Annotated in this window: 44 protein-coding genes and 1 pseudogene; 22 read left to right on the top strand and 23 right to left on the bottom strand. The window is 62.0% G+C overall.

The features are described from left to right. Nucleotides 1–45: 45 nt before the first annotated feature. The 3 genes and pseudogenes from AAEZ08_RS21180 to rlmE all read right to left on the bottom strand — a co-directional run bounded on the left by AAEZ08_RS21180 (nucleotide 46) and on the right by rlmE (nucleotide 2,569). Nucleotides 46–306, bottom strand: a complete 261-nt coding sequence (locus tag AAEZ08_RS21180; RefSeq protein ID WP_500125091.1) for a GmrSD restriction endonuclease domain-containing protein — start codon at nucleotides 304–306, stop codon at nucleotides 46–48. Between the two features lie 585 nt (nucleotides 307–891). Continuing rightward, nucleotides 892–1,581, bottom strand: a pseudogene (locus tag AAEZ08_RS21175) (DUF262 domain-containing protein); the annotation flags it as partial. Nucleotides 1,582–1,945: 364 nt separating this feature from the next. Then, nucleotides 1,946–2,569 (bottom strand): 23S rRNA (uridine(2552)-2'-O)-methyltransferase RlmE, encoded by a 624-nt coding sequence (rlmE, locus tag AAEZ08_RS21170; RefSeq protein ID WP_003284334.1) that lies wholly within the window; start codon nucleotides 2,567–2,569, stop codon nucleotides 1,946–1,948. 247 nt (nucleotides 2,570–2,816) lie between these two features. Between rlmE and AAEZ08_RS21165 the strand changes: the two genes are divergently transcribed. Both AAEZ08_RS21165 and AAEZ08_RS21160 read left to right on the top strand, forming a co-directional pair. Further along, nucleotides 2,817–4,454 (top strand): NAD(P)/FAD-dependent oxidoreductase, encoded by a 1,638-nt coding sequence (locus tag AAEZ08_RS21165; RefSeq protein WP_500125090.1) that lies wholly within the window; start codon nucleotides 2,817–2,819, stop codon nucleotides 4,452–4,454. Nucleotides 4,455–4,465: 11 nt separating this feature from the next. Then, nucleotides 4,466–5,197, top strand: a complete 732-nt coding sequence (locus tag AAEZ08_RS21160) for a TrmH family RNA methyltransferase (protein ID WP_102821373.1) — start codon at nucleotides 4,466–4,468, stop codon at nucleotides 5,195–5,197. 36 nt (nucleotides 5,198–5,233) lie between these two features. Here the strand turns inward: AAEZ08_RS21160 and AAEZ08_RS21155 are convergent, their stop codons facing one another. After that, complete coding sequence (locus AAEZ08_RS21155; protein WP_500125089.1) at nucleotides 5,234–6,373, bottom strand: ATP-binding protein; 1,140 nt, start codon at nucleotides 6,371–6,373, stop codon at nucleotides 5,234–5,236. 442 nt (nucleotides 6,374–6,815) lie between these two features. On the opposite strand from AAEZ08_RS21155, the gene AAEZ08_RS21150 reads away from it, so the two are divergent. The 3 genes from AAEZ08_RS21150 to AAEZ08_RS21140 are packed head-to-tail and all read left to right on the top strand — an operon-like array spanning nucleotide 6,816 to nucleotide 10,074. Beyond that, on the top strand, nucleotides 6,816–7,592 hold the full coding sequence (locus AAEZ08_RS21150; protein WP_003281396.1) for a PP2C family protein-serine/threonine phosphatase: 777 nt from the start codon (nucleotides 6,816–6,818) through the stop codon (nucleotides 7,590–7,592). A gap of 16 nt (nucleotides 7,593–7,608) precedes the next feature. Beyond that, on the top strand, nucleotides 7,609–9,156 hold the full coding sequence (locus tag AAEZ08_RS21145; RefSeq protein ID WP_500125088.1) for a protein kinase domain-containing protein: 1,548 nt from the start codon (nucleotides 7,609–7,611) through the stop codon (nucleotides 9,154–9,156). 60 nt (nucleotides 9,157–9,216) lie between these two features. Continuing rightward, entirely contained in the window at nucleotides 9,217–10,074 is an 858-nt protein-coding gene (locus AAEZ08_RS21140; RefSeq protein ID WP_181067701.1) for an FHA domain-containing protein, read from the top strand. 44 nt (nucleotides 10,075–10,118) lie between these two features. Here the strand turns inward: AAEZ08_RS21140 and rarD are convergent, their stop codons facing one another. The 6 genes from rarD to fadD2 form a co-directional block, all read right to left on the bottom strand. Next, nucleotides 10,119–11,051, bottom strand: coding sequence for an EamA family transporter RarD (gene rarD / locus AAEZ08_RS21135; protein WP_500125087.1), 933 nt, complete (start codon nucleotides 11,049–11,051; stop codon nucleotides 10,119–10,121). Between the two features lie 38 nt (nucleotides 11,052–11,089). After that, nucleotides 11,090–15,169 carry an ATP-dependent RNA helicase HrpA gene (gene hrpA, locus AAEZ08_RS21130; protein WP_500125086.1) on the bottom strand — a complete coding sequence of 1,360 codons (4,080 nt, stop codon included), beginning with the start codon at nucleotides 15,167–15,169 and terminating at the stop codon, nucleotides 11,090–11,092. 116 nt (nucleotides 15,170–15,285) lie between these two features. After that, nucleotides 15,286–16,890, bottom strand: coding sequence for a M28 family metallopeptidase (locus AAEZ08_RS21125; protein ID WP_500125085.1), 1,605 nt, complete (start codon nucleotides 16,888–16,890; stop codon nucleotides 15,286–15,288). A gap of 260 nt (nucleotides 16,891–17,150) precedes the next feature. Next, nucleotides 17,151–18,836, bottom strand: coding sequence for a methyl-accepting chemotaxis protein CtpM (gene ctpM / locus AAEZ08_RS21120; RefSeq protein WP_500125084.1), 1,686 nt, complete (start codon nucleotides 18,834–18,836; stop codon nucleotides 17,151–17,153). 172 nt (nucleotides 18,837–19,008) lie between these two features. Then, nucleotides 19,009–20,700 carry a long-chain-fatty-acid--CoA ligase FadD1 gene (fadD1, locus tag AAEZ08_RS21115; protein ID WP_003281381.1) on the bottom strand — a complete coding sequence of 564 codons (1,692 nt, stop codon included), beginning with the start codon at nucleotides 20,698–20,700 and terminating at the stop codon, nucleotides 19,009–19,011. A gap of 224 nt (nucleotides 20,701–20,924) precedes the next feature. Then, on the bottom strand, nucleotides 20,925–22,613 hold the full coding sequence (gene fadD2, locus AAEZ08_RS21110) for a long-chain-fatty-acid--CoA ligase FadD2 (RefSeq protein ID WP_500125083.1): 1,689 nt from the start codon (nucleotides 22,611–22,613) through the stop codon (nucleotides 20,925–20,927). A gap of 275 nt (nucleotides 22,614–22,888) precedes the next feature. Here fadD2 and AAEZ08_RS21105 point away from each other — a divergent pair, with 275 nt between their 5' ends. Both AAEZ08_RS21105 and pulA read left to right on the top strand, forming a co-directional pair. Next, nucleotides 22,889–23,359 (top strand): MaoC family dehydratase, encoded by a 471-nt coding sequence (locus tag AAEZ08_RS21105; RefSeq protein WP_003281378.1) that lies wholly within the window; start codon nucleotides 22,889–22,891, stop codon nucleotides 23,357–23,359. Nucleotides 23,360–23,594: 235 nt separating this feature from the next. Then, nucleotides 23,595–26,714 carry a pullulanase-type alpha-1,6-glucosidase gene (gene pulA, locus AAEZ08_RS21100; RefSeq protein ID WP_500125082.1) on the top strand — a complete coding sequence of 1,040 codons (3,120 nt, stop codon included), beginning with the start codon at nucleotides 23,595–23,597 and terminating at the stop codon, nucleotides 26,712–26,714. 67 nt (nucleotides 26,715–26,781) lie between these two features. Here pulA and ccoM read toward each other — a convergent pair whose 3' ends face one another. The 4 genes from ccoM to AAEZ08_RS21080 form a co-directional block, all read right to left on the bottom strand. Continuing rightward, a complete protein-coding gene (ccoM, locus tag AAEZ08_RS21095) occupies nucleotides 26,782–26,892 on the bottom strand; it encodes a cytochrome c oxidase subunit CcoM (RefSeq protein WP_003281374.1) in 111 nt (36 codons plus the stop codon). Between the two features lie 263 nt (nucleotides 26,893–27,155). Continuing rightward, entirely contained in the window at nucleotides 27,156–27,317 is a 162-nt protein-coding gene (locus AAEZ08_RS21090) for a hypothetical protein (protein WP_003281372.1), read from the bottom strand. After that, complete coding sequence (locus AAEZ08_RS21085; RefSeq protein ID WP_102820180.1) at nucleotides 27,317–27,931, bottom strand: alpha-ketoglutarate-dependent dioxygenase AlkB family protein; 615 nt, start codon at nucleotides 27,929–27,931, stop codon at nucleotides 27,317–27,319. Before AAEZ08_RS21085 ends, AAEZ08_RS21090 begins: the two co-directional genes overlap by 1 nt. Nucleotide 27,932: 1 nt before the next feature. Further along, on the bottom strand, nucleotides 27,933–28,229 hold the full coding sequence (locus AAEZ08_RS21080) for a hypothetical protein (RefSeq protein ID WP_003281368.1): 297 nt from the start codon (nucleotides 28,227–28,229) through the stop codon (nucleotides 27,933–27,935). Between the two features lie 151 nt (nucleotides 28,230–28,380). Between AAEZ08_RS21080 and rapA the strand changes: the two genes are divergently transcribed. Next, the gene (gene rapA, locus AAEZ08_RS21075; protein ID WP_102820181.1) at nucleotides 28,381–31,230 is read left to right on the top strand and encodes an RNA polymerase-associated protein RapA; all 2,850 of its coding nucleotides are present in this window, start codon (nucleotides 28,381–28,383) and stop codon (nucleotides 31,228–31,230) included. An 83-nt stretch (nucleotides 31,231–31,313) separates the two neighbouring features. On the opposite strand, the gene AAEZ08_RS21070 is transcribed toward rapA, so the two are convergent. From AAEZ08_RS21070 to AAEZ08_RS21050, 5 genes are all read right to left on the bottom strand, one after another. After that, nucleotides 31,314–32,222, bottom strand: a complete 909-nt coding sequence (locus tag AAEZ08_RS21070) for a CHAD domain-containing protein (RefSeq protein ID WP_500125081.1) — start codon at nucleotides 32,220–32,222, stop codon at nucleotides 31,314–31,316. Between the two features lie 117 nt (nucleotides 32,223–32,339). Further along, entirely contained in the window at nucleotides 32,340–33,605 is a 1,266-nt protein-coding gene (locus AAEZ08_RS21065) for an Hsp70 family protein (protein ID WP_058065298.1), read from the bottom strand. A gap of 160 nt (nucleotides 33,606–33,765) precedes the next feature. Beyond that, on the bottom strand, nucleotides 33,766–35,112 hold the full coding sequence (locus AAEZ08_RS21060) for a spinster family MFS transporter (protein ID WP_003281361.1): 1,347 nt from the start codon (nucleotides 35,110–35,112) through the stop codon (nucleotides 33,766–33,768). A 122-nt stretch (nucleotides 35,113–35,234) separates the two neighbouring features. After that, entirely contained in the window at nucleotides 35,235–36,017 is a 783-nt protein-coding gene (locus AAEZ08_RS21055; RefSeq protein WP_500125080.1) for a hydroxypyruvate isomerase family protein, read from the bottom strand. After that, complete coding sequence (locus tag AAEZ08_RS21050) at nucleotides 36,014–36,901, bottom strand: NAD(P)-dependent oxidoreductase (RefSeq protein ID WP_483031850.1); 888 nt, start codon at nucleotides 36,899–36,901, stop codon at nucleotides 36,014–36,016. The genes AAEZ08_RS21055 and AAEZ08_RS21050 overlap by 4 nt, the downstream gene beginning before the upstream one ends. A 276-nt stretch (nucleotides 36,902–37,177) precedes the next feature. On the opposite strand from AAEZ08_RS21050, the gene AAEZ08_RS21045 reads away from it, so the two are divergent. Then, nucleotides 37,178–37,990 (top strand): undecaprenyl-diphosphate phosphatase, encoded by an 813-nt coding sequence (locus tag AAEZ08_RS21045; protein WP_500125079.1) that lies wholly within the window; start codon nucleotides 37,178–37,180, stop codon nucleotides 37,988–37,990. 87 nt (nucleotides 37,991–38,077) lie between these two features. On the opposite strand, the gene AAEZ08_RS21040 is transcribed toward AAEZ08_RS21045, so the two are convergent. Further along, a complete protein-coding gene (locus AAEZ08_RS21040) occupies nucleotides 38,078–38,281 on the bottom strand; it encodes a hypothetical protein (protein WP_003281355.1) in 204 nt (67 codons plus the stop codon). Nucleotides 38,282–38,498: 217 nt separating this feature from the next. Here AAEZ08_RS21040 and AAEZ08_RS21035 point away from each other — a divergent pair, with 217 nt between their 5' ends. From AAEZ08_RS21035 to phnE, 4 genes are read left to right on the top strand one after another with little or no spacing between them, the layout of a single operon-like run. Next, nucleotides 38,499–39,350 carry a putative selenate ABC transporter substrate-binding protein gene (locus tag AAEZ08_RS21035; protein WP_003281353.1) on the top strand — a complete coding sequence of 284 codons (852 nt, stop codon included), beginning with the start codon at nucleotides 38,499–38,501 and terminating at the stop codon, nucleotides 39,348–39,350. Nucleotides 39,351–39,369: 19 nt separating this feature from the next. Further along, a complete protein-coding gene (locus AAEZ08_RS21030) occupies nucleotides 39,370–40,224 on the top strand; it encodes a phosphonate ABC transporter ATP-binding protein (RefSeq protein ID WP_051121795.1) in 855 nt (284 codons plus the stop codon). After that, complete coding sequence (locus AAEZ08_RS21025) at nucleotides 40,218–41,051, top strand: PhnE/PtxC family ABC transporter permease (protein WP_500125078.1); 834 nt, start codon at nucleotides 40,218–40,220, stop codon at nucleotides 41,049–41,051. Before AAEZ08_RS21030 ends, AAEZ08_RS21025 begins: the two co-directional genes overlap by 7 nt. Further along, a complete protein-coding gene (gene phnE, locus AAEZ08_RS21020) occupies nucleotides 41,048–41,815 on the top strand; it encodes a phosphonate ABC transporter, permease protein PhnE (protein WP_500125077.1) in 768 nt (255 codons plus the stop codon). The genes AAEZ08_RS21025 and phnE overlap by 4 nt, the downstream gene beginning before the upstream one ends. A gap of 31 nt (nucleotides 41,816–41,846) precedes the next feature. On the opposite strand, the gene AAEZ08_RS21015 is transcribed toward phnE, so the two are convergent. Continuing rightward, nucleotides 41,847–42,164, bottom strand: a complete 318-nt coding sequence (locus AAEZ08_RS21015; protein WP_058065291.1) for a DUF2288 domain-containing protein — start codon at nucleotides 42,162–42,164, stop codon at nucleotides 41,847–41,849. A gap of 199 nt (nucleotides 42,165–42,363) precedes the next feature. Between AAEZ08_RS21015 and AAEZ08_RS21010 the strand changes: the two genes are divergently transcribed. The 8 genes from AAEZ08_RS21010 (at nucleotide 42,364) to AAEZ08_RS20975 (ending at nucleotide 49,289) form a co-directional block, all read left to right on the top strand. Continuing rightward, on the top strand, nucleotides 42,364–43,482 hold the full coding sequence (locus AAEZ08_RS21010; protein ID WP_500125076.1) for a branched-chain amino acid ABC transporter substrate-binding protein: 1,119 nt from the start codon (nucleotides 42,364–42,366) through the stop codon (nucleotides 43,480–43,482). Nucleotides 43,483–43,738: 256 nt separating this feature from the next. Then, nucleotides 43,739–44,662, top strand: coding sequence for a high-affinity branched-chain amino acid ABC transporter permease LivH (gene livH / locus AAEZ08_RS21005; protein ID WP_003281343.1), 924 nt, complete (start codon nucleotides 43,739–43,741; stop codon nucleotides 44,660–44,662). Beyond that, the gene (locus AAEZ08_RS21000) at nucleotides 44,659–45,915 is read left to right on the top strand and encodes a high-affinity branched-chain amino acid ABC transporter permease LivM (protein WP_003281341.1); all 1,257 of its coding nucleotides are present in this window, start codon (nucleotides 44,659–44,661) and stop codon (nucleotides 45,913–45,915) included. The genes livH and AAEZ08_RS21000 overlap by 4 nt, the downstream gene beginning before the upstream one ends. Next, nucleotides 45,912–46,679: a high-affinity branched-chain amino acid ABC transporter ATP-binding protein LivG gene (gene livG, locus AAEZ08_RS20995; protein ID WP_003281340.1), complete on the top strand. Its 768-nt coding sequence runs from the start codon at nucleotides 45,912–45,914 to the stop codon at nucleotides 46,677–46,679. The genes AAEZ08_RS21000 and livG overlap by 4 nt, the downstream gene beginning before the upstream one ends. 2 nt (nucleotides 46,680–46,681) lie before the next feature. Continuing rightward, entirely contained in the window at nucleotides 46,682–47,383 is a 702-nt protein-coding gene (locus AAEZ08_RS20990) for an ABC transporter ATP-binding protein (RefSeq protein ID WP_003281338.1), read from the top strand. A 164-nt stretch (nucleotides 47,384–47,547) separates the two neighbouring features. Continuing rightward, a complete protein-coding gene (locus AAEZ08_RS20985) occupies nucleotides 47,548–48,354 on the top strand; it encodes a dienelactone hydrolase family protein (protein ID WP_003281337.1) in 807 nt (268 codons plus the stop codon). Between the two features lie 96 nt (nucleotides 48,355–48,450). Beyond that, complete coding sequence (locus tag AAEZ08_RS20980; RefSeq protein ID WP_003281335.1) at nucleotides 48,451–48,891, top strand: hypothetical protein; 441 nt, start codon at nucleotides 48,451–48,453, stop codon at nucleotides 48,889–48,891. After that, a complete protein-coding gene (locus AAEZ08_RS20975) occupies nucleotides 48,888–49,289 on the top strand; it encodes an META domain-containing protein (protein WP_500125075.1) in 402 nt (133 codons plus the stop codon). The genes AAEZ08_RS20980 and AAEZ08_RS20975 overlap by 4 nt, the downstream gene beginning before the upstream one ends. Before the next feature lie 345 nt (nucleotides 49,290–49,634). Here AAEZ08_RS20975 and dinB read toward each other — a convergent pair whose 3' ends face one another. Continuing rightward, nucleotides 49,635–50,699: a DNA polymerase IV gene (gene dinB, locus AAEZ08_RS20970; protein WP_102820187.1), complete on the bottom strand. Its 1,065-nt coding sequence runs from the start codon at nucleotides 50,697–50,699 to the stop codon at nucleotides 49,635–49,637. Between the two features lie 99 nt (nucleotides 50,700–50,798). Here dinB and AAEZ08_RS20965 point away from each other — a divergent pair, with 99 nt between their 5' ends. Next, the gene (locus AAEZ08_RS20965) at nucleotides 50,799–51,050 is read left to right on the top strand and encodes a hypothetical protein (RefSeq protein WP_003281331.1); all 252 of its coding nucleotides are present in this window, start codon (nucleotides 50,799–50,801) and stop codon (nucleotides 51,048–51,050) included. A gap of 15 nt (nucleotides 51,051–51,065) precedes the next feature. Here AAEZ08_RS20965 and AAEZ08_RS20960 read toward each other — a convergent pair whose 3' ends face one another. Continuing rightward, nucleotides 51,066–51,515 (bottom strand): acyl-CoA thioesterase, encoded by a 450-nt coding sequence (locus AAEZ08_RS20960; RefSeq protein ID WP_003281329.1) that lies wholly within the window; start codon nucleotides 51,513–51,515, stop codon nucleotides 51,066–51,068. Nucleotides 51,516–51,779 lie beyond the last annotated feature (264 nt).

Here is a 51,779-nt window from a genome sequence, read left to right as displayed (position 1 = left end):
TGGGGGCTGAGTTTACGGGCATCTATTTTCATGGAGACAGATTATCTAATATGCCCTATTTATTTGCCAGGTTAATACCAGGTTCGCCAGACTGTGCACCCAGGCCGCATGATCGTCAGCATCGTGGAACCATTGCGCCCACTGCGACCCAGGCGCGATGGTTTGCGGACAGACGTGCTCAACCGAAATAACCGGATAGTCGTAGTTGGCCGAGCCGTCGGTGGAAGCTTGTTCAAGACGAAGCAGGAGCGGTTTAACTACCTTAGAGACGAGGTACACATTCCCGTCCAGTGCATCAAAGAGCATCGCTGCTTCAGCCTGCTCAATAGCCAATCCGGTGGAGCGTTCCCGATGGGTCAGACGAACTCTGGGCTCAGCCGGCGGGTCGAGATCGTCCAATACATCGGCATAGCGCGACATACGTGCGTTGACATCGGCGCGTGTCAAGAACAGAAAGTAGGCAAGCCTTTCGAGGCGGAATACAAACTCTGGAACGTCGATGTCAGCTCCACCATTGTTCTGGCGCAGGCAAAGCAGTAGAGGCGGTAACCAGTCCCGGTTGTCCAATCTCTCCAAGGAGCGCACCAAATCGGCTCCCTTGGCACCGAAACGCTTGCGCAGTTTCTGGTCATCCATCGCCAACATCAGAGCGTCAGCATAGGGCTCCAAGACCGCATCAATGAATCCGACCGGATTATCGCGAAACACTGGGACATGTACAGGAAAGCCGCTTTCAAGCGCAGAACGAGGTTTGTCACGCTCATAGATCATCCGGATGTGCGTGAACAAAGCACTGAACCTGTCGCGGCCGAGTGCTGTTTCAACCTCCTCCCAGCGTTGAGACAGAAACGACTCCTTATCGGCACCTGCTCGCTCAAGCAGGTCGGCTTTGAGGATATCTGTGGCCGAAAGATCGAGGCCGCGAGCATTCAAAACGGTAAAAATGCGCCGCGCGGCGGTATCAGAGGGAACTTCGACCACCACGAGATAACAGTTCTGCAGCAGGAAACGCAGCAACTCAGCACGCCCCTCCTCACCCATAGCCTCTAACCGATCGCGGATGAGCTTTGCGTTTTCAACGATGCGTGCCTTTGCGTCTGTCAGACCCTCCAAGGACGGCAGCTGGTCAGTCGCTCCACGTGTCTGAATGTGCTTTTCAAAAAAGCCCTGGTCCTTCTGCCGCAGCTGCAGACGCAAAGCCTCTGGGATACCTTCATCCTCATTAGCTACCTGCTTGATGTACCGCTATCGCTGCGCTTTCTTCTCAGCGTCTGTCGTCAGGTCGCGAATGACACTGAACAAGATCGTCAGCGTGGTTAGGCGCTGCTGACCATCGACCACACGCGATGCAGGACTTCCATGGGCCTTCACCAAAACAATGCTACCCAGGAAGTAAAAGCCGCCCGCCGCAGAATCTTGCGCCATGGCGTCCTTCAAGTCCGCCAGCAACTCCTCAGCCTGAGTCTTCTCCCATGCATAAGGGCGCTGATAAGCCGGGATAGTAAAGGCGTACTCTTTGGAAAAGGCTTCCGCGACTTTCTTGTGTGCGGCCTCAATTCGCAACTGCGAAGCATCAAGCATGGAACCTCCTTTTTGGTAATGGTCCGACGTGCCTTCGCTGGCACAGATGTTCCGCGCGGATGACTATCTGCTGTTTGTTGATGGCAACGTCGCTGGAGTGATCGAGATTCAAAAGGCAGACATTACCTTGAGTAAAGTTGCTGAGCAGTCGGCCAGCAGGTAGGCAAAATTCGCGAACAGCCAGAGTGCCACAACCTGCAAAAATGCGGCTAATGCTGATACTTGGGCACGAATAGCGAGCTGCAGGCAGGCAGCCGCTCACAAGACGCGCACGCCCAAACTAACGCTCGATCAAATACGGCTAGATCCAACTGAGTGCAGCAGCCAAAAACCTGGATTGCTGCAACAGCGCCGACACGCCAACTTACTGGCCCTTGAACCCCTTCGCCACCAGATAAACCTCGTTCGAGCGCGGTCGTGACGCTGCGGGCTTGCGGACCACCACTTTCTCGAATGAGGTGCGCACGTCCCTCAGGAAATCGTCGGAGCCTTCGCCCTGGAAGACCTTGACCACATAGTTGCCGCCGGGCTTGAGCACTTTGCGGACCATGTCGAGGGTGAGTTCGACCAGGTACATCGAGGAGGCCTGGTCGGCGACAGCGACGCCGCTTAGGTTGGGCGCGATGTCGGAGACGATAAGATCAGGCTGGTTGCCGTCGAGCCTGTCGAGAATTTCCTGAAAGACGGCGTCGTCGGTAAAGTCGCCCTGGACAAAATCGACGTTATCCAGCCCGCCCATTGGAAGGATGTCGGTAGCCAGCACACGTCCCTTTTCGCCAACGAGCTTTCCGGCTACTTGCGACCAACCACCGGGGGCGGAGCCGAGGTCCATGACCAGCATGCCGGGGCGTATCAGTTTGTCCTTCTCGTTCAGCTCGATCAGCTTGTAGCTGGAGCGCGAGCGCAAGCCGTCCTTCTGAGCGCGTTTGACGAAGGGATCGTTGACGTGTTCATCCAGCCAACGACGGCTGCTTTTGGATCGTTTCATGATAGAGCCAACCACGGAAAATCAAGGTAAGACGCGGACCAACAGGCACAGCAAGGCGCAACCATCGGACGCAAAGTGGCGGCGATTATAAGCCGATATGCCGCTGCGCGGGCGCTGGTCGCAGTACACAGGCAGTGGAAGGCCATCAGCGCCGCCTGACAGGCACGAGCGGCGACAGGTACAATTCGCGCCTTACCCCACCCCCTCTGCTGTTCCTCTGCCGGAGTCACCGGCCAGGATTATCGCCATGATTCGCATCAACGAACTGTCCCTGCCCCTTGACCACTCCGCCGAGGAGTTGCGCGAGGCCATCGTCAGGCGCCTGAATATCAGCGACGCCGATCTGCTGAATTTCACCGTGTTCAAGCGCAGCTACGATGCGCGCAAGAAGAACAGCGTCATTCTGTTCATCTACATCATCGACCTGGAGGTCCGCGACGAGGCGGCCGTCCTGGCGCGCTTCGCCGATGACCACAACGTACGCCCAGCGCCAGACACCAACTACTACCCGGTAGGCCAGGCGCCAGCCAATCTGAGCGAGCGGCCGTTGGTGGTGGGCTTCGGTCCCTGCGGATTGTTTGCCGCGCTGCTGCTCGCACAGATGGGTTTCAATCCCATCGTGCTGGAGCGCGGCAAGGATGTGCGCAGCCGTACCAAGGACACCTGGGCGCTGTGGCGCAAGAAGGTCCTGACGCCGGAATCCAACGTTCAGTTCGGCGAGGGCGGCGCGGGGCTGTTCTCCGACGGCAAGCTCTACAGCCAGATCAAGGACCCCAAGTTCTACGCGCGCAAGGTGGTGCACGAGTTCGTTCGTGCCGGCGCACCGGCCGAGATCATGTATGTGAGCAAGCCGCACATCGGCACCTTCCGGCTCACCGGTGTGGTCTCGACCATGCGCGAGGAGATCATCGCCCTCGGCGGCGAAGTGCGCTTCGAGAGCAAAGTGACCGATCTCGTGATCAACGATGGCCAGCTCGAAGGCGTGGTGCTGGCCAGCGGCGAGACGATCAAGAGTCGCCATGTGGTGCTGGCGCTGGGGCACAGCTCCCGCGATACCGTGCGCATGCTGCATCGCCAGGGCGTGTTCATCGAGGCCAAGCCGTTTGCCATCGGCTTCCGCATCGAACACCCGCAAGGGATGATCGACCAGGCCCGGCTGGGCAAGTACGCCGGCCACCCGGAACTCGGCGCCGCCGACTACAAGCTGGTATATCACGCCAAGAATGGCCGTGCGGTCTACAGCTTCTGCATGTGCCCCGGCGGTACCGTGGTTGCGGCCACCTCCGAGCCGGGCCGCGTGGTGACCAATGGCATGAGCCAGTACTCGCGCAACGAGCGCAATGCCAACGCGGGCATCGTCGTCGGCATCAACCCGGCGCAAGATTTCCCTGGCGATCCGCTGGCCGGCTTAGCACTGCAGGAGCGCCTGGAGTCGCGCGCTTATGAGCTGGGTGGCAGCGATTACTGCGCACCCGCGCAATTGGTCGGCGACTTCATTCGCGGCGTGCCATCTACCGCGTTCGGCGAGGTCGAGCCCTCCTACAAACCAGGCGTGCGCCTGGGCGATCTCGCGCCGTCACTGCCCGAGTATGCAATCGAGGCGATCCGCGAGGCGCTGCCGGCGTTCGGCAAGCAGATCCGCGGGTTTGATCGCGCTGACGCGGTGCTCACCGGCATCGAGACCCGCACCTCCTCGCCGGTACGTATCACCCGTGACAACGAGACTTTGCAAAGCCTCAACCTGCGCGGTCTGTATCCGGCCGGTGAAGGCGCCGGTTACGCCGGCGGCATTCTTTCGGCGGGCGTGGATGGCATCAAGGTTGCCGAGGCGCTGGCCAAGTCCATGCTGGCTGACGCGGAACAGCCCCAAGTGCAGAGCAACTGAGCGCCGCCTTGATGAAATTCGACGACATCAAAAAACTGCACCAGAAAAAGTACCGAGCCGAGTTCGGGCATTTTCTGGTGGAGGGCGAGCATCTGTTGCTGGAGTTGCAGAAGGCGGCCTTGCACAGCCCGCTGCTGCAACGCAGCGAGCTGTATGTGACCGAAGCCTACGAACACTGGCAAAGCCCGTTCAAAACCCATCTGATCAGCGACCGCCAAATGGCGCAGATCGCCGACACCAAAACCCCGCAAGGCATCGTTGCGCTGGTGCCGATGCCGGCGACAGGCGCGCCGGTTGCTGCGGCCGTCGCGGGCGAGCGCGCCATCTACCTGCATGAAATCCAGGACCCGGGCAACCTCGGCACCATCCTGCGCACGCTGGCGTGGTTCGGTGGTTTTCGCTGCCTGCTCAGCCCCGGCAGCGTCGACCCGTACAACCCGAAGGTCGTGCGTTCGAGCATGGGCGCTATCTTTCATGCGCCGATGGAGCTGGATGTTGAACTGGATTCGTTGCACACCCGCTTCCAGCGCATCGCCTGCCTGGATATGAGCGGCGAACCCGTGCAATCGGCGAGTTTTCGCGCCTTCGATTGCTACCTGTTCGGCAACGAAGCCCGCGGCGTGCCACGCGAGCAACTCACCGCACTCAACGCTCAGCCTTTCACGATTCCCGGCTGTGGCGCCATCGAGTCGCTGAACCTGGCGGCGACGGTCAATATGTGCGCTTACGAGTTGAGCAGATAGCCGTTGCCTGGATAGAAGCAGCCAAGAATGCGGTCACTACGCGGCTTGAGCGCCGTCCAGAGGGATTCGGACGGTGAACGTAGTGCCGCTACCGGCAGTGGAATCGACCTCGATACTGCCGTGGTGAGCGTCGACGATGGCGGACGCGATATAGAGCCCCAGTCCAAGACCCGCTCCAGCACCGTACTCGGCATTGCCGCTTTGAAGATGGCGCACCATCGGACTGAAGAGACTGCTTTTAGCTGACTCGTCGATGGGTCGTCCAACGTTGTGAACAGTCAACAGCGCGGTACCTCCATCGCTTTTGAGGCTGACAGTCACTGGCGTGCCTGCTTCTCCGTGCTCGACTGCGTTACCGATCAGGTTGGCAATCACCTGCTCCATTCTCGAGCGATCAAATTGCCCTGGGAGGCTATGTTCCGATTGCAGAATGATTTGCCGATCCGGGTTGTATGCCCTTGCCTCCTCGACCATTCCTTCACACGCCTGGGCCAGATCATCGCTGTCTTTGCGTACTGGGATACCGGCGCCGGAGTGCGTGCGAGTGAAATCCAGCAGATCGCCCACGATCTTGATGGACCGTTTCACGCTCGTATAAATACGCGACACATTTATCGTCGGTTTGGGAGGAAGATCCCCGGTACGTAGAAGAACATCGGCACTTAACAAGATGGCGCCGAGTGGGCTTCTCAGGTCATGCCCTAATATGCCGAGGAAAACGTTGCGTGCAACATCGGCAGCCTCGCCATAACTGACGACCGATTCAGCGAGTGCCTGATCAACCGCTTCATTGAACCTAACAATGTCTGAGATTTCATGTTCTTTCGTTACATCTTCAGATGACATCCACAACACCAGCACGCTGGTGCGTAGTGCTCTGTACTCGGAAATCATCTGCCCGATGGTGAAACCCGATGAGTGCCGAATATCGGCGTGGGTTTCTGCAGGGGTTACATCACCCGAACGCCGCGCCTTTCCATGCGATTTAGCGATCCGCGCCCTTGGGGACTGGGCCGTTCGCAGATCTGCTGCGATCGCGAGCAGCATTTGCTCGGCATGGTCGCGCAGTGCAGTGGAGTCCATGTCGTTTGCAGCAGGCGTCATCGTCTTGGTGAAGTCTTCCCATTGCTGAAGGATGGGTTCGATATTTTTAAGAATGAAATCGGCTAAGCGCATGATTTGCTCCTCGTACTGAATAGATGGCTGAAACGATGAAACATTTATCAGTAAGGAGCGGAATCTGAGACTACAGGGAACGGGGATGCACAGTGGAAACTTTACATGTATTACCGATTTATATTATTTCCGACGAAATGTAGTTTTACCGTTCGCGAAGTAATTATTTTAGAAAAACAGCTTAATTGTTCTCAACCGCTAGTAATGATTAAACCGCCCCACCAGGCTTGCGATCTTCTTTCGTCCGTCGTTTTCTACGGTCAGCAAGCTGTGTGCGCAAGTGACAAGGGCCACCGACCAAGAGCAGGCAAATATATTCGCCCGCTTTGCACGAGTTAACAGTTTTGCGCTTGCTCCCTTCCTGGTCGATGACAGGCGCACAAGCCCACCGCATCATGCTCCCTCGACGTCGTGCCGCAGGAACAAAGGACCGGGCCCTCGCATGCAACCTACCCTCTCTACCTCATTGCTGGACTACGCCGGGCAAAGCTCGCCTGGTCGAAAGCGTAGCCATAATGAAGATGCTCTGCTCTGTTCACCCGCGCAGGGCCTCTGGGCGATAGCCGATGGTATGGGTGGGCATCAATGCGGAGAAGTCGCGAGCAGCCTGGCGCTCGCCGCATTGCAGCAGTCGATTGAAGCCGGCGAGACATTGGACACGGCGGTTCAGCAGGCCAACCAGGCCGTGTTGGGCGCTGCGGTAGACGACGGCATGGGCACCACGCTGGTTGCCGCGCACTTCAACGGTGCCGACTTCAAGCTCGCCTGGGTCGGCGACAGCCGCGCCTATCTGGTTACCGCAAATGGCATCGAACAGCTGACAAGAGACCACAGCTGGGTGCAGATGATGATCGACGCCGGCGAACTGCAGCCCGCCGACGCTCAAAACCATGCCTGGCGCAGTATCATCCTGCGCTGCCTGGGCCGCGAGGCGCCGCTGGAGGCTGGTGCCGGCAGCGGAACGCTCAAGGCCGGCGAGCTGCTTTTGTTGTGCAGCGACGGCCTGACCAACGAGCTGACCGACGCGCAGATCCATGCCAGCTGCACCTTCGCCGACACCCTGGAAAGCCTAGTGGAACAGTTGATCGACCAGGCCAATGAACACGGCGGCCGCGACAACATCTCCTGCATCGTCATCGGCCGCACCGCTCCACCCCCTGCGGCCGAGTCCCGCGGGCGGCGCTTCATCAATATGCTGTTCAAAACCCTCAAGTCGTAAGCACGCACGAGTTTCTATGACGCATCGGATGCTGGAAATACCGGGCTATCGCCTGCACAAACGGCTCGGGAAAGGCGGAATGGCCGAGGTCTACCTGGCCACCCAGCTTTCGCTGGATCGAGAAGTAGCCGTCAAGGTACTGCTGCGCACAGAGGATGCGGCGTTTACCGAGCGTTTCATCCAGGAAGGTCATATCGTCGCCTCGCTGCGCCATCCGGCCATCATCACCATTCACGACATCGGCCAGATCGCCGATGGCCGGCATTATCTGGCCATGGAATACATCGGCGGTGGCGATCTGGCGCAACACCGCGGCATCGTTTTCTCGCCTTCGCGGGCGCTGGACATCATCCGCCAGCTGGCCGGCGGCCTGGCGGTGGTGCACGACGGCGGACTGGTACATCGCGACGTGAAGCCCGCCAACATTCTGTTTCGTGACGACGGCAGCGCGGTACTCACCGACTTCGGCGTCGCCAAAGCTGTCGAGCTGGACAACGAACTCACACACTTCGGCATCGCGGTCGGTAGCCCGGCTTACAGCAGCCCGGAACAGGCTCAGTGCCAACCGCTGGACGCACGCAGCGACATCTACAGCCTCGGGGTAATCCTTGCCGAGATGCTCACCGGAACCAATCCGTTCCGCGCCAGCAGCTACCCGCAAACCGTGCTCAATCATGTGCAGATGCCCGCACCGCAATTGCCGCCGGCGCTGGCGCCCTATCAGCCGCTGCTCGACCGCATGCTGGCCAAGCAGCCGGCCGAGCGCTTCAGTAATTGCCGAGAACTGTTGACGGCCATCGATACGCTCACCGAGCCGGACATGGACCAGACCCGCATTGCCACGGCGGTATTCATCGAGCCGCAGATCAAACGCCGTCGTCGACGTCGCGGGCTAGGTCGCTGGGTGGGGATCAGCGCGGCGCTGGTCGTGGTAATAACCGCGCTGGGTGCCGGTGGGTATCAGTGGTTTCAGTACAAGCGCATCACCGACTACCTCCACAACGCCGAATCGCGTCTGGCCGGCGGGCAGTTGCTGACACCCGCGTTCGACAATGCCGATTACTACTATCGCCAGGCCCTGCGCCTGGATTCGGACAATGCAGAAGCCCTCGATGGCCTGCGGCGTGTCCTCGATGCGCGCATTGGCCAAGCCCTGGATCTAGCGGCGCAACGGCTGGCCAGCGACCAACTGCTGCAACCGGCCGAAGACAGTGCAGTGCACTATTACCAGCAGGTGCTGGGCTGGCTACCGGAAAACCAGATGGCGCTCGACGGCCTGACGCGCGTCAGCGAGCGCTATGTGGAACTCGCCGAAGCTGCCTACAGCAGGCGTGAGTACGCCCTGGCACTGGAGTACATCCAGCAGGGATTGGAAGCCGCGCCGGCGTACGCGCCCCTGCTGGCACTGCACGACGCGCATGCTCAGCGTGTCGCCAAGGCAAGAGCACCGCGACCGGTGCCGCGTACCGCTGCCAGTAGCTCGCGCACCCCACCCGCCACCACGCAGACCTCGCAGGCGCCGGCCAATCCGGTCAAGCGCCTGTGGAATCGCATATTCAACTGATGATCACGCCCGATCGCCTGGCTCATGCCTGCGATCGCTCCCGCTCAAGGTGACGCAGACATGCTCAGAATCCACTTCGCAGACAATCGTCAGAGCCCCGTCTGGCTTGCCGATGAACGCTTCACCCTCGGTTCGGACCGCGCCAACAGGCTGGTGATAAGCGATGCCGGCGTGGCGCCCTTTCACGCCGAGCTGATACTGGAAAACCGCTTCTACTACCTGACCGACCTCGGCACGCCAGGCGGCACCTACGTCAATGACGAAAAGATCGGCGAGCGCTATCAGATCCGCTCCGGGGACCGTGTGCGACTCGGGGCGCTGGAGCTGGAGATCGTCGATCCGGCCAAGGTCGGCGCCAAGGTGGCGGCAGCGCCCCGCTGGTTGCTGCAGGTGGTCAAGGGCGAAAACCAGGGCCACAAGTACCACATCACCGGCTCGATGACCTTTGGCCGCTCGGTGAAATGCGAGCTCTGCTTCAGCGATGCGGAGCTGTCCCGCCGCCACGCGGAGTTCTATCTCAAGGGCGATGTGCTGGAAGTGAAGGATCTGGCCTCAGCCAACGGTTTGCTGGTCAACCGTGAAAAGGTCACCACGGCCGTTCTGCAGCCGGGCGATCAGATTCAGCTGGGCAACACCACGCTATTGGTGATCGGCCCCAAGGTGAGTGCGCCGGAAATCGTCGACGAAGACGCCACCGTGTTCATCCGCGCCGCTGATCTGCCCGCCACCGCCGCTGCTCAGCCCAAGCCTGCCCGCCCTCGCCCTGCCACACCGAACCCTCTGCACGTCGCCACGCCCCCGGCAACCTCGGCGCCGGCACTGGAGACTCCGCGCAAATCGGGCTGGCGCCTGGCTCTGCTGCTCGGTGCGCTCGGATTGGCAGTTGTCGCAGGGATCGTGGGGCCGCGGATGCTTTAGCTGCCCCACCCACAGCTCAGTGGTGACGGGGCTGCCCATGCCCACTAACTCTTCGACGTGCGCTTGGGCGCTCTGGCCAAAGGCTGCCCTCGCCCCCTTCGCAACGCTCGCAAACCCTCGAAAACCAACAGCCCTATAGCCGCCCAGATCGCGGCGTAGGTCAGCCATTGATCCGATGCGATGCTCTCGCCGAGCAGCAGCGACACGACGACCAGCAGAACCGGTTCGACATAGCTGAGCAGGCCGAAGAGTGCGAGATCCAGATGTTTGCTTGCGACGATCATCAGCGCCAGGGCCAGAGCACTGAGCGCACCCAGGCCGATGATCAGAAGCAGCAGCGCCGGGCTCGCCGCGAGCTGTTGCAGGGTATCTCGGTCGGAGAAGGCAAACAGCGCGGCGACCGGCAGGCTGATGATCAGGTCGACCCAGAGCCCGCCGAGACTGGCAGTGCCAATCCAGCGGCGCAGGACGAAGTAGCAGGGATAACCGAGGGCAACGGCGAGTACCGGCCATGACAGTGACGAAGCCAGCAGCAGCTGGTTGCCGACACCTACAGCCGCCAGCAAACAGGCCAGGCGTTGCAATCGACTGATCGCCTCGCCGAAGACCAGGCGGCCGGTGAGTACCAGCGTCAGCGGCAGCAGAAAGTAGCCAAGCGAGACGTCCAGGCCGTGGCCGTTGATCGGCGCCCACATGAACAGCCAGAGTTGCAGACCGACCAGCGCCGAGGACAGCGGCAGCGCGAGCCACAGTCGCGCCTCTGCCGGTACGCGCACCAGGATCTCGCGGACCTCGCCCCAGCGACCGATGGCTAGCAGTAGCAACGCCAGGCAGGGTGCGGTGAGCAGAATGCGCCAGCCGTAGATCTGTTGACCGCTCAACGGCTTGAGCAGCGAGGTGTAGTAGTACAGCGTGGCGAAGAGCGTCGATGCGGCGAGCGAGCCGGCGACGCCCGCCAGTCTGTTGCGAGTTTCCATGGACTTCCTGCGATTGACGATTCGTGCCAGCCCCGACCTCAGGGCTCGACCTGGCTCCACTGCTTGTTCAGGCGCTTGTCCGAAACCGCCATTCTGGTGCCGAGCTGCTGCGCCCAGAGCGAGACGCGATATTCCTCGAGCATCCAGCGATACAGTGCCAGCTCGGCATCGCGCTTGCCTTCCTGCAGGTGCTTCTTCAGGCGCACCTGATACTGTTCCCAGTAGCCGGCCAGCTCGCCGGACCAGACGCGATCACGCTGCAGCTGCGAACCGATCTTCTCGAAGCGTTGCTCGATGGCCTTGAGGTAGCGGGGATATTCCTTCAGCCACTCGGCAGGTGTTTCGCGAACAAAGCCCGGATAGACCAGATTGCCCAGCTGCGCCTTGATGTCGTTCAGCGCCACCGCCTGGGCCAGATCGATCTTGCCCTTGAAGCGCTTCTGCAGGCCGTGCCAGTGCTTGAGGATTTCCAGTGTCAGACGTGCCAGGCGCTCGGCATGCGCAGTCCAGTCGCCGCGCTTGCGCTCGGCGAGCGACGCCAGCGCGGCGCCATCACGCGGCAGCTGGGCTTCGCCGTCGAGGATGCAGCTGTCGAGGCTGGCCAGCAGGATGTCCTCGACCAGCCCATCGACCTTGCCCATGTCGCGGTAGAGCAGGCCCAGCTCGGTAAGGCCCGGCAGCTTGTTGCGCAGGTACTTGGCCGGCTCCGCCAGCTGTTGCAGCAACAGGCGCTGCAGCGCGCGGCGGTGTTGCCACTCGGCCTCGGCCTGGGTCGGGAAACGTCCTTCCTTGACCACTCCTGCCTCTTCCACCAGCGCCGGGTAGACGGTCATCGACAGCCCGGCCATCTTCGCCTGGGCCTTTTCTGCGACTTGGGCAAAACCCTTGGCTTCGACCGGCTTCTGTTCGGCCTTCTGCTGCGGCGGCGCCAGGGCGGCCTGGCTCGCCTCGGCGAAACGTGCGGTCAGCTCGGCCAGGTCGCGGCCTTCACCAAGAAACTTGCCGCGGGCGTCGACCACCTCGATGTTCATCTTCAGGTGGCTCTCCAGCCCGGCTGCCGCTTCGGCCCACGCATCATCCGATACGCGCGCGCCGGTCATGCGCAGCAGCTCGCGGCCCAGCGCCTCGGGCAGCGAGCCTTCACCAAAAGCGATCTTGGCCAGCGCAGCGCCAACGAAATCCGGCACCGGCACGAAGTTCTTGCGCAGCGCCTTGGGCAGGTTGCGCACCAGGGCCACCGCCTTGGTTTCCAGCAAGCCGGGCACCAGCCAGTCGAGCCGCTCGCTGCGCAATTGCGGCAGCAGCGGCGCCGGTACGCGCAGGGTCACGCCGTCGCGCGGGTGGTTGGGCTCGAAATGGTATTCCAGCGGCAACTGCAGCTCGCCAATGCGCAGGTAATCCGGGTACTGCGCGGCGGTGACCTCGCTGGCCTCCCGCGCGAGCACGTCTTCCTCTCGCATGATCAGCAGCTGCGGGTTCTTCGCGCTTTCGCGTTTGTACCAGTTCTCGAAACTGGCGGTCTGGTAGATGTCCGCCGGCAGGCGTGCATCGTAGTAATCGAACAGGGTTTCCTCGTCGGCGAGGATGTCGCGGCGCCGCGCCTTGGCTTCCAGTTCGTCGAGGCGTTCGAGCAGCTCGCGATTGGCGCTGAGCGCGCGCGCACGGCTGTTGATCTCGCCGCGCACCAGCCCTTCGCGGATGAACAGCTCGCGGGCCGCGGGCGGATCGATGGGACCGTAATGCACGGGCCGACGGCCGACGACGATCATGCCGTAAAGCGTAACCTGCTCGTAGGCCACCACCTGCCCGCGCTTCTTTTCCCAATGCGGCTCGAAGTGATTCTTCTTGATCAGATGCCCGGCCAGCGGCTCGATCCAGTCCGGCTCGATCTTGGCGACCATGCGCGCGAACAGCTTGGTGGTTTCCACGAGTTCCGCGGCCATCAGCCAGTTGGGTTTCTTACGGCCGATCACGCTGGATGGATGCACCCAGAAGCGCCGCTGGCGCGCGCCGAGGAAGTCGCCCTCCTCGGTCTTGTTGCCGATCTGGCTGAGCAGGCCGGCGAGGATGGCCTTGTGCACCGAGGCGTAGCTCTTGGCCTTCTGTGCCGCCTCGCTGGCTTCGGCCTGCTGGCGGAGGATGACGTTGACCTTGGTGTCCTTGGTCGGTGCGGGTTGGGTGCTGGCCCCCGCCGAACGCGCGGAAGAGGCTTCGCCGTCTTCCACCCTACGTGCCTTATCGGCGTGCGGTTGGCCGGAGCCATCCGCCGACCTGCCCGAACCAAGCTTGAGCTCCCGGGCGATGAGCGTCAGCTGGCGATGGGCGTCGCGCCACTCACGCAGACGCAGGTAGTTGAGGAAATTCTTCCGGCACCAGGTGCGCAGAGGGTTGGAGCCCAGCTCCTGGCGCTTTTCCTCGAAACCGCGCCAGAGATTGATCAGCGCGGCAAAGTCCGAATCCGGATCTTTCCACTGCGCATGGGCCTGGTCGGCTGCCTGCTGACGGTCGGCCGGACGCTCGCGCACGTCCTGCACCGAGAGTGCGCTGGCAACGATCAGGACTTCGGCGAGGCTGCCCTGCTGTGCAGCTTCCAGCAGCATGCGACCAAGCCGCGGGTCGATCGGCAGGCGCGCCAACTGGCGCCCCATTGGGGTCAGCTGGTTCTCGCGATTGACCGCCGAGAGCTCCTGCAACAGGTTGAAACCGTCGCTGATGGCCTTGCCATCCGGCGGCTCGATAAAGGGGAAATCCTGGATGTCGCCCAGGCGCAGATGCAGCATCTGCAGGATCACCGCGGCGAGGTTGGTGCGCAGGATCTCCGGATCGGTGAATTCCGGCCGGCCAAGGAAGTCTTCCTCGCTGTAAAGCCGAATGCAGATACCCGGCTCGACCCGCCCGCAGCGCCCCTTGCGCTGGTTGGCGCTGGCCTGTGACACCGCCTCGATGGGCAGGCGCTGAACCTTGGCGCGGTAGCTGTAGCGGCTGATGCGCGCGGTGCCGGAATCGATCACGTAGCGGATGCCCGGCACGGTCAGCGAAGTCTCGGCGACGTTGGTGGCCAGCACGATCTTGCGCCCTGGTCGCGGCTGGAAAATCTTCTGCTGCTCGGCCGGCGTCAGCCGCGCATACAGCGGCAGCACCTCGGTGAACTTCAGATTGGCCTTGCGCAGCACCTCGGCCGCGTCGCGAATCTCGCGCTCGCCAGGGAGGAACACCAGCACGTCGCCGGGGCGCTTGCCCACGCTCTGCTCGTGGGCAGTAATCTCGTCCAGCGCGGCGAGGATGCCCTGGTCGACGGTCAGATCATCCTCGACCCGGTTGCCGTCCTCGTCGATCTCTGCCGCCAGTGGCCGATACCAGGTCTCCACCGGGTAGGTACGCCCGGACACCTCGACGATGGGCGCACCATCGAAATGCTCGGAAAAGCGCTGCAGGTCGATGGTCGCCGAAGTGATGATGACCTTCAGGTCCGGCCGGCGCGGCAGCAAAGTCTTGAGGAAGCCGAGCAGGAAATCGATGTTCAGCGAACGCTCGTGGGCCTCGTCGACGATGATGGTGTCGTAACGCTCGAGGAAGCGATCGTGCTGCGTCTCGGCCAGCAGGATGCCGTCGGTCATCAGCTTGATCAGCGAGCTGTCCTTGCTCTGATCCTCGAAGCGCACCTGATAACCCACCAGCTCACCCAGCGGCGCGCCGATTTCCTCGGCCACCCGAGTCGCGACGCTGCGTGCCGCCAGCCGGCGCGGCTGGGTATGGCCGATCAGCCCGTGTACGCCACGGCCGATTTCCAGGCAGATCTTCGGCAGCTGCGTGGTCTTGCCCGAGCCGGTCTCACCGGCGATCACCAGCACCTGGTGTTTTTCCAGCGCGGCCTTGATCTCGTCGCGCTTGGCCGCGATTGGCAGGCTGTCGTCGTAGCGAATGCGCGGCACGCTCTGCCGGCGAGCCTCGACCTTGGCTACGGAGGCCTGAAAACGTTCCAGCCATTGGGTCAGCTTGGCCTCGTCCGGTTGCTTTCTCAGCTCATGCAGCTGCCGGCGCAGGCGATGGCGATCAGCGAACAGGGCCTGGTCGAGATTCTTCAGCAGGGTATCGATAGCGGGCGTTGCGTCGGTCATGGACAGCCGTGGGGCAATTCGAGAAGGGCGCGATTGTCGCAGATTTGCCCGGCCGGCCGAAGGGAAAGGGATGTTTGGAGGGACCGCGCCGGCTAGCCGGCGCGGTATTCAGCCGATCAACGGATCCAGTGACCCCAGCGCGACTTCTCCTGCACTTGCTGGATGCGCATGGTGCCGATGCTCTGCTCGGCCGCCGCGGCGATCTCGTCATCGATCATCTTGGTCGATAGCGAGAGCCAGCTGGTGGCGAAGGCAAGCGCATCGCTATGCAACTCCAGGGCTTCAGTGGAGATGTTGCCGAGATTGTCGCATGGCGTGTGATAACACGCGTCGAACGACTCCCCGGCGATGCCGCCATAACGCTGCGCCTGCTCCTCGGTCTTGATGTCCTCGGCGCCGGTGAACAGCCCGCCGAAGGCGATGCCGTCTTCGAAGAACTGTGCGTAGTCGGAGCGGAAGTCGATCTCGGTGCCTTCAGACGGCGCATTGCGCAGCTGGAAGTAGGTGCGCAGCAAACGCTCGATGGCGGCCGAGCCGGGAGGCCCCTGCAGGCCGAAGTCGGAGCCATCGCCATCGTAGATGAAGTTGCCGTAGTTCGGCGAACCGATCATGTCGACGTTCAGGTAGGCCTTGATGCGCTGCTTCTGCTCATCCGGCAATTGCGTGACGTAGTAGGTCGAGCCAACCAGCCCGGACTCCTCGGCACCCCACCAGGCAAAACGCACTTTATTCTCCGGCCGGGCCTTACTCATCAGCAGTGCCATTTCCAGCAGCGCGGCGCTGCCGGACCCGTTGTCGTTGATGCCGGCGCCTTCGAACACCGAATCCAGATGCGCGCCGACCATGATCACGTTGCTCGGGTCACCGCGGCGGGTTTCGGCCAGCAGGTTGTAGGTCTCGGTCTGCTCGCGCACCACATCGACGTTCATGCTCAGCTGCAGGCCCGCAGTCTGCGACCAGGCCACGCCGTTGTCGTAGGTGGAGAACATCACTGGAATGCCGCCGCTGTAGTCCTCGCCCAGGGTCGCGACCAGCAGCCCCTTGCGGTCCTCGGTGTCGCCCTGATTGAAGATGATTGCCCCCGCCGCACCGGCCGCCGCGGCATTGGTGGCCTTCTGCCCGAACGGACAGGTGCCGCGCTGCATCAACGCAATGGCCCCGGCCGGGAACCCGGCGAAGTCCTCCGGTTCACAACCGCTGGTAGACGTGTTGCCGGCACCGAGCGCCAGGTCAACCGGCACCACTGGTGCGGTGACGTTGCCAGGGTCGGTCTGGTCGGCATAGGAGAAGTCCTCCTCCCAAACGTACTGCACCGGCTGCGGCGCCACGGCGCTCAGCGTGCCGGGGCTGACCGGATAGAAGGCTAGGAAGGGAAAGGCCTGTATCTCGACCCGATAGCCGGCTCGCTGCAGGCGGCTGCGCACGTAATCGATCGACGCCTGATAGCCCGGCTGGCCGGAAGCCCGATTGCCATCGTTCAGCGCAGCGATGTCCTGCAGCGCTTCCAGATGCTTCATGACGTTGCTCGCCTGCATGCAGCGCGGCAGGCCGACCGGCGTACCGACCAGCAACGGCGAACGGCAAAGCGCGGCGTTCGGCTTGTCCGGTGTCCAGAAGTCATTGAATTGAGCGGTATCGATCTGCGGCGCCGCGAAAGCGACACTGCCGGTAAGTAATGCGAGAGAAGCAACTACCCGAACAGCATTGTTTTTCTTGTGCATGGGTAACTCATCCTTGCAACGGATTGATGGGCAGGCCGCCTGTGGCTTGCGCCATCGTCCCCTACTGCTTTCAGCGGACGCGGCCATAGGGAGCTAGACCGAACGGCCGCCGTCTCGGTTCTGAGACAGCCGCCCGCCGGTAGCGCCGTTCATCGGTATGAGGGAACTACATGTGAAGGACTGGATATCGCGCAAGCGCGCAGCCTACTCAGCCAGGCAAGGGCGGCAGGCATTGCACCCGCCACCTGAAGCCACCCGGATCAGATGCGGAACTGCCCCACCAGCCTCTGCAGCTGTTCGGCAAGACCGTTGAGTTCACGCGATGTCTGAGCGCCCTGCGCCGCATCGCTGGCCACGCCATCCACTGCATCGGCGATGTGGTGCACGCTGCGATTGATCTCCTCTGCCACGGCAGTCTGTTCTTCGGCAGCGGCGGCGATTTGCGCGTTCATCGAGTTGATCGTGCCGATCAATGCAGAGATCGCATCCAGTGACTCACCAGCCTGATTGGCATGATCGCGGGTGCTCTCGCCCTTCTCGCCGGCGCGCAACATGGTGGAGACGGTGTTCGAAGTCGCGCTCTGCAGGCGGTCGATCATGCCCTGGATCTCGCCAGTGCTCTGCTGCGTGCGGCTGGCCAGCGCCCTGACTTCGTCGGCAACCACGGCGAAACCGCGGCCCGCTTCACCGGCACGGGCTGCTTCGATGGCAGCATTGAGCGCCAGCAGATTGGTCTGCTCGGCAATGGCGCGGATTACATCAAGCACGCCGACGATGCCTTGCACGTCCTGCTGCAGCCCGTCCAACGATTCACCACTGCCACGCAGCTCGCCCACCAGCTCATGGATCTGACGAATGCTCTGATCGACGACCTGCTTGGCCGCAATACCCTGCTGATCAGTCTCACGCGCCGCCTCGGCGGCACGCTGGGCGCTCATGGCGACCTCATGGGCGGCAGCGGACATCTCGTTGATCGCCGTGGCCACCTGATCGGTCTCGCTGCGCTGGTCGGCCATGGCCTGCTCCGAACGCTGCGCCTGGCTGGCCACCGCACCGACCAGTCCACTGAGCTGCGTGGTGGTTCCTGCAACCTGCTGCACCAGCGAATGGATCTTCTCGACGAAGCGGTTGAACGAGGCAGACAACTCACCGAGCTCGTCCCGGCTGGTGACAGGCAAACGATGGGTAAGATCGCCGTCGCCCTGCGCCATGTCGTCCAGATTCTGCTTGATCTGCAGCAGCGGACGGAGGATGGCGTTGCTCATCAGCACCGCGAGCACGCCCATCAGGATCAGCAGCAGAAACGCCGCGCCAAGCATGAACAGGGTGAGACCATCGATTCGCGCCTGGAAAACCGCCCGCGCCTCACCCACGTCGCGCTCGACGTCGTCCAGATTCAGTGACGTACCGAATACCAGATTCCACTTTGGCAGGTGCTCGGCATAGCCGACCTTCGGCACCAACGTATCACTGCCCGGAACGACGAAGCTGTAATCGACGAAGTGACTGCCGTTCTGGCCGGCTTTGACCAGCTCACGAATGGCGTAGACGCCATTCGGATCCCGGTAATCGGCGAAGCTTTCGCCGATGCGCTCACGCGTAGCGCCCTGGAATACCCGCAGCGACTGAGCGTCATACCCCCAGAAATACCCCTCATTGCCGTAGCTGAGGCGCTCGAGTATGGCGACCGCCTGCTCACGCGCCTGCATGTCGCCCTGGGCAGAGCGCTCATAGATCGGTGCAATGGCGTTTCGCGCCAGCTCGACGTAATGCTTGAGCTCGGCACGACGGTCACGAATAAGGCTCGTGCGGGTCTGATCTTCCTGCTGGTCGGCCAAGTCCTGCAACTCGACTACCGCTACCCCACTGAGCGTGATGCTCAACAAAAGAATCGGACCAAGCGCAAGCAAGAGCAATTTCACCCGCAGCCGTAAGGACGCTAGCATCTTCAAATCCCATAGGAAAAGCATGGTTAAGTAGTGCCATTGTGCCATCGACTACATAATGAGGAGAACTCTACTAAACGCTAATCCAGGCGATGCGAGGTATTGCCGATGAACGTAGTTCGCATAAACGAAAAAAACCCCGCCGGGGCGGGGTTTTCAAGTGAAGCCTCGATTACTTCTTGTGGCCCAGCTTGCGCAACTCTTCATCGCGCAACTCGCGCCGCAGGATCTTGCCGACGTTGGTGGTCGGCAGGCTTTCGCGGAACTCAACGGCTTTAGGCCGCTTGTAGCCAGTCAGGTTGTCGTGCATGTGCTTCATCACCTGTTCCTTGGTCAGGCTCTCACCCGGCTTGACCACTACGAACAGCTTGATCGCCTCACCCGACTTCTCATCCGGCACGCCAATGGCGGCGCATTGCAGCACCCCTGGCAGACCGGCAAGCACGTCTTCCAGCTCGTTGGGATACACGTTGAAGCCAGACACCAGAATCATGTCCTTCTTACGGTCGACGATGCGGATGTAGCCGTCTTCCTGAATGACGCCGATGTCGCCGGACTTGAACCAGCCTTCGGCATCGATCACTTCGTCAGTGGCCTCAGGGCGCTGCCAGTAACCCTTCATCACCTGCGGGCCCTTGATGCACAACTCGCCGATCTCGCCTTGTGCCAGATCCTGCCCGTCGTCATTGATAACCTTGAATTGCGTCGAAGGAACCGGAATGCCGATGGTGCCAATCTGGATGTGCTCGATCGGATTGACCGAGGCTACCGGGCTGGTTTCGGTCAGGCCATAGCCTTCGCAGATCGGGCACCCGGTGACCTGCTTCCAGCGCTCGGCTGTGGCCAGTTGCAGCGCCATACCGCCAGACAGGGTGACCTTGAGCGCAGAGAAATCGAGCTTGCGGAAGTCTTCACTGTTGCACAGCGCCACGAACAGCGTGTTGAGCCCGACGAAGCCGCTGAAGCGATACTTGGACAGGTCCTTGATCATCGCCGGCAGGTCGCGCGGGTTGGAAATCAGGATGTTGTGGTTGCCGCTGAGCATCATCGCCATGCAGTGAAAGGTGAAGGCGTAGATGTGGTAGAGCGGCAAGGGGGCGATGAGCACCTCGCTGCCGTCATTGAGGTTCGACCCCATCAACGCCTTGCACTGCAGCATGTTGGCGACGATGTTGCGGTGAGTCAGCATCGCACCCTTGGCGACGCCGGTGGTACCGCCGGTGTATTGCAGCACGGCGACCTCATCGCTGCTCGGCGACGCCTCACGTACGGCTTTGCCGCGGCCCAGTGCCAAGGCATCGTTGAGCTTGACGGCCTTGGGCAGATTGTAGGCCGGCACCATTTTCTTCACGTGCTTGACCACCGCGTTGACCAGCATGCGCTTGAGCGGCGGCAGCATGTCGGCAACTTCGGTGATGATTACGTGCTTGATGCCGGTCTTTGGCAGGACCTCTTCGGCCAGGTGCGCCATGTTGGCCAGGCAGACGAGCGCCTTGGCGCCAGCATCGTTGAACTGATGCTCCAACTCCCGCGCGGTATACAGCGGGTTGGTATTGACCACGATAAGCCCGGCACGCATGGCACCGAACACTACGATGGGGTATTGGATGAGGTTGGGCAATTGCACGGCGATACGGTCGCCGGGCTGAAGATCGGTGTTCTGTTGCAGATAAGCGGCGAAGTCACCGGACAGCTTGTACAGCTCTCCGTAGGTCAGGGTCTTGCCGAGATTGCTGAACGCCGGCTTGTCCGCGAAACGCTCGCAGGACTGCTTGAGCACAGCCTGGATGTTCTGGTACTCGTCGGGATTGATCTCGCTGGCAACACCAACAGGATACTTATCCTTCCAGAAGTTATCGGTCATGAACCCCACTCCTAAGCAACAGCTTTATTACTGCGCGATGGCAGCTGTTTTGTTGTGATTTGTTAACTTTTGTACCACTGATCGGGCTAAAAGCGTGCCCGAGGTTAGCAGCTTTGCACAGGAGCGAACAGAGTCCGCGGGGGAGCGATTCGACATAAAGTGACCGGAACATATGTCCCGGTCACTTACAGCAGGCGTTATTTCCAGCGCCTATGCAGTGCTATTCAAACCGTATCGCGCAACTCGCGGCGCAGGATCTTGCCTACCGGCGTCATCGGCAGTGAATCCCGAAACACGTAGTGCCTGGGCATCTTGTAACCGGTGAAATTCTCGCGGCAGTAGGCCTGTAGCTCTTCCTGAGTGAGCGTCGGATCGCTGGGCACGACGAACAGCTTGACCGCCTCGCCTGACTTCTCGTCCGCCACGCCAATGGCGGCGCATGCAGCCACCTTCGGGTGAGCCATGACCACATCTTCGATCTCGTTGGGGTAGACGTTGAAACCGGAGACGATGATAAGGTCCTTCTTGCGGTCGACGATGCTGACAAAACCGTCTTCATCGATCACCGCGATGTCGCCGGTCTTCAGCCAACCCTCCTCGTCCAACACCTCGGCAGTTGCGTCGGGACGCTGCCAATAGCCCTTCATCACTTGCGGTCCCTTGACGCACAGCTCACCGCGCTCACCGAGTGGCAAAGCGTTGCCCTCGTCATCAATGACCTTCACCACAGTGCCGGGCACTGGAAGCCCCACAGTGCCGAGACGTGAATGGTCACCGTGGGGGTTGGCGCAGACAACCGGTGACGTCTCGGTCAGCCCGTAGCCTTCGACGACCGTGCAGCCGGTCATGCCCTTCCAGCGTTCGGCTACCGCGGAAACCAAGGCGGTACCACCTGAATTGGTGCCCTTGAGTCGAGAGAAATCGATCTTCTTGAACTGTGGGTGGGCCATCAGCGCGACGAACAGTGTATTGAGGCCGAGAAATGCAGAGAACTGCCAGCGCTGCAGCTCCTTGACGAAACCGTTGATATCCCGCGGATTGGTGATGAGAACGTTGTGATTGCCTGTGACCATCATGCACATGCAGTTCACCGTGAACGCATAGATATGGTAGAGCGGCAGCGGCGCGATCATCACTTCCTGGCCTTCGCGGATAATCGGGTGGCCATGCTCGTCGAGCTGCTGCATATTGGCTCGCACCTGCTGCATGTTCGCCACCAGGTTGCCGTGGGTCAGCATCGCGCCTTTGGCCACTCCGGTCGTACCACCGGTGTACTGCAGCACCGCAACGTGGTCGAGTTCCAGCGGCACCGGCTTGTGATTGTGGCGCGCGCCGTCACTCAGCAGGCTCTTGAAGGCCACCGCTTGAGGCAAGTTGTAGTCAGGCACCATTTTCTTGAGATGCTTGACCGCCGCATTCACCAGCACACCCCGAAGCGCCGGCAGCATGTCACCGATGCGCACTTCGATCAGATGTTCGATCGAGGTATCGGCCAGCACTTCCTGCACATGGTGGCCGAAGGTATTCAGGTAGACCAGTGCGCGCGCGCCGGAATCCTGGAACTGGTGGCGCATCTCCCGCGAGGTGTAGAGCGGGTTGGTATTGACCACGATGAGACCGGCGCGCAGTGCACCGAATACCGCAATGGGATACTGCAAAAGGTTGGGCATCTGAATGGCGATGCGGTCGCCGGGTTGCAGGTCGGTGTGTGTCTGAAGCCAGGCCGCGAAGGCGGCGGAGTAGCGTTCCAGATCGGCATAGCTGAGGGTGACGCCCATGTTGCTGAACGCGGGGCGGTTCGCATGGGTCTTGCAGGCGCGTTCGAAAACCTCCACCACTGAGCGATAGGCGTGGAGATCGATGTCATTGGGCACGCCAGCAGGGCGTTTGTCATTCCAGAATTCAGGCTGCATTGTTATTGGCCTCTTTACCTGAGAGTGTCTGGCCCACGCGTGGCAGGCTCTAGCGAACTTATCAGGTCGAGGTCATGGCGCAACAGTCCGAGCAGCACAAATCACTGACGTGAATCTGTCGTCACGGCGCCGGCCGCGTCCGGGCTCGGGACAAGTGCGGGACATGCCTCTAGAATGCTGCCCCAGCGCGCGTACACCGGCTGTATCGGATCGCGCGGCACGCTTCGATCCATCGGGCGCAGCATATGGCGCGCCGACCAGCCTGAGGACACTCCATGAGCACCATCAGCAACACGCCCTACGCCGACCTGGAAGTCGGCCAGCAGGCGAGCTTCGAAAAACACTTAGAGGAAAGGGACATCCAGCTGTTCGCAGCCATGTCCGGCGACCGCAACCCGGTCCATCTGGATGCCGAGTTCGCGGCCGGTACGCTGTTCAAGGAACGCATCGCCCATGGCATGTTCAGTGGCGCGCTGATCAGCGCCGCCGTGGCTTGCACCATGCCGGGCCCGGGCACCATCTATCTTGGCCAAACCATGAAATTCACCCGCCCGGTGAAGATCGGCGACACCCTGACCGTACGCCTTGAAATCCTCGAAAAAATGCCGAAGAACCGCGTGCGCATCGCCACCCGCGTGTTCAACCAGAACGATGAGCAGGTGGTCGATGGCGAAGCGGAAGTGCTCGCGCCACGCAAGCAGGAGACCGTAGAACTGAAGGAGTTGCCGCCGATCACCATCGGTTGAGCATCCCTACGTTCATCGCCTCGCCGTTCATGGACGGGGCAAATCGAGGGCGCCTGATTGGCGCCCTCTTCATTTCCAGCAACGCCTCCGTCGGCGGGCACGGGGGACAAGCAGAACGCTATTACGGCCCTGGCCTACGCCTCAAGCAGTTCCCTGGCGGAAGGATGCGTATCGGATACCCCGCGCCGACTATCGAGCGAGCAGTACAACAAGAACAACAACGGGACCCTCATCCATGCTCATTCGCTCAATCGCTTATCGGCGCCTGGCGGCGCTCGTCCTCGGCAGCTTGGCGCTAGCCATGCAGCCCGCTTCGGCTGCCCCGCTCGACCCTGGCCCCGACGAGGCCCTGCTCTACTACCAGCGCGCCGATGGCGACTACCACGGCTGGGGACCCCATCTGTGGAACACCCCCGGCTGCAACGGCAGTGCGAGTGAAACCAGCTGGGCGCAACCGCTCGCGGCAGTGGATACCGACACGCAGTACGGCGCGTTGTACCGCATTCCACTGAGCACCGATGCCGGTTGCCTGAATCTGATCATGCACAAGGGCGACGAAAAGGACCTGGGCGGTGGCGACCTGGTCTGGCGCTTCGACGAACTCGGCCGTCGTGTCTTCTCGGTCAGCGGCAACCCACAGCTGTCCAGCACGCCGCTGAGCAGCAGTGCTGTGGCGATCAAGGGCGCGCGGGCGCACTGGCTCGATCCGTTTACGCTCGCGCTGGTGGGCGGTGCGCCGGGCGCCAGCCGCGTCGAGCTGCGCTATGCAAGCGACGCCAGCATCCGCATCGACGGCGAGGCGCTTACCGTTAGTGGCGGGCAGAGCCTGGCGATGCAGCCGTCGAGCCTGCGCACTGGCATCAGGCGCCAGCACCCGCATCTGGCCGATGCCCCGGCGTACCGGATCAAAGCCGGCGCACATGACCTGCGCCGCGCCGTGATGAGCCAACTGGTGGTAATCGCCTATGACGCGGACGGCCGGGTCATCGATGCCACCGAAGTGCAGACCGCCGGCATCCTCGACATGCTGTTCGCCTACAACGGCGAGCTGGGCGCGACGCTCGATGCCAGAGGTGTGTCTTTCAAGCTCTGGGCACCGACCGCGCAGCAGGTTCGTCTGCACGTGTTCGATGCATCCAAACGGCTGCTACCCGGCTATCCGAAGCCCATGCGGGAGCGGCTCGGCGTCTGGAGCCTGGAAGGCCCGCGCTCGCTGGATCGCCAGTACTACCAGTACGAAGTCACCGCCTATCGGCCAAGCACCGGCAGAATCGAGACGACGTTGGTCAGCGATCCCTATGCCCTGAGCCTGTCGCGCAACAGCCAGTACGCCCAGGTCGTCGACCTGAACGCCGACGATCTCAAGCCCGCCGGCTGGGATGCGGTGCGTCCGCCACACCCGGAGCGCCCCGAAGCGAGCGTGATCTACGAAACACATCTGCGCGACTTCAGCGCCAGCGACACCAGCCTGCCGGCCTCGCTACGCGGTACCTACGCAGCGTTTACCCACCAGAACAGCGACGGCATGCGGCACCTGCGTGACCTGCAGAAGGCCGGGCTCACCCACGTGCAGTTGCTGCCGGTGTTCGACATTGCCACCATCGATGAAGACCCCGCACAGCGGATCAATCTGGACGACCCCTTCGCCAAGCTCTGCGACCTGTCGGACGGGGCCCGGGAGCGCTGGGCGCAGTACTGTGGCGCAGCGAGCGTTCGTCAGGTGCTAGAGGGCTTCGACCCCGCCAGCGGCCAGGCGCAATCGCTGTACGACGACCTGCGCGGCCTGGATGATTTCAACTGGGGCTACGACCCCTTCCACTTCACCGCGCCCGAGGGCAGCTACGCCAGCGACGCCGAAGGCGTGCAACGCGTCATCGAGTTCCGCCAGATGGTGCAGGCGCTCGCCGACAATGGCCTCGTTACCGTGATGGACGTGGTCTACAACCACACCAACGCTTCCGGCCTGGCCGAAAAATCCGTTCTGGACAAGGTCGTACCCGGCTACTACCACCGCCGCAACCCGACTACCGGCGCGGTGGAAACCTCGACCTGCTGCGAGAACACTGCCAGCGAACATCGCATGATGGCCAAGCTGATGATCGACTCGCTGAAGGTCTGGGCCCGCGATTACAAGATCGCCGGCTTTCGCTTCGATCTGATGGGCCACCACATGCGCGAGCAGATCGTCGATGCGTATCGCGCCGTTCGCCGCATCGATCGCGACACTTATTTCTACGGAGAAGGCTGGGAATTCGGCGAGGTTGCCGGCAACGCCCGCGGTATCAACGCCAATCAACTGAACATGGCCGGCACCGGTATCGGTACCTTCAATGATCGGCAACGTGATGCAGTACGCGGCGGCAGCCCCTTCGACAGCGGCGAGAGCATTCGCCGCAACCAGGGCTTCGCCAACGGGCTCTATCTGCGGCCCAATGAACTAAGCGGCGCCGGGGCTCAGGAAAAAGCGCAACTGCCCCACGCCGCCGACCTGATCCGCGTCGGCATCGCCGGCGGGCTACGCGATTTCCAGTTCGTCACCGCCGACGGCAGCACGCGCAAGGGCAGCGAGATCGACTACAACGGCCAGCCCGCCGGCTATACGCTGGACCCACAGGAAACCGTCAATTATGTCTCCAAGCACGACAACCAGACGCTGTGGGACAACAACCAGTACAAGCTCGCCAGCAGCCTGTCGGTTGCCGACCGGGTTCGCATGCACATGCTGGCGCTGTCGGTGCCGCTGTTCAGCCAGGGTGTGCCGTTCATTCATCTCGGCTCTGACATGCTACGATCAAAGTCCATGCAGCGCGACAGCTACGACTCGGGAGACTGGTTCAACGCGGTGGATTTCAGCTATCAGGACAACAACTGGAACAAAGGCCTGCCACGCGCTGACAAGGACGGCGACAACTGGCCGCTGGTTCGCAAGATCATCGTCGACCCACAGGCCAAACCGGGGGCCGCTGAAATCGTCGCGGCGAAGCGGCGCTTTCTGGAGCTGCTGAAAATTCGTAGTGACAGTGCACTGTTCCAGCTCGACAGCGCCCGTGAAGTGCAGCGTCGCTTGCAGTTTCACAACACTGGCCCCGAACAGCAGCCTGGCGTGATCGCCTTCAGCCTGGCCGACGGCCCGCGCGACGGCCGCGATCTGGACCGGCGCTATAGCTCGTTGATGGTAGTGATCAATGCGTCGGACCAGCGGGTTCGCCTGCCAGGCGGGGATGGCTACCAGCTGCATCCAGTGCTGAAAGGCTCAGTCGATCCGATCAGTCGCCAGGCCACGGTCATCAGTGGGGAATTCGAGGTACCGGCATTCACGACGGCCGTGTTCGTACAGCCTCAGGCACGTCGGTAAATCGCGCGCAAAAAAAAGGCGACCATAGGTCGCCTAAATGCCTTGCGTGCTCTTTGAATCTGTCGGATCAGCTCTTCTTGTGAGCATCCCGCCAGATGAAATATCCGAAACCTGCGAGGAAGGCGACCATCAGGCCGACCGTGACCACCCCTGCGAGCACCACATTATCGACAAACATGAGACCTACCTCCGACACTTGATTCGCTGTTCGATGGGTCCAAGTTAAACCGGCAACCTTCGAAAAAAATTGACCCTGATCAATGGGCGCAAAATGCTGGCGACAGGCGCACGCAACGACTGATCCAGGTCAAGAAAATAGGGGTATGCAGGGCGATTTCAGGCAGACCAGAAGGACACTTTTGAACGCACGGCACCGAATGCCGCCGTTTAATAGCGAATAGATATGAAAAAGGCAGCTGCAGCGGGGGCGTTATCGGAGGATTAGCGCTTCTTGGTCGATCGTTTGCCTTTCTTCTTCGTTTTGCCAAGCGGCAGGACCTGCTCGAAGGTCTTGCGCATGTCCTCGAGCCGCTTGTCGTTGAGGTCATGAATGCGCCGGGCGCGCTCGGCGCTGAAATCGATCAGTTTCTCGTCGGTGCTCATCAAGTCGGTCTCGGCTGGATCAGGCGGAAGGTCAAGTTGAGGCGCGGCTGCAGCACCTTGCTGGTACGCGCGATCTGATGTTGCCAATGATGCTGCGTTGCACCACTCATGACCAGCAGCGAGCCGTGGCCAAGGACAAGCGAATGCTGGATTCGTCCACCGCCCTTGCGCCGCAGGTCAAAGCGCCGCTCTGCGCCCAGACTCAGCGAAGCGACCGTCGGACAATCACCCAGCTCGGCTTCATCATCGCTGTGCCAACCCATGGCGTCGCGTCCATCGCGATACAGGTTGAGCAGCACCCCATTGAAACGCTGGCCGGTCTCCCCCTGCAATCGCTCGCGAATTCGCTGCAGCGACGGCGTCCACGCCAGCGGCTCATGCCGCAGGCCGGAATAGCGATACCCGACGCCAGGATCACCATACCAGGCAACCAGCCGCGGCACCGCGAGCAAGCGACCGTAGATTCGAATTTCGGGCTGCGTCCAGGGCGTGGCGTCGATCAGCTCTCGCAACAAGGCGTCAGCGGTTTCTCTATCGATCCAATGTGCGCGGTAGTCCAGCACAGCATCAGGCAGTTCGATCAACGACTCACGGCCCGCGTCAGCGTGGTGCATGTCAGACCTCGACATCCACCCAGAGGCCCTGGCGTGGCAGCTCGTCGAGCTCGGCCTGGTCCTGCTCCTCGGTCTCGCCTGTAGCCAGCTCTTCTGGGGTATACCCACGACGCTGCCGGCGGCGCTGCTCGTCACGCAGCATTTGCTCACTCTCCTGAGGGTGCCGCCGATCCAGGGCTACCGCGCTTTCATCGGAGCTCGGCTGCACGGGCGTTACCGGGGCGATTTCCGGGCGCGGTTTGACGGCGTCCTGCTGGGCGTTGACCGGAAATACGCCTGATGGAATGGGTGGCAGCATGCTCGTTACCCCTCTTTACCGATGAATCGGCGCGGTACCGGCCAACTTTAACAGGACCGCTACACTTCATGCGTCGAACAGTCGCCATCGGTCGTCGCTCTGATGGCAACGTTCCGTTAAGATAGCCGGCTTTTTCACAGCGGGAGGCAGCATGGCGCAGCAGTATCTACCGGGGCAACGCTGGATCAGCGACAGCGAGGCAGAACTCGGCCTCGGAACCATTCTGACCCAGGATGGACGGATGCTCACCGTGCTCTACCCTGCTACCGGCGAAACCCGCCAGTACGCCACACGCAGTGCGCCACTAACGCGAGTGCGCTTCGTGCCGGGTGACGAGATCACCCACTTCGAAGGCTGGAAGATGACGGTGCGCGAAGTCGACGACGTCGACGGCCTGCTGGTCTACCACGGTTTAACCGCGCAGAACGAAGCCCGCACGCTGCCGGAAACCGAGCTATCGAACTTCATTCAGTTCCGCCTGGCCAGCGACCGCCTGTTCGCCGGGCAGATCGACCCGCTGGGCTGGTTCAGCCTGCGCTATCACACCCTGCACCACCAGAGCGCTCAGCTGCAGTCTTCGCTGTGGGGGCTGGGTGGCGTGCGTGCGCAGCCCATCGCGCACCAGCTACACATTGCCAAGGAAGTCGCCGACCGCATCGCTCCGCGTGTACTGCTTGCCGACGAAGTGGGCCTCGGCAAGACCATTGAAGCCGGCCTGGTCATCCATCGTCAGCTGCTCTCGGGCCGCGCCAACCGGGTACTGATCCTGGTACCGGAAAACCTCCAGCACCAATGGCTGGTAGAAATGCGCCGCCGCTTTAACCTGGAAGTCGCCCTGTTCGACTCCGAGCGTTTCATCGAGAGCGATGCCAGCAACCCGTTCGAAGACACACAGCTGGCACTGGTATCGCTGGAGTGGCTCAAGGAAGACGAGCGCGCTCAAGACGCAGCCTTCGCTGCCGGCTGGGATCTGTTGGTGGTGGACGAGGCGCATCACCTTGTCTGGCATCCGGAAAACGCCAGCCCCGAATACAAGCTGGTCGAGCAACTGGCCGAAGTTATCCCCGGCGTACTGTTGCTGACCGCGACCCCAGAGCAGCTGGGCCAGGAAAGCCACTTCGCACGCCTGCGTCTGCTGGATCCGAACCGTTTTCATGATCTGGAGGCTTTCCGGGCAGAAAGCACCAGCTACCAGCCGGTGGCCCAGGCGGTGCAGGAGCTGCTTGACGAAGGGCGTCTCTCGCAGCAGGCCCACCAGACCATTCACGACTTCCTCGGCGCCGAAGGCGAAGCTCTGCTCGCCGCTGCCACCGATGGCGACATCGAGGCCAGCAGCCGCCTGATCCGCGAGCTGCTCGACCGGCACGGCACCGGCCGCCTGCTGTTCCGCAACACCCGCGCCGCCGTACAGGGCTTTCCCGAGCGCCAGCTGCATCCCTATCCACTGCCCTGCCCGGCCGAATACCTCGAACTGCCGCTGGGCGAGCATGCCGAGCTGTATCCGGAAGTGGCCTTCCAGAGCCAGCAGGACGACGGCGAAGCGAGCAATCGCTGGTGGCAGTTCGACCCACGTGTCGAGTGGCTGATCGACACGCTGAAGATGCTGAAGAAGTTCAAGGTGCTGGTCATCTGCGCCCATGCCGAGACCGCGCTGGACCTGGAAGATGCGCTGCGCGTGCGCTCGGGCATTCCAGCCACAGTGTTTCATGAAGGCATGAGCATCCTCGAGCGCGACCGCGCGGCAGCCTATTTTGCCGACGAGGAATTTGGCGCACAGGTGCTGATCTGTTCGGAGATCGGCAGTGAAGGCCGCAACTTCCAGTTCAGCCACCATCTGGTGCTGTTCGACCTGCCGGCACACCCGGATCTGCTGGAGCAGCGCATCGGCCGCCTCGACCGTATCGGTCAGCAGCACATCATCCAGCTGCACGTGCCCTATCTGGAAACCAGCCCTCAGGAACGCCTGTTCCAGTGGTATCACCAGGCGCTGAATGCCTTCCTCAATACCTGCCCAACCGGTAACGCACTGCAGCATCGGTTCGGTCCACGTTTACTGTCTCAGCTGGAAGAAGGCGACGACGAGGCCTATCAACTGCTGATCGACGAAGCCCGCGCTGAGCGTGAGCGCCTGGAAGCCGAGTTGCACAGCGGCCGTGACCGCCTGCTGGAACTCAATTCCGGTGGCGGCGAGCAAGGTAAAGCCCTGGTCGAAGCCATCGAGGAACAGGATGACCAGTTCGCCCTCCCTATCTACATGGAGCAGCTGTTCGACGCATTTGGCATCGACAGCGAGGATCACTCGGAAAACGCTCTGGTGCTGCGCCCGAGCGAAAAGATGCTGGATGCCAGCTTCCCGCTGGGTGATGACGAAGCTGTAACCATCACCTACGACCGCGAGCAGGCGCTGGTTCGTGAAGACATGCAATTTCTCACCTGGGAACATCCCATGGTGCAAGGGGGTATGGACCTCGTGTTGTCCGGCTCCATGGGCAACACCGCCGTGGCGCTGATCAAGAACAAGGCCCTCAAGCCGGGCACCGTCCTGCTGGAGTTACTGTTTGTCAGTGAAGTGGTTGCGCCTCGCGCACTGCAGCTGAGTCGCTTCCTGCCGCCGTTGGCGCTGCGTTGCCTGCTTGACGGCAATGGCAACGATCTGGCATCGAAGGTGGCGTTCGACACCCTGAACGATCAGCTGGAAAGCGTACCGCGGGCCAGTGCCAACAAGTTCGTCCAAGCTCAGCGCGACGTACTGGCGACGCAGATCGTGGCCGCCGAAGCCAAGATCGCGCCGCGCCACACCGAGCGCGTCGCCGAGGCGCAGCGCAAGCTCAGAGCAGGTCTGGATGAAGAGCTCGCCCGGCTGGTGGCCTTGCAAGCGGTCAATCCGAGCGTGCGCGACAGCGAGATCGAAGCCTTGCGCCAGCAGCGTGAAGACGGCCTGGCAGCGCTGGACAAGGCTGCACTGCGGTTGGAGGCAATCCGGGTGTTGGTCGCCGGTTGAGTCGGTACCGCCGCGCCCTGGTGTCCTGAAGGCGGGTTGAAACCCACCTTCAGGGACTGTGAGCAAGTCGAGGCGTCGGGCGACTAAGCCTGCTCTTTGCGGGCGATTCGCCAGTACGCACCCACACGGGCCGCCCGCGCTTTTGGCGGCTCGGCATACAGCCGGCTGCCAAGGTGCAATGCGCGCTGCTGCAACTGAGCGCGACGTTGCTCGATACAGCGTTGCAACAGGTCCCGCGTTTCTGGCGCGCCAAACAGGTCGGGGGCGCGCTGCATCAATTGCGTCATCATCGCCAGGTCATGGTCATCACCCAGGGCGTCAGCTACCTGTTTGAGTTGCTCGGCTCGGCTTTCCAGCGCATCCGGCCAGCACGGAGACAGCAGCTGACAGTGGTACCAATGATCCTTCACACGCTTGCGCCACTCGTGGAGCAGCTCGTCCGAGTCTTCCTTCTGAGCCCGAGCGAGATCCCGCACACCATCGGTGTAGGTCCGCCGAAACCCGTCGGCGAGCAACCCGAAGCCCTTGCCGGGCAATTGCCAATGTTTCACGTCCTGAGTCAGCGAGCGCAGTTCGCCAAGCACCTGCGTCACCTCGACATCGAAGCCGGTGTGCGCCTCGCCATCCGGTGCGGCGCGCTGCTGCAACTGCAGACGGATCTGGCGAAATGGATCGCTGACAAACAACGGCTGATCGGTGCGCGCCAAGGCGTCCCAGCTTTCCAGCATGGCTGCGGCATCGCGCGACTCTGCCAGGCGTCGCCCGGCGTCCCGCAGGCGGCGATTGTCGACCTTGAAGCGCGTGCCCAAGGGTTCACGCACGAGCCGCAGCAGCGCGCGCAGCTCCTTGAAACGCTTGCGCGCCTGGTGAACGCCCTCGGCGCGCTCGGCTGGCGCAACGCAAAGCGCCTGGATCGCCTTGTTGATGCGTCCCAGCGCGGCTTTGCGTACCTCTTTGGCAGCGTTGCGCGCAGGGCGTATTCGATAGGCCATTAGCGTTTTCCTCAATGAGACGCTCCGCAGGAGCACCTGTGTTGAGACCCGCGCACCGAGCCGGGCGTTGACCCGGCAATGTGAAGATTTGTGTCAGCGCCGTCGAGATCTCCCGCCTCAACCGTAGCGCTTGCGCGCCTCGATGGCCAACCCGCTACCGATGCTGCCGAAGCGATTGCCCTCCACGTGGCGTGCCCGCGGCAGCAGACCGGCGACGCTCTCGCGCAGCGCCGGAATGGCACTCGAGCCGCCAGTGAAGAACACCGTATCGACCTCATCATGGCGCACCCCGGCATCCGCCAGCAGCTGGCCAATACTGCCGCCGATGCGGTCGAGCAATGGCGCGATGGCGCTTTCGAATCCCTGACGGGTCAGCTCGACCCGTAGCGCCGGTTCGATACGTTCGAAATCGATGGCGAAATATTGCTGCTCCGTCAGCTCGATCTTGCTCTGCTCGACTTGCATCGCCAGCCAGTGTCCGGCGCGCTGGTCGATCAGGCGGAACAGACGATCGATACCAGTGGGGTCGACGATGTCGTAGCGCATGCTCTGCAACGCGCGTTGCGACGCGGGTGCGTAAACCGCATTGATGGTGTGCCACGTGGCCAGGTTCAGGTGGGTGCTGGTGGGCATCGGCGCATCGCTTTTCATCCGACTGCCATAGCCGAACAGCGGCATCACGCCGTGCAGGCTGAGCTGCTTGTCGAAATCGGTGCCGCCGATATGCACGCCACCCGTGGCCAGAATGTCCGCCTGACGATCAGCGACAGCCCGCCGCTCCGGCGAGAGCCGCACCAGCGAGAAGTCCGACGTACCGCCACCGATATCGACGATCAAAACGCGCTCTTCGCGCTCGATACGCGACTCGTAATCGAAGGCCGCGGCGATCGGTTCGTATTGGAAAGACACATCGCGGAAACCGATCTTGCGCGCCGCTGCGGCCAGGGTGTCCGCCGCTTCTCGATCGGCCTGCGGGTCGTCATCGACAAAAAACACAGGGCGCCCCAGCACGACCTCCTCGAATGGCCGGCCCGCAGCCGTTTCGGCGCGCTGCTTGAGGGTGCCGAGGAACAGGCCGAGGATTTCCTTGAATGGCATGGAACTGCCGAGCACCGTGGTTTCGCTTTTCAGCAACTTGGAGCCGAGCAAGCTCTTGAGCGACCGCATCAGGCGGCCTTCGTAACCCTCCAGATATTCGTTCAGCGCCAGCCGGCCGTAGACAGGACGGCGCTCTTCGAGATTGAAGAACACCACCGAAGGCAAGGTCGGTTGCTCGCCTTCGAGAGCAATCAGCGGATCGACGTCAGGCCGCCACCAGCCAACCGTGGAGTTGGAAGTGCCGAAGTCGATGCCGCAGGCGCGGGCAGGTAAGGCGTTGAGCATGGCGGATTCCACGGCTACGGAAAAAACGGCCGCGCAGTGTAAAGGAGGCTGCCCGTGGATGCAGGTCTATCGTCGACCACTAGGCCGATGGATTTTGCAGACGTAAAAAAATGCCCGGCCATTGCTGGTCCGGGCACAAACCCCATAACGCAACGCCGTGTCAGGCAGGTACTGCTTCCGCTCCGGGCGCATCTGCAGCCATCCCCGCAGTCATGCGCTTGGCATCGGCGCAGAAGGTCCGCGATGCCATGAACAGGAACACCATGGTCAACAGCAGCGAGCCCGGGATCAGGTACATCGCCCCGTGCAATCCTTCGGCTCGGAATGCCTCGGCCATTTCGCTAGCACCGGCGGCAAGCATCGCGGCTTCGGCAAAGTGATCCGAGAGCAGGCCTACCACGACCGTCCCCATGCCGCCGCCGAGCAGGTAAAGGCCGGCGAAGAACAGCGCCATAGCGGTGGCCCGCAGGCGCGGCTCGACCACATCCTGGATCGCGGTATAGACGCAGGTGTAGAAGTTGTACGAGAACAACCAGCCGATGCTGAATACCGCGACGAACACGCCGGCCTCGATACGCCCGGCCAGTAGCGCGTAGCCGGTCGCGATGGTGGCGATCAGCATACTCACAGCGGCGAAAATCAAGCGACCGCGAGCGAAGCGCTGATGAATTCGGTCGGCGACCCAACCGCCCAGCGTCAGCCCGACCAGGCCAGTCAGGCCGACGATGACGCCAGTGGCGACCGAGGCTTCTACCAGCGGCATGCCGTGGTAACGCATCAGCAGCGGCACCATGAACGCGTTGCAGGCATAGGTTGCGAAGTTGAACGCCAGCCCGGCCATCACCAGCCACCAAAAGGTGCGAATCGACAACACCTTGCGCATCGGCTGCTTCACCGGCTCCTGCGAAACCTTGACGGTCTCGGCGGCGCCGCGCGATGGCTCCTTGATCATGAAGATGAACAGCGCCAGCACCAGCCCGGGTACCGCGGCGATGAAGAAAGGTGCACGCCAGCTGCCGAACGCCTCGACCATCGAGCCAATGGTAAAGAACGCCAGTAGCAACCCCAGCGGCAGCCCCAGCATGAAAATACCCATCGCCCGAGAGCGTTTGTGTGCCGGGAACAGATCACCGATCAGCGAGTTGGCTGCCGGCGCATAGCTTGCCTCACCGATGCCGATGCCCATGCGCACCAGCAGGAAGCTCCAGAAGTTCCAGGCCAGCCCATTCACAGCCGTGAGGCCACTCCAGGCGGTGAGCCCCCAGCCCATGATCTTGCGCCGCGAGCCGAGGTCAGCCATGCGCCCCAACGGCAAGCCGGCAATGGCATAGACGATGGTGAATGCGGTGCCGATCAAGCCGAGCTGGAAGTCATTGAGATTCCACTCCAACCGGATCGGCTCGGCGATGATCGCCGGAATGGTGCGATCGAAGAAGTTGAACAGGTTCGCCAGGAACAGCAGAAACAGCACGCGCCAGGCGTTGGATGCTTGGGTGGAAGGCTGCATGACGTCGGTCTCGAATTGTTCTTATATTGCCGGCCGCAGACCAGCCGGGACTCGAGACTGACTCTAGAGTCTGCGCCAGTTCCTGTCTCCGAACATCAACCTCGCTTATGCCGCGCGATGGCTCAGCAATCGCGCCACTCGGCCAGCCAGCCAAGACTGGCGCCGGAGCCCTGCTCACCCGGCTTGTACTCGGCACTCAGCCAGCCTTGGTAGCCGCTGGCCTGCAAGGCGTGCAGCGCAGCGGCGAAGTCCACATAACCTGTGCCAGGCGCGCCGCGGCCTGGGCAATCGGCGAATTGCACATGGCCGATTCGATCACCCAGCTGCGCAATGCAGCCCAGCAGATCCAGCTGCTGACGGGCCATATGATAGAAATCCAGTTGCGCCAAGCAGTTGGGGTGCTCGACCCGCTCCAGCAGCGCCCTGAGGTCTTCCGCGGTGTTGATCAGAAAGCCCGGCATATCCAGCGGGTTGATCGCTTCGCAGAGCACGCGAATGCCGAGCATGTCGAAGGCATCGGCAGTTTTCCAAAGATTACGTTCGAGGGTTGCCAGCGCCAGCTCGCGCTCAACGCCCTCGGCCAGCCGTCCTGGCAGTACGTTGACGCTCGCTGGGCGGGCCATCAGCGCGTAGGTCAGGGCCTCCTGCAACGCGATGTCGAACGCCTCCTGACGCTCGGGTACCGCGGCCAGCCCAGGCCCACCCTGCAGCAGATCGCCGGCCGGCAGGTTGATCAACACGAGTGGCACGCCGGCCCGCTCCAGCAGTTCTTTCAGGCGAATGGCCGGCAGCTCGTAGGGAAACTGAATTTCCACACCATCGAAGCCAGCCGTGCGCGCGGCGAGAATCCGTTCGGCAAGCGGAAGCTCGGTGAACAGGAGCGACAGATTGGCAGCGATCCTCATTGGCCGCCCTCCCGGTACATCTGCACCAGCGTGGCAGGATCGCACTCCAGGTTGCCCTGGCTGCCATGCAATCGCATCAGTTGCGCGGCAAGACCGCTCAAAGGCGTGGCCGAACCCTGCTCGCGGGACAGCTTCACGGCGGTGTCCAGATCCTTTAGCAGCGTCCGCACATGCCACTTCACCGGCTCGAATTCGCTCGCCGCCATCTGCGGGGCGAGGATCTGCAGTGGCTTGGAATCGGCGAACCCACCGGCCAATGCCGGCGCCAGCAGGCCGGCATCGACACCGGCGCGCTCGGCAAGCGCGACCACTTCAGCGATCACCAGCGCATTGCAGGCCACGATCATCTGATTGCAGACCTTGGTTACCTGCCCAGCGCCAACGTCTCCCATGTGGGTAACGCGCTGTCCCAGGTTCATCAGCACCGGACGCACCCGCTCGACATCCTCGACTCGACCGCCAGCCATGATTACCAGACTGCCCGCCTCCGCACCGGGAGTACCGCCGGATACTGGGGCATCGACCCAGCGCATGCCGCTGCGAAATTCCAGCTCGGCGGCCATGTCGCGGGTTGCCGTCGGCTCCAGGCTGGAGTGATCGACCAAGAGCTTGCCGGCTTTACCACCTTCGGCAATTCCGCCCTTGCCAAAAAGCACCGCACGCACGGCGGCAGTATCGGCCAGGCATAGCAGCACAATGTCCGCCTCAGCGCAGAGCTCGGCGGGCGTTGCCACCGCTTTGGCACCCTGCTCAACCAGCGGCTGGCACTTCTCGGGCGAGCGATTCCACACCACCAAGCGATACCCTGCTGCCAGGAGGCGGCGGCACATCGGCAACCCCATCAGGCCGATACCGGCGAAGGCAAGAGTTGGCAGATCGGTCATGGACGGCTCCTCGGTGAACGGTGTTGCAATTCTAGCGCTGGGCCGCGGCTTACAGCCATGAATAGCACTGAAGTGCCCCGCGCTGTCGCTGGCGCGCAGCCTAATGTCACAATGTCATCAGTGATCAACCCAGCAAATTGCCCGATCAACCGGAACGATCCGTCCTAAAGCGCCTCTGAATGAGGCCCCGAGGTTTCACCTCGCGCAAACCTATCGCTCAACGCACTCCACGCTCGGCAAAGCGCGTGCATCAAAAGACATCGCAGGAAACAAGCAATGGACTTAATTCAGATCATCGTCCTGGCCATCGTGCAGGGGCTTACCGAGTTCTTGCCGGTATCGAGCTCGGCCCATCTGATTCTTTTCCCGCACCTCGCAGGGTGGGAAGACCAGGGACTGGCATTCGACGTCGCCGTACACCTAGGCACTCTGGTCGCTGTGGTTTGGTACTTCCGCCAGGAAGTGTTCAGCATGACCCGCGACTGGTTCGCGTCCGTGTCGCGCCGTCAGCGAGTAGGCGACAGCCGGCTGGCCTGGGCGGTGATTCTTGGAACGATCCCCGCCGGTATCGCCGGCCTGCTGTTCAAGGACTTCATCGAAGTACAGCTGCGCTCGCCACTGGTGATCGCCTGGGCGACCATTGGCTTCGGTTTGCTGCTGTGGTGGTCGGACGTGGTCGGCCGGCGCACTGCGCAACCGCGCGATGAGCACAGCCTGACCTGGAAGGACATTCTGCTGATCGGCTGCGCCCAGGCGCTGGCATTGATCCCTGGCACGTCCCGCTCGGGCGTAACCATGACTGCCGGCTTGCTGTTGGGGCTTTCGCGCTCGGGTGCCGCGCGCTTTTCCTTTCTGCTGTCGATTCCGATCATCGTGCTCGCCAGCGCGCTGAGCACACTCGATCTCATAGAAGGTGGCGCAGCCGTAGACTGGACGGCAATGGGGTTGGGTGTGGTGCTGTCGGCAGTAAGCGCCTACCTGTGCATCCACATTTTCCTGAAACTGTTGGAACGCGTCGGCATGCTGCCGTTCGTGATTTACCGAGTGATCCTCGGTGTCGTACTGCTGGTTCTGTTCAGCGGCGCCTGAGCCAGCCGAGCGGCATGAAGAGCTGCCGCGGTATGCGACCCAGTCGCGCCGCGGCTCTTGATATCCAAATGCGCCAGCGGAGGCGGATCAGCCCTGGGGCAGATCGATGAGTAACGGACCGAGCAACACCGCCGCGATGCGAGCCTCGGCGAACATCTTCTTGGTCAGCGGCACACCAATCGTCTCCGTGCCTGCAACAGGTTGCGCTTGAATCTTGGCGACCTCTCTGAACGAATGTCCATCCGCCCATACCACGGTCGACCGGCGCCTCTCATTACCCTTCACATTCATTCCCTTCGCTGCACGGGGTGGCACATTGCTAATATTCGGCCACTACAGGGTTGTTAGGTCTTGCGCCCGAAAAAAGTTCGTCGTGTTGCAAGATATTTCTGAATAATTTCATGTTTCGTTTCAGGTAGCGACACCGCTCACCTTTCGCTTGGCGTTCGACACTCCCCCGGCTCTATAATCCGCGCGCTTTTTCCGCTATTGAACCGGAGAACCCTCAATGCTGAAGCGCTCCCTGGCAGCCGTCGCCGGCCTTGCCCTGTCCCTGTCTATTGCTACTACTCACGCCGCCGAAACCCTGCGGGTTTCTGCCATCCCCGACGAAGCCCCGACCGAGCTGATTCGCAAGTTCAAGCCCCTGGGTGAGTACCTGGAACAACAGCTGGGCATGCCGGTGAAATTCACCCCGGTATCGGACTACGCCGCCGTCGTAGAATCCCTGGCCTCTGATCGCCTCGATCTCGCCTGGCTGGGTGGTTTCACCTTTGTGCAGACGCGCCTGAAGACCGGCGATGCAATCCCCCTGGTACAGCGCGAGCAGGATGAAAAGTTCACCAGCAAATTCATTACCGCTGATCCCGAAGTGAAGTCGCTGGCGGACCTGAAGGGCAAGACCTTCGCTTTCGGCTCCGTGTCTTCGACCTCCGGCAGCCTGATGCCGCGTTACTTCATGCTCAAGGATGGCATCGAGCCGGAGAAATTCTTCAAGCGCATCGCTTACTCCGGCGCCCACGACGCTACCGCCGCCTGGGTCGAAGCCGGCAAGGCCGATGCCGGCGTGCTCAACGCTTCGGTGTGGGACAAGCTGGTCGCAGCGGGCAAGATCAATACCGACAAGGTTCGCGTCATCTCCACCACCCCACCCTATTACGATTACAACTGGACGGTGCGCGGCAACCTTGATCCAGCGCTGGTCGAGAAGATCAAGGCGGCGTTCCTGGCGCTTGACCCGGCTAACCCGGAGCACAAGGCAATCCTCGACCTACAGGCCGCCAGCCGCTTCATCGAGACTAAGCCGGAGAACTACGAAGGCATCGAGGAAGCCGCACGCGCCGCCGGACTGTTGAAGTGACGCTACGTATTCATCACCCATGAGCACGTTACAAGCGTCCCCTGCTGCGGGCGGTATTAGCGAACGCAGGCCGGCGCTGAGGCTGAGCGGCGTGGGCCACACCCACGCTGGCGGCCAAAGCGCCCTGCGCGAGATCGATCTGCAAGTCGCGCAGGGCGAGCGCGTCGCCATCATCGGGCCGTCGGGGGCTGGCAAAACCACATTGCTGCGCCTGCTGGCCACGGCGCTCAAGCCGGACCTGGGCGAGCTCGAAGTGCTCGGCAGGCGTCCATGGACGCTTGCTGCTGGCGCCCGTCAAAGGCTGCGTGCCGACATCGGCCTCATTCACCAGGCGCCCCCTTTGCCACCCCGGCAACGGGTGGTCACCGCGGTACTGGCCGGGCAACTTGGTCACTGGTCGCTGCCCAAAAGCCTGCTCAGCCTGATCTATCCACTGGACATTCAGGGCGCCGCCGATGCGCTTGGACGCCTGGATCTGGCTGAAAAGCTATACATGCGCTGCGATCAGCTTTCGGGCGGGCAGCTGCAGCGTGTTGGAATCACCCGTGTGCTCTATCAGTCACCGCAGCTGATTCTCGCCGACGAACCGGTCTCCGCCATGGACCCGGTGCTCGCCAGCCATACCCTAGGTGTGCTCACCCGCGAAGCCGAGCGCCGTAACGCCACGCTGCTGGCCAGCCTGCATGCGGTGGAGCTGGCGCTGGAGCACTTCCCGCGGATTGTCGGTGTACGCGACGGGCGCATCCTGTTCGACAAGCCCGCCCCAGAGGTCGGGCCGGACGAACTGGCCGCGCTGTACGCCAACGAGCAGCTCGAGCATGTTCCCACGTTGCCCGCCACGCCAACTCCGCAACTGAACATTCCTCGATGCTGAACCCCGCGCTAGCCCGCCGCGACCCTGCCGCTGCTTCGCGCCTGATGCTGACTCTGCTGGCCGTGGCGCTGCTGTGGCCTGGGCTGAAACTGAGTGAGCTGGATCTGGGCGTGCTGTTCGATGGCAGTAATGCCGACACCATGGGCACCTTTCTCTCAGCGTTCTGGCCGCCAGAGCACAGTGCCGAGTTTCTCGGTCTGCTCTGGCAGGCGACGCTGGAAACATTGGCCATTGCCACCGCTGGCATGACGCTGGCCTTGGCGGTCGCTATCCCCTGTGCCCTGCTCGCTACCCGCGCACTGTCACTTTCAGCACTCAGCCGTGACGGTCGTCCGGCCTGGTGGGCGCAAGTGTTTCGCTGGCCGGTGCGCGGGCTGCTGATCCTGTTGCGCAGCATCCCGGAGATCGTCTGGGCATTGCTCTTCGTGCGTGCTGTGGGCCTTGGACCGACCGCAGGCGTGCTGGCCATCGCCATCACCTATGCGGGCATGCTCGGCAAGGTCTACGCGGAAATTTTCGAATCGGTCGACCCGCTGCCGGCCCGTGCACTACTAGGTGCCGGCGCATCACGGCTGCAGGCCTTTTTCTACGGTGTGTTGCCACAGGCCACAGGCGAGATGCTGTCCTACACCGTTTACCGCTGGGAATGCGCAATCCGTGCGTCGGTGGTCATGGGTTTCGTCGGCGCCGGCGGTCTGGGCCAGCAAATGGACCTGTCGATGCGCATGTTCGCCGGCGGTGAAGTTGCCAGCATGCTGCTGACATTCCTCCTCCTAGTGCTGCTGGCCGACCTGCTCAGCCGACTGCTGCGCTGGAGGTTCGCATGAAGCTGCTGTCGCGCCTGCTGATCCCGCTCGGGCTGGTCGCATCAGTGATAGCGGCCTTCACATTCCTGCAGCTGGAAAGCGCCGCCCTGCTCAGCCGCGACGGCCTCGGACAGATGGCCGCGTACGCCTCAGGCTTCATGTCGCTGGACCTGTCGCCAGCACATCTGCAAGCCATTGGCCTCGGCACACTGGAAACACTGGCCATGTCGGCCATCGGCACCTTACTCGCCGCGCTGGCAGGCTTGCTCCTCGCACTTCCGGCCGCAGGGCGGTTCGGTCTGCTGCCGCAAGCGGCATCGCGCCTGCTGCTCAATGCACTGCGGGCGATACCGGAACTGGTATGGGCGGCGCTGATGGTGCTGGCCGCAGGACTCGGCCCGAATGCCGGAACCCTGGCCCTGGCCCTGCATACCGCAGGCGTACTGGGGCGCCTGTTCGCCGAAGCGCTGGAAAACACCCCAACGCAGCCGGGCGATGCCCTGCGCATGGCCGGTAGTGGGCGCATCGCCGCCTTCTGCTACGGCACGCTGCCCTCGCTGTGGCCGCAACTGGTGGCATACACGCTATACCGCTGGGAGAACAACATCCGCATGGCCAGCGTGCTGGGCTTTGTGGGGGCCGGCGGTCTGGGGCAAATGCTGTATATGAGCCTGAGCCTGTTTCAGGAAGCCCAGGCTGCGACGGTCATCCTCGCCATGCTGTTGATGGTGCTGGCAGTGGACAGTCTGAGCGCCTGGGCGCGGCAACGCTGGGTGCGCAGCTGAGCCCAGCGAGCCGGGGGCGCTACGCCCCGTTTCAGTGCACGACTGCCTGGTGACCGCGCTCCTGCACCAGTACCCAGGGCGCAACAACCACGGCCCAAAGGTCCGGATCGCGTTCCAACCAATCCTGCGCCTGGTCGGCGTGCATCTTCGACAACTGCCCACCGTTCATCCAGGCCGCTACCTTGGTTCGATCATCCTCGGCGACGGCCAGTGCGACCTCCACTAGATCGGCATCGCCGGCAACCTGCAGCAGCGCGCCACGAGCAAAGAAGGGCTCCAGTTCCTGCCAGGTAATCGCTGCTGTTTCGCCCAGCAGCTTGGCATAAAGAGTGCTTGCGTCGTCGGCCATGGGACTCACCAGAAACGAAAAAGGGCGCAATGATACCCGCGCCCAGATTCCCATCAAACGGTTGAATCTGCCGGCTGTGCAAACGGAGAAGACACTTCTACACTGTGCCGGTACAGTTGCCGGAGCGTTTCGGGATGTTCGCCTCTTAACGGCACTCCGGCCCGCATGATTCAAACAATAACGAGCAAGTGGAGCACTTATGAAGACCAAGCAGCGTCTTTCGAAAATTTTCCTGGCAATGGCACTGACCGGCGCAGCCAGCTACACCATGGCCGCCGATACCATCCGCATTGGATTGGCAGGGCCGGTAACAGGACCGGTGGCGCAGTACGGGGACATGCAGTTCATCGGGGCCGAAATGGCCATCGAGCAGATCAACAAGGCCGGCGGGGTGAACGGCCAGAAGCTGCAAGGTGTGCGCTACGACGACGCTTGCGATCCGAAGCAGGCCGTGGCGGTGGCCAACAAGATCGTCAACGACAACGTCAAGTTCGTCGTCGGCCATCTCTGCTCAAGCTCCACTCAGCCGGCGTCCGACATCTATGAAGACGAAGGCATCCTGATGATCACCGCGGCCTCCACCAGCCCGGACATCACCTCCCGCGGCTATGAGCTGATCTTCCGCACCATCGGCCTGGACAGCCTGCAAGGCCCGACGGCCGGCAACTTCATTGCCGACCACGTCAAGCCGAAGAACGTCGCGGTTATCCACGACAAGCAGCAGTACGGTGAAGGCATCGCCACGGCGGTCAAGCAGACGCTGGAAGGCAAGAACATCAAGGTCAGCCTGTTCGAAGGCATCAATGCCGGCGACAAGGACTTCTCCTCGCTGATCGCCAAGCTCAAGCGTGAAGGTGTGGACTTCATCTACTACGGCGGCTACCACCCGGAACTGGGACTGCTGCTGCGTCAGTCCAAAGAGAAAGGGCTGAACGTGCGCTTCATGGGCCCGGAAGGCGTCGGCAACTCGGAAATCTCGGCCATCGCCGGGCCAGCCTCCGAAGGCATGTACGTCACACTGCCCAAGTCGTTCGACCAGGACCCGCGTAACAAGGAACTGGTTGACGGCTTCAAGGCGAAGAAGCAGGACCCGAGCGGTCCGTTCGTATTCCCGGCCTACGCCGCGGTACAGGTCATCGCCGAAGGCATCGAAAAAGCCGGCAGCACCGAAACCGACAAGGTAGCCGAGGCGCTGCGCAGCAATACCTTCGACACCCCGACCGGCATGCTCTCGTTCGACGAAAAAGGCGATTTGAAAGACTTCAACTTCGTCGTCTACGAATGGCACCAGGACGGCACCAAGACCGAAGCCAAGTAATTTCCATCAGCCTCGCAAAGCCCACACTCGCTTGTGGGCTTTGTTTTAGCGGGCGGCCCTGCCAAAAGCATCGGGCCGCCTTGCCATACCTGTAATCCGACGAGCGGCCTGAACAGCAGACCCGCCTCGAACCGGTGCCGTGCGTGATCCGCAGGGCGCCGTACCGCAGTGGCACCGCGCCAAAGCGTGCGGTGTGTTCGACGTGGGCAGCGCAGCCAAACCGGAACGGAATTGCAGGGACTTCGGGAGCGCAGTGATGCCTGACCTTTACCACTACTTACAACAGCTGATCAACGGGCTGACCGTTGGCAGCACCTACGCGCTGATCGCCATCGGTTACACGATGGTTTACGGCATCATCGGCATGATCAACTTCGCCCATGGCGAGGTGTACATGATCGGCTCGTATGTCACCTTCATCGCGATTGTCGGCCTGTCCATGATGGGCCTGGACGCGCTGCCAATCCTGATGATCGGCGCGTTCGTCGCTGCCATGATCGTCACCAGCGCCTACGGCTACAGCATCGAACGGGTCGCCTACCGTCCGCTTCGCGGCAGTAACCGGCTGATTCCGCTGATCTCTGCGATCGGCATGTCGATTTTCCTGCAGAACGTCGTGCTGCTGGCCCAGGACTCCAAGGACAAGGCGATCCCCAACCTGATGCCAGGCAATCTGGTCATCGGCGAGAGCGCCATGAACGGCGTGGTGATCTCCTACATGCAGATCCTGATCTTCGTGGTCACCTTCGTCGCCATGTACGGGCTGACGATGTTCATCTCCCGGTCACGCCTGGGTCGCGCCTGCCGCGCCTGCGCCGAAGACCTGAAGATGGCCAACCTGCTGGGCATCAACACCAACAGCATCATCGCCCTGACCTTCGTCATCGGCGCTGCACTGGCAGCCGTCGCGGCGGTGCTGATCAGCATGCAGTACGGGGTGATCAACCCGCACATCGGCTTCCTTGCCGGCATCAAGGCTTTCACCGCGGCAGTGCTAGGCGGTATCGGCAGCATTCCGGGCGCCATGCTCGGCGGGCTGGTACTTGGCGTGGCCGAAGCTTTTGGTGCGGACATCTTCGGCGACCAGTACAAGGACGTCGTGGCCTTCAGCTTGCTGATCCTCGTGCTGCTGTTCCGCCCTACCGGCATCCTCGGTCGTCCGGAGGTGGAAAAGGTATGAGGGGCAATCTCCGTATAGCCTTCTTCAGCGCCCTACTGGTCATCGCCGTGGCGGTGCCGGTGTTCGGCTTGAAGCTCACCACCGTCGGCATCCGCGTCGAAGTTCATGGCGCCGAGATCGGTACTTTCTGGATCATCGCCGCCTGCGCCGTGGCCATGTTCGTCTGGCAGCTGTTCCGCACGCACCTGGCCGCCGGCTGGGCTGCGAGCCCCAACCTGCCAACCGTGCCTGCCGGCGCCGGCAATTTCCTCACGCTACCCTCGACCCAGCGCTGGATCATCCTGGCACTGGTGATGGTTGCACTGGTGTGGCCGTTCTATGGATCACGCGGTGCCGTGGATATCGCTACGCTGATTCTGATCTACGTGATGCTCGGCCTCGGGCTGAACATCGTCGTGGGCCTGGCCGGCCTGCTGGATCTGGGTTACGTCGGCTTCTACGCCGTGGGCGCCTACACCTACGCATTGCTCTCGCACTACTACGGGGTCGGTTTCTGGACCGCTCTGCCCATCGCGGGTGCGATGGCAGCGCTGTTCGGCTTCCTGCTGGGCTTTCCGGTGTTGCGCTTGCGTGGTGACTACCTGGCCATCGTGACCCTCGGCTTCGGCGAGATCATCCGCATCCTGCTGCGCAACATGACCAGTGTCACCGGCGGCCCGAACGGCATCAGCGGTATCGACAAACCGACCCTGTTCGGCCTGTCGTTCGACCGCCGTGCTGCCGAGGGCATGCAAACGTTCCACGAGTACTTCGGCGTGGCCTACAACTCGGTGAACAAGGTGATTTTCCTCTACCTGATCGCCCTGCTGCTGGTGCTGCTGACCCTGTTCGTGATCAACCGGCTGCTGCGCATGCCGATCGGTCGCGCCTGGGAGGCCCTGCGCGAAGACGAGATCGCCTGCCGCGCGCTGGGCATGAACCCTACCGTGATCAAGCTTTCGGCGTTTACCCTCGGCGCGACCTTCGCCGGTTTCGCCGGCAGCTTCTTCGCCGCGCGTCAGGGGCTGGTATCGCCGGAATCCTTCACCTTCATCGAGTCGGCGATCATCCTCGCCATCGTGGTGCTGGGTGGCATGGGCTCGCAGCTTGGGGTAATCCTCGCGGCGATCGTGATGATCCTGCTGCCCGAGCTGATGCGCGAATTCAGCGAATACCGCATGTTGATGTTCGGTGCGCTGATGGTGCTGATGATGATCTGGCGTCCACAAGGCCTGCTGCCGATGCAACGCCCGCACTTGGAGTTGAAGCAATGAGCCGCCCGATTCTAGAAGTACGCGGCCTGATGATGCGCTTCGGCGGCCTGTTGGCTGTCAACGACGTAGGGCTGACGGTACACGACAAACAAGTGGTCTCAATGATCGGCCCGAACGGTGCCGGCAAGACCACGGTGTTCAACTGCCTGACCGGCTTCTATCAGCCGACCGCCGGGGAAATCCTCCTCGACGGTACGCCGATTCACGGCTTGCCCGGCCATAAGATCGCTCGCCAGGGCGTAGTGCGCACCTTCCAGAATGTCCGTTTGTTCAAGGACATGACGGCGGTGGAAAACCTCCTGGTGGCGCAGCATCGTCATCTGAACACCAACTTCCTCGCCGGTCTTCTGAAGACACCGGCATTTCGCAAGAGCGAGCGCGCAGCAATGGACTTCGCCGCGCACTGGCTGGAGCAGGTTAATCTGACCGACGTTGCCAACCGTCCGGCAGGCACCCTCGCCTACGGCCAGCAGCGCCGTCTGGAGATTGCCCGCTGCATGATGACGCGCCCGCGCATCCTCATGCTCGACGAACCGGCAGCCGGTCTGAACCCCAAGGAAACCGAGGATCTCAAGGCGCTGATCGCCATGCTGCGCGACGAACATGGCGTCACCGTGTTGCTGATCGAGCATGACATGAAGCTGGTCATGAGCATTTCCGACCACATCTACGTGATCAACCAGGGCACGCCGCTGGCCGATGGTTCGCCCGAACAGGTGCGCAACAACCCGGACGTGATCAAAGCCTACCTGGGGGAGGCGTAAGCATGCTGACTTTCGAAAACGTCTCGACCTTCTACGGCAAGATCCAGGCCCTGCACGATATCAACGTGCAGGTGGAACAAGGCGAAATCGTCACCCTGATCGGCGCCAACGGTGCCGGCAAATCGACCTTGCTGATGACCCTCTGCGGCTCACCGCAGGCATCCAGTGGCAGCATTCGCTTCCAGGGTGAAGAGCTGGTTGGCAAACAAACCTGCGACATCATGCGCAAGGCCATCGCCGTGGTTCCCGAGGGCCGGCGGATCTTCGCCCGCTTGACCGTGGAGGAAAATCTCTCCATGGGCGGGTTCTTCACCGGCAAGACGGACTTCCAGGAGCAGCTGGACAAAGTGCTCGGACTGTTCCCGAGGCTAAAGGAACGCTACCAGCAACGCGGCGGCACCATGTCCGGCGGCGAACAACAGATGCTCGCCATCGCCCGCGCGCTGATGAGCAAACCCAAGCTGCTGCTGCTCGACGAGCCATCGCTGGGCCTGGCGCCAATCATCATCCAGCAGATCTTCGAGATCATCGAACAGCTGCGCGAGGATGGCGTGACGGTGTTCCTGGTCGAGCAGAACGCCAACCAGGCGCTCAAGCTTGCCGACCGCGGTTACGTGCTGGAAAACGGTCACATCGTCATGCAGGGCAGCGGTCACGACCTGCTGACCGATCCAAAGGTACGTGACGCCTACCTGGGCGGATGACACCCCTGCCACGCCCGACGAACAAGCCCTGCCATCCGGCGGGGCTTTTTCGTTTTATACGTACCTTCGCGCGGTCAGAAGAACCCAGGCGCTGCGCGCGCAGTCGAAGAACCGCTATTCTTCTTCGCCCCTTTGCCACATAACGACATCAAGGAGATCTCAAGATGCGCCACTGCCTGTTCGGCCTGCTCATGGTTGCCAGCGTCACTGCGAATGCCGAGATTCAGACGCAGGAAATTCCCTACACCGCTGCCGATGGCACCGAGATGATCGGCTATTACGCCTATGACGACGCCATCGAAGGCAAGCGTCCGGGCATCGTCGTGGTACACGAATGGTGGGGGCTGAACGACTACGCCAAGCAGCGCGCTCGCGACCTCGCCGGACTGGGCTACAGTGCCCTCGCCATCGACATGTACGGCGAAGGCAAGAACACCGATCATCCGAAAGACGCCATGAGCTTCATGCAGGCAGCCCTGAAGGACGCCGATGCTGCCAAGGGCCGCTTCAATGCCGGCCTCGACCTGCTCAAGGAACAGGCACAGACCGATACCGCCAAATTGGGCGCGGTGGGCTACTGCTTCGGCGGCAAGGTGGTGCTGGATATGGCCCGCCAGGGCGTGCCGCTGGACGGTGTGGTCAGCTTCCACGGCGCGCTGGCCACCGAAACTCGCGCCGCCCCCGGCAGCGTCAAGGCGCGCGTGCTGGTCGAGCATGGCAGCGAGGACAGCATGATCAGCAGCGACGACATCGCCGCACTGAACGTCGAGATGGTCAAGGCCGGCGCCGACTACCAGTTCGTCAGCCTGCCCGGTGCCAAGCACGGCTTCACCAATCCGGGCGCCGACGCCCATCAGAAGAACGGCCTCGACGTCGCCTATCAAAAGGCCGCGGACGAACGCTCCTGGCGCGACATGCAGCGCTTCTTCGAAGACACTTTCGGCAAACCTGCAACCGCCCAAGCGCAGTGACCGACCGGCTTCTCGTCTGTGATTCGTCCCGGCGGCACGCCTGCCGCCGGGGCGCGTGCTAGCATTGCGCGCACAACTCACCGTCGATCACGAGTCATGGCCGAACACGATTTCCGCTACACCCTGCTCAACCCCGCACACACCCTCACCGAATGCCGAGCGCTGGCGCCGGGTCGCTATCAGGTCACGGGCAATGGCGGCTCGATTCGCAGCGGCGATGTACTGATCGTCACGCTCAAGGGCAGCCGCGAGTTGTCCCAGCGCCTGACCGTGGAGAAGGTACGCCACCTGATCAACCCTCCCGGGCAATGGATGGCCGTGGCCAGCGGACCGGTGTTCCGCGAACTGGAAATTCTCAACTGGCAGGTTGCCTGCGACAGCTGTGGCAAGCAGCTGGACTTCGAGTTCGCCGTCGACGCCAAGCTCGGCGAGGCCGCCCGCAAACCCGCCGCCCAGGCGCGCATCACCGAACTGGGCTGGTCCGGCCAGAACGACCAACACCGCTGCCCCAGCTGCCAGAAGGAGCAACAGGCATGACTTCACGAATCCTGCCACTTATCGCCGCCCTCGGACTCACAGGCTGTGCCACCGAGCAACTCGAGCTGCAACGCGACGTCACCTACATCGCCGAATGGATCGGCGATGAAGCGGTGATCGGCCGCACGCCCGTCTCGCTCACGCTGAGCGAAGGCCGCGCGTACGGCAACGCGGGCTGCAACCACTGGTTCGGCAGTTACGAGCATGATGGCCAGCAGATCCGCTTCAGCAACCTGGGCAGCACACGCAAGATGTGCGCGGAGGAAATCATGGAGCAGGAGCACCACTTCCTCGACCTGCTCAATCGAGTCGAACGCTGGGACGTTTCCAATATCGACCAGCTGCGTCTGTGGCCCGCCGAGGGCACCCCGCTGCGCCTCTGGCCCGAGCAGGAGTAACCGCTCCAAATCTGCGCATGCACCACCGCATGCGCACTGCCATAAGGCGTTGGAAGCCGGACGGCTCTTCGAAGCACTCGATAGCGCAGGGCAAAGGGTCTTCTGTTTTTTTCAGCAGCGGCCCACACGGACTGATTTTCAAAGGGCTGCGATGACTTCAAATCGGCTTTGGCTCGCCAGCATCCAGTCATTCGCGAAACTGGCACATCCAGTGCATAGACTGAATTAACCAGTTTCGGGGACCCTGGTACAGGCAGGCCAGGGATTCCCCTCTTTTATTGCCGCCCACGAAGCCGCTCGCCAGAGCGGCTTCGTGCTTTCCGAGAGAAGGAAAGCCAGACGGCGTTAGAACAGACTCAGTTGCTCGAAACCACCGCGCAGATCGACCAACCGCACACCGACACCAATCAACCGAACCGGTCGGGCGCCGCGGGAGAAGGCGATGGCGACCAGATCGGCATAGTCGTCGAGATCGAGTCCGGCGCCAGCCTGCTCCATCGTGGTCTGGGTGAAGTCATGGAATTTGAGCTTTACGAAGGGCTTGCCGGGCCGATAGCCGTTGTCGAGGCGCGCCATGCGCGTAGCCAACTGCTGCAGCAGCTCCGGCAGACGCTCAAGGCACGCCGCCAGATCCGGCAGATCCCGGTCGTAGGTCTGCTCGACGCTCACCGACTGGCGCCGGCTTTCCACCTGCACCGGCCGCTCATCGATGCCCCGCGCAAGCCCCCAAAGCCGCTCGCCAAACGCACCAAACTCGCGAACCAGCTCCAACCTGCCCCACTCACGCAGATCGCTGCAGGTGCGAATCCCCAGCCGGGCCAACTTCTCGGCCGTCACACGCCCGACACCATGTAGCCGGTTGACCTCCAGCGCTGTTACGAACTCGTCTACCTGCGCCGGGGTGATGACGTACAGACCGTCCGGCTTGTTCCACTCGCTGGCTATCTTGGCGAGAAACTTGTTCGGTGCCACGCCCGCTGACACCGTGATGCGCAGCTGCTGCCAGACCCGGCGCCGGATGTCCTCGGCAATACGTGTGGCGCTACCGGAAAAATGCTCGCAGGCGGACACATCGAGGTAGGCCTCGTCCAGCGATAGCGGTTCGATCTGCTCGGTGTAGGTTCGGAAGATATTCTGAATCTCGCGTGACGCCTCCCGATAGGCATCCATCCGCGGGCGAAGGATCAGCAGATCCGGGCACAATTTCAACGCATGACCGGAGGCCATGGCCGAGCGCACGCCATAGGCCCGCGCCTCGTAGTTGCAGGTAGCGATGACCCCACGACGATCCGCGGCGCCGCCGACCGCTAGCGGCCGTCGCGCCAGGCTGGGGTCGTCTCGCATCTCAATCGCAGCGTAAAAACAATCGCAGTCGATATGGATGATTTTGCGTAGAGCGGGCTGACTCACGGAAACGGGGGCACCGGAAAAGAGTGAACGAATCTTCAGCGCGACGGGTCGGTTATTGAGATGGTAAGTCGTTTACCACCCCGATAGCCGGAGGTTCAGATGAAAATCTTGTACGCGGGCGCGATCGTTCTCAGCGGACTTTTTTCCGCAGCCGCGATGGCTGATCAAGACATGATGAACACACAGCCGCAAGGCACCAATATTCAGCAGGAAAAACATGGCGACGACCATGTTCGTGAAAACAAGGATGGCGTCGATCCGAAAATGAAGAAAGAAGTACAGGACGACTGGCGCGAGGATGCAAAAAAGCGCCGCGAGAGCGACGTAATGAAGCCGGAGCAACGCGGCTGATCCACCTAACGACAGTTAAAGCTCAAGCGGGTACGGCGGCACCAGCGCCTTGCCGTAGCCGTCGATGAATTCCGGCGGCATGCGCTTGGGTTTCCCGCTTGAGAGCTCTATACAGACAAAGGTGGTCTGCGCGCGCAGTAATGTAGCGCCGTCTGCCGGCCTGACCAGCTGAAAATTACGCTTCATCTTCAAACGCTGATCCGACTCTGAAATCCATGTACCAAGCTGCAGCAAATCGCCTTGGTAGGCAGCGGCCAAGTAGTCGATTTCATGGCGAAGCACGGCCATGGCGCGATCCAGGCGGCGATAGTCGCCAATATCCAGCCCTAGACTTTGCGAGTGCCGCCACGCACATTGCTCAAGCCACGTCACGTAGACCGCGTTATTCGCGTGCCCCAGCTCGTCGATGTCGCCCGACTGCACCTGCAGGTCGATGATGAATGTCTGCGCTTGATCCCAGCTCATTCTGTATGCCCCGATGGCTGATTGCGATGACCTATGAGACCGCAGCGAGGCGGATGAGTCACGTCCGTTGCGCCGCACTATAGCCTGGCATTCAGCATACGTGCCGACAGGTGACCACTTTTCGACCGCACAAAACAAAAAGGGTCATCTCATGAAAGATGACCCCTTGAAGCCCAAAACGGGCAATAAAAATGGCGTCCCCTAGGGGACTCGAACCCCTGTTACCGCCGTGAAAGGGCGGTGTCCTAGGCCACTAGACGAAGG

This window comes from Pseudomonas sp. E45-MNA-CIBAN-0222 (assembly GCF_040310405.1).
Taxonomy (GTDB): domain Bacteria; phylum Pseudomonadota; class Gammaproteobacteria; order Pseudomonadales; family Pseudomonadaceae; genus Stutzerimonas; species Stutzerimonas stutzeri_AC.
This window is presented reverse-complemented; position numbering and strand designations above follow the sequence as displayed.

Excerpts from the sequence above, each read along its gene's own strand:
- AAEZ08_RS21035 (WP_003281353.1), top strand. The coding sequence starts at position 38,499 with ATGCTGAAGCGCTCCCTGGCAGCCGTCGCCGGCCTTGCCCTGTCCCTG.
- AAEZ08_RS21000 (WP_003281341.1), top strand. The coding sequence starts at position 44,659 with ATGAGGGGCAATCTCCGTATAGCCTTCTTCAGCGCCCTACTGGTCATC.
- livH (WP_003281343.1), top strand. The coding sequence starts at position 43,739 with ATGCCTGACCTTTACCACTACTTACAACAGCTGATCAACGGGCTGACC.
- AAEZ08_RS21160 (WP_102821373.1), top strand. The coding sequence starts at position 4,466 with ATGAAATTCGACGACATCAAAAAACTGCACCAGAAAAAGTACCGAGCC.
- AAEZ08_RS21140 (WP_181067701.1), top strand. The coding sequence starts at position 9,217 with ATGCTCAGAATCCACTTCGCAGACAATCGTCAGAGCCCCGTCTGGCTT.
- rapA (WP_102820181.1), top strand. The coding sequence starts at position 28,381 with ATGGCGCAGCAGTATCTACCGGGGCAACGCTGGATCAGCGACAGCGAG.
- livG (WP_003281340.1), top strand. The coding sequence starts at position 45,912 with ATGAGCCGCCCGATTCTAGAAGTACGCGGCCTGATGATGCGCTTCGGC.
- fadD1 (WP_003281381.1), bottom strand. The coding sequence starts at position 20,700 with ATGACCGATAACTTCTGGAAGGATAAGTATCCTGTTGGTGTTGCCAGC.
- AAEZ08_RS21070 (WP_500125081.1), bottom strand. The coding sequence starts at position 32,222 with ATGGCCTATCGAATACGCCCTGCGCGCAACGCTGCCAAAGAGGTACGC.
- AAEZ08_RS20965 (WP_003281331.1), top strand. The coding sequence starts at position 50,799 with ATGAAAATCTTGTACGCGGGCGCGATCGTTCTCAGCGGACTTTTTTCC.
- AAEZ08_RS21065 (WP_058065298.1), bottom strand. The coding sequence starts at position 33,605 with ATGCTCAACGCCTTACCTGCCCGCGCCTGCGGCATCGACTTCGGCACT.
- AAEZ08_RS21165 (WP_500125090.1), top strand. The coding sequence starts at position 2,817 with ATGATTCGCATCAACGAACTGTCCCTGCCCCTTGACCACTCCGCCGAG.
- AAEZ08_RS21080 (WP_003281368.1), bottom strand. The coding sequence starts at position 28,229 with ATGCTGCCACCCATTCCATCAGGCGTATTTCCGGTCAACGCCCAGCAG.
- AAEZ08_RS21105 (WP_003281378.1), top strand. The coding sequence starts at position 22,889 with ATGAGCACCATCAGCAACACGCCCTACGCCGACCTGGAAGTCGGCCAG.
- AAEZ08_RS20975 (WP_500125075.1), top strand. The coding sequence starts at position 48,888 with ATGACTTCACGAATCCTGCCACTTATCGCCGCCCTCGGACTCACAGGC.
- AAEZ08_RS21145 (WP_500125088.1), top strand. The coding sequence starts at position 7,609 with ATGACGCATCGGATGCTGGAAATACCGGGCTATCGCCTGCACAAACGG.
- AAEZ08_RS21050 (WP_483031850.1), bottom strand. The coding sequence starts at position 36,901 with ATGACCGATCTGCCAACTCTTGCCTTCGCCGGTATCGGCCTGATGGGG.
- fadD2 (WP_500125083.1), bottom strand. The coding sequence starts at position 22,613 with ATGCAGCCTGAATTCTGGAATGACAAACGCCCTGCTGGCGTGCCCAAT.
- AAEZ08_RS21150 (WP_003281396.1), top strand. The coding sequence starts at position 6,816 with ATGCAACCTACCCTCTCTACCTCATTGCTGGACTACGCCGGGCAAAGC.
- AAEZ08_RS21010 (WP_500125076.1), top strand. The coding sequence starts at position 42,364 with ATGAAGACCAAGCAGCGTCTTTCGAAAATTTTCCTGGCAATGGCACTG.
- AAEZ08_RS21180 (WP_500125091.1), bottom strand. The coding sequence starts at position 306 with ATGCTCTTTGATGCACTGGACGGGAATGTGTACCTCGTCTCTAAGGTA.
- AAEZ08_RS21060 (WP_003281361.1), bottom strand. The coding sequence starts at position 35,112 with ATGCAGCCTTCCACCCAAGCATCCAACGCCTGGCGCGTGCTGTTTCTG.
- pulA (WP_500125082.1), top strand. The coding sequence starts at position 23,595 with ATGCTCATTCGCTCAATCGCTTATCGGCGCCTGGCGGCGCTCGTCCTC.
- AAEZ08_RS21090 (WP_003281372.1), bottom strand. The coding sequence starts at position 27,317 with ATGAGCACCGACGAGAAACTGATCGATTTCAGCGCCGAGCGCGCCCGG.
- AAEZ08_RS21045 (WP_500125079.1), top strand. The coding sequence starts at position 37,178 with ATGGACTTAATTCAGATCATCGTCCTGGCCATCGTGCAGGGGCTTACC.
- AAEZ08_RS21040 (WP_003281355.1), bottom strand. The coding sequence starts at position 38,281 with ATGAATGTGAAGGGTAATGAGAGGCGCCGGTCGACCGTGGTATGGGCG.
- AAEZ08_RS20980 (WP_003281335.1), top strand. The coding sequence starts at position 48,451 with ATGGCCGAACACGATTTCCGCTACACCCTGCTCAACCCCGCACACACC.
- AAEZ08_RS21125 (WP_500125085.1), bottom strand. The coding sequence starts at position 16,890 with ATGCACAAGAAAAACAATGCTGTTCGGGTAGTTGCTTCTCTCGCATTA.
- AAEZ08_RS21085 (WP_102820180.1), bottom strand. The coding sequence starts at position 27,931 with ATGCACCACGCTGACGCGGGCCGTGAGTCGTTGATCGAACTGCCTGAT.
- AAEZ08_RS20990 (WP_003281338.1), top strand. The coding sequence starts at position 46,682 with ATGCTGACTTTCGAAAACGTCTCGACCTTCTACGGCAAGATCCAGGCC.
- AAEZ08_RS21055 (WP_500125080.1), bottom strand. The coding sequence starts at position 36,017 with ATGAGGATCGCTGCCAATCTGTCGCTCCTGTTCACCGAGCTTCCGCTT.
- AAEZ08_RS20985 (WP_003281337.1), top strand. The coding sequence starts at position 47,548 with ATGCGCCACTGCCTGTTCGGCCTGCTCATGGTTGCCAGCGTCACTGCG.
- ctpM (WP_500125084.1), bottom strand. The coding sequence starts at position 18,836 with ATGCTAGCGTCCTTACGGCTGCGGGTGAAATTGCTCTTGCTTGCGCTT.
- rarD (WP_500125087.1), bottom strand. The coding sequence starts at position 11,051 with ATGGAAACTCGCAACAGACTGGCGGGCGTCGCCGGCTCGCTCGCCGCA.
- ccoM (WP_003281374.1), bottom strand. The coding sequence starts at position 26,892 with ATGTTTGTCGATAATGTGGTGCTCGCAGGGGTGGTCACGGTCGGCCTG.
- hrpA (WP_500125086.1), bottom strand. The coding sequence starts at position 15,169 with ATGACCGACGCAACGCCCGCTATCGATACCCTGCTGAAGAATCTCGAC.
- phnE (WP_500125077.1), top strand. The coding sequence starts at position 41,048 with ATGAAGCTGCTGTCGCGCCTGCTGATCCCGCTCGGGCTGGTCGCATCA.
- AAEZ08_RS21025 (WP_500125078.1), top strand. The coding sequence starts at position 40,218 with ATGCTGAACCCCGCGCTAGCCCGCCGCGACCCTGCCGCTGCTTCGCGC.
- AAEZ08_RS20960 (WP_003281329.1), bottom strand. The coding sequence starts at position 51,515 with ATGAGCTGGGATCAAGCGCAGACATTCATCATCGACCTGCAGGTGCAG.
- AAEZ08_RS21030 (WP_051121795.1), top strand. The coding sequence starts at position 39,370 with ATGAGCACGTTACAAGCGTCCCCTGCTGCGGGCGGTATTAGCGAACGC.
- AAEZ08_RS21015 (WP_058065291.1), bottom strand. The coding sequence starts at position 42,164 with ATGGCCGACGACGCAAGCACTCTTTATGCCAAGCTGCTGGGCGAAACA.
- AAEZ08_RS21155 (WP_500125089.1), bottom strand. The coding sequence starts at position 6,373 with ATGCGCTTAGCCGATTTCATTCTTAAAAATATCGAACCCATCCTTCAG.
- rlmE (WP_003284334.1), bottom strand. The coding sequence starts at position 2,569 with ATGAAACGATCCAAAAGCAGCCGTCGTTGGCTGGATGAACACGTCAAC.